Annotated in this window: 54 protein-coding genes and 1 pseudogene (2 of these 55 running past the window's edge); 14 read left to right on the top strand and 41 right to left on the bottom strand. The window is 50.1% G+C overall.

Annotation, left to right across the window (positions count from 1 at the left end; all coding sequences use genetic code 11):
* The 5 genes and pseudogenes from ACFQ3W_RS14305 to ACFQ3W_RS14285 form a co-directional block, all read right to left on the bottom strand.
* A protein-coding gene (locus tag ACFQ3W_RS14305) for an HD-GYP domain-containing protein (protein WP_379319908.1) crosses the window boundary here: on the bottom strand, nucleotides 1-360 show its start. It extends 675 nt beyond the left edge of the window; the window shows 360 of its 1,035 coding nt (coding positions 1-360); it begins with the start codon at nucleotides 358-360; its stop codon lies beyond the left edge, outside the window.
* A gap of 161 nt (nucleotides 361-521) precedes the next feature.
* Nucleotides 522-1,617, bottom strand: a pseudogene (gene queG / locus ACFQ3W_RS14300) (tRNA epoxyqueuosine(34) reductase QueG); the annotation flags it as partial.
* Between the two features lie 28 nt (nucleotides 1,618-1,645).
* Nucleotides 1,646-2,086, bottom strand: a complete 441-nt coding sequence (rnhA, locus tag ACFQ3W_RS14295) for a ribonuclease HI (RefSeq protein WP_379319907.1) — start codon at nucleotides 2,084-2,086, stop codon at nucleotides 1,646-1,648.
* Between the two features lie 15 nt (nucleotides 2,087-2,101).
* Nucleotides 2,102-2,716, bottom strand: a complete 615-nt coding sequence (lepB, locus tag ACFQ3W_RS14290; protein ID WP_379319906.1) for a signal peptidase I — start codon at nucleotides 2,714-2,716, stop codon at nucleotides 2,102-2,104.
* A 138-nt stretch (nucleotides 2,717-2,854) separates the two neighbouring features.
* Complete coding sequence (locus ACFQ3W_RS14285) at nucleotides 2,855-3,298, bottom strand: GNAT family N-acetyltransferase (RefSeq protein WP_379319905.1); 444 nt, start codon at nucleotides 3,296-3,298, stop codon at nucleotides 2,855-2,857.
* A 403-nt stretch (nucleotides 3,299-3,701) separates the two neighbouring features.
* Here ACFQ3W_RS14285 and ACFQ3W_RS14280 point away from each other — a divergent pair, with 403 nt between their 5' ends.
* Both ACFQ3W_RS14280 and ACFQ3W_RS14275 read left to right on the top strand, forming a co-directional pair.
* The gene (locus ACFQ3W_RS14280) at nucleotides 3,702-4,316 is read left to right on the top strand and encodes a superoxide dismutase (RefSeq protein WP_379319904.1); all 615 of its coding nucleotides are present in this window, start codon (nucleotides 3,702-3,704) and stop codon (nucleotides 4,314-4,316) included.
* A gap of 75 nt (nucleotides 4,317-4,391) precedes the next feature.
* Nucleotides 4,392-4,607, top strand: a complete 216-nt coding sequence (locus ACFQ3W_RS14275) for a hypothetical protein (RefSeq protein WP_379319903.1) — start codon at nucleotides 4,392-4,394, stop codon at nucleotides 4,605-4,607.
* 73 nt (nucleotides 4,608-4,680) lie between these two features.
* Here the strand turns inward: ACFQ3W_RS14275 and ACFQ3W_RS14270 are convergent, their stop codons facing one another.
* From ACFQ3W_RS14270 to acpS, 9 genes are all read right to left on the bottom strand, one after another.
* The gene (locus ACFQ3W_RS14270) at nucleotides 4,681-5,460 is read right to left on the bottom strand and encodes a family 16 glycosylhydrolase (RefSeq protein WP_379319902.1); all 780 of its coding nucleotides are present in this window, start codon (nucleotides 5,458-5,460) and stop codon (nucleotides 4,681-4,683) included.
* Between the two features lie 60 nt (nucleotides 5,461-5,520).
* Complete coding sequence (locus tag ACFQ3W_RS14265) at nucleotides 5,521-6,843, bottom strand: 6-phospho-beta-glucosidase (RefSeq protein ID WP_379319901.1); 1,323 nt, start codon at nucleotides 6,841-6,843, stop codon at nucleotides 5,521-5,523.
* 2 nt (nucleotides 6,844-6,845) lie between these two features.
* The gene (locus tag ACFQ3W_RS14260) at nucleotides 6,846-7,817 is read right to left on the bottom strand and encodes an N-acetylglucosamine kinase (protein ID WP_379319900.1); all 972 of its coding nucleotides are present in this window, start codon (nucleotides 7,815-7,817) and stop codon (nucleotides 6,846-6,848) included.
* Between the two features lie 11 nt (nucleotides 7,818-7,828).
* Nucleotides 7,829-9,466 carry an extracellular solute-binding protein gene (locus ACFQ3W_RS14255; RefSeq protein WP_379319899.1) on the bottom strand — a complete coding sequence of 546 codons (1,638 nt, stop codon included), beginning with the start codon at nucleotides 9,464-9,466 and terminating at the stop codon, nucleotides 7,829-7,831.
* A 58-nt stretch (nucleotides 9,467-9,524) separates the two neighbouring features.
* Complete coding sequence (locus ACFQ3W_RS14250) at nucleotides 9,525-10,418, bottom strand: carbohydrate ABC transporter permease (protein ID WP_379319898.1); 894 nt, start codon at nucleotides 10,416-10,418, stop codon at nucleotides 9,525-9,527.
* A 36-nt stretch (nucleotides 10,419-10,454) separates the two neighbouring features.
* Nucleotides 10,455-11,318 (bottom strand): ABC transporter permease, encoded by an 864-nt coding sequence (locus tag ACFQ3W_RS14245; protein ID WP_379319947.1) that lies wholly within the window; start codon nucleotides 11,316-11,318, stop codon nucleotides 10,455-10,457.
* Between the two features lie 346 nt (nucleotides 11,319-11,664).
* Nucleotides 11,665-12,552: an AraC family transcriptional regulator gene (locus ACFQ3W_RS14240; RefSeq protein WP_379319897.1), complete on the bottom strand. Its 888-nt coding sequence runs from the start codon at nucleotides 12,550-12,552 to the stop codon at nucleotides 11,665-11,667.
* Nucleotides 12,553-12,813: 261 nt separating this feature from the next.
* Nucleotides 12,814-14,031: an A/G-specific adenine glycosylase gene (mutY, locus tag ACFQ3W_RS14235; protein ID WP_379319896.1), complete on the bottom strand. Its 1,218-nt coding sequence runs from the start codon at nucleotides 14,029-14,031 to the stop codon at nucleotides 12,814-12,816.
* Between the two features lie 25 nt (nucleotides 14,032-14,056).
* Nucleotides 14,057-14,443, bottom strand: coding sequence for a holo-ACP synthase (gene acpS / locus ACFQ3W_RS14230; protein WP_379319895.1), 387 nt, complete (start codon nucleotides 14,441-14,443; stop codon nucleotides 14,057-14,059).
* A gap of 228 nt (nucleotides 14,444-14,671) precedes the next feature.
* Between acpS and ACFQ3W_RS14225 the strand changes: the two genes are divergently transcribed.
* Entirely contained in the window at nucleotides 14,672-15,535 is an 864-nt protein-coding gene (locus tag ACFQ3W_RS14225; RefSeq protein ID WP_379319894.1) for an alpha/beta hydrolase family protein, read from the top strand.
* A 578-nt stretch (nucleotides 15,536-16,113) separates the two neighbouring features.
* Here the strand turns inward: ACFQ3W_RS14225 and ACFQ3W_RS14220 are convergent.
* From ACFQ3W_RS14220 to ACFQ3W_RS14190, 7 genes are all read right to left on the bottom strand, one after another.
* On the bottom strand, nucleotides 16,114-17,313 hold the full coding sequence (locus ACFQ3W_RS14220; protein WP_379319893.1) for an ABC transporter permease: 1,200 nt from the start codon (nucleotides 17,311-17,313) through the stop codon (nucleotides 16,114-16,116).
* Entirely contained in the window at nucleotides 17,310-17,999 is a 690-nt protein-coding gene (locus ACFQ3W_RS14215) for an ABC transporter ATP-binding protein (RefSeq protein ID WP_379319892.1), read from the bottom strand. The genes ACFQ3W_RS14220 and ACFQ3W_RS14215 overlap by 4 nt, the downstream gene beginning before the upstream one ends.
* Entirely contained in the window at nucleotides 17,996-19,063 is a 1,068-nt protein-coding gene (locus ACFQ3W_RS14210) for an efflux RND transporter periplasmic adaptor subunit (protein ID WP_379319891.1), read from the bottom strand. The genes ACFQ3W_RS14215 and ACFQ3W_RS14210 overlap by 4 nt, the downstream gene beginning before the upstream one ends.
* Nucleotides 19,064-19,100: 37 nt before the next feature.
* Nucleotides 19,101-19,736, bottom strand: a complete 636-nt coding sequence (locus ACFQ3W_RS14205; protein WP_379319890.1) for a YIP1 family protein — start codon at nucleotides 19,734-19,736, stop codon at nucleotides 19,101-19,103.
* A gap of 187 nt (nucleotides 19,737-19,923) precedes the next feature.
* On the bottom strand, nucleotides 19,924-20,733 hold the full coding sequence (nadE, locus tag ACFQ3W_RS14200; protein ID WP_379319889.1) for an ammonia-dependent NAD(+) synthetase: 810 nt from the start codon (nucleotides 20,731-20,733) through the stop codon (nucleotides 19,924-19,926).
* A 144-nt stretch (nucleotides 20,734-20,877) separates the two neighbouring features.
* Nucleotides 20,878-21,312 carry a BrxA/BrxB family bacilliredoxin gene (locus ACFQ3W_RS14195; RefSeq protein ID WP_379319888.1) on the bottom strand — a complete coding sequence of 145 codons (435 nt, stop codon included), beginning with the start codon at nucleotides 21,310-21,312 and terminating at the stop codon, nucleotides 20,878-20,880.
* Nucleotides 21,313-21,456: 144 nt separating this feature from the next.
* Nucleotides 21,457-23,145, bottom strand: a complete 1,689-nt coding sequence (locus tag ACFQ3W_RS14190) for a two-component system sensor histidine kinase NtrB (protein WP_379319887.1) — start codon at nucleotides 23,143-23,145, stop codon at nucleotides 21,457-21,459.
* 125 nt (nucleotides 23,146-23,270) lie between these two features.
* Between ACFQ3W_RS14190 and ACFQ3W_RS14185 the strand changes: the two genes are divergently transcribed.
* Entirely contained in the window at nucleotides 23,271-24,548 is a 1,278-nt protein-coding gene (locus tag ACFQ3W_RS14185; RefSeq protein WP_379319886.1) for a BaiN/RdsA family NAD(P)/FAD-dependent oxidoreductase, read from the top strand.
* Between the two features lie 47 nt (nucleotides 24,549-24,595).
* On the opposite strand, the gene ACFQ3W_RS14180 is transcribed toward ACFQ3W_RS14185, so the two are convergent.
* From ACFQ3W_RS14180 to ACFQ3W_RS14170, 3 genes are all read right to left on the bottom strand, one after another.
* A complete protein-coding gene (locus ACFQ3W_RS14180; protein WP_379319885.1) occupies nucleotides 24,596-25,840 on the bottom strand; it encodes an ABC transporter permease in 1,245 nt (414 codons plus the stop codon).
* 38 nt (nucleotides 25,841-25,878) lie between these two features.
* On the bottom strand, nucleotides 25,879-26,586 hold the full coding sequence (locus ACFQ3W_RS14175) for an ABC transporter ATP-binding protein (RefSeq protein WP_379319884.1): 708 nt from the start codon (nucleotides 26,584-26,586) through the stop codon (nucleotides 25,879-25,881).
* A gap of 88 nt (nucleotides 26,587-26,674) precedes the next feature.
* Entirely contained in the window at nucleotides 26,675-28,012 is a 1,338-nt protein-coding gene (locus ACFQ3W_RS14170) for an MFS transporter (protein ID WP_379319883.1), read from the bottom strand.
* A 293-nt stretch (nucleotides 28,013-28,305) separates the two neighbouring features.
* Between ACFQ3W_RS14170 and ACFQ3W_RS14165 the strand changes: the two genes are divergently transcribed.
* Nucleotides 28,306-28,773, top strand: coding sequence for a MarR family winged helix-turn-helix transcriptional regulator (locus ACFQ3W_RS14165; protein WP_379319946.1), 468 nt, complete (start codon nucleotides 28,306-28,308; stop codon nucleotides 28,771-28,773).
* A gap of 97 nt (nucleotides 28,774-28,870) precedes the next feature.
* Here the strand turns inward: ACFQ3W_RS14165 and ACFQ3W_RS14160 are convergent, their stop codons facing one another.
* From ACFQ3W_RS14160 to ACFQ3W_RS14135, 6 genes are all read right to left on the bottom strand, one after another.
* Nucleotides 28,871-29,044: a hypothetical protein gene (locus tag ACFQ3W_RS14160; protein ID WP_379319882.1), complete on the bottom strand. Its 174-nt coding sequence runs from the start codon at nucleotides 29,042-29,044 to the stop codon at nucleotides 28,871-28,873.
* Nucleotides 29,045-29,065: 21 nt separating this feature from the next.
* Nucleotides 29,066-29,407, bottom strand: a complete 342-nt coding sequence (locus ACFQ3W_RS14155) for a hypothetical protein (protein WP_379319881.1) — start codon at nucleotides 29,405-29,407, stop codon at nucleotides 29,066-29,068.
* Nucleotides 29,408-29,454: 47 nt separating this feature from the next.
* Nucleotides 29,455-31,059 carry an ABC transporter ATP-binding protein gene (locus tag ACFQ3W_RS14150; protein WP_379319880.1) on the bottom strand — a complete coding sequence of 535 codons (1,605 nt, stop codon included), beginning with the start codon at nucleotides 31,057-31,059 and terminating at the stop codon, nucleotides 29,455-29,457.
* A 1-nt stretch (nucleotide 31,060) separates the two neighbouring features.
* The gene (locus tag ACFQ3W_RS14145) at nucleotides 31,061-31,657 is read right to left on the bottom strand and encodes an ECF transporter S component (RefSeq protein ID WP_379319879.1); all 597 of its coding nucleotides are present in this window, start codon (nucleotides 31,655-31,657) and stop codon (nucleotides 31,061-31,063) included.
* A 109-nt stretch (nucleotides 31,658-31,766) separates the two neighbouring features.
* Entirely contained in the window at nucleotides 31,767-32,522 is a 756-nt protein-coding gene (locus ACFQ3W_RS14140; protein WP_379319878.1) for an energy-coupling factor transporter transmembrane component T family protein, read from the bottom strand.
* Nucleotides 32,523-32,524: 2 nt separating this feature from the next.
* Nucleotides 32,525-33,097: a GNAT family N-acetyltransferase gene (locus ACFQ3W_RS14135; RefSeq protein WP_379319877.1), complete on the bottom strand. Its 573-nt coding sequence runs from the start codon at nucleotides 33,095-33,097 to the stop codon at nucleotides 32,525-32,527.
* Between the two features lie 202 nt (nucleotides 33,098-33,299).
* Between ACFQ3W_RS14135 and ACFQ3W_RS14130 the strand changes: the two genes are divergently transcribed.
* Entirely contained in the window at nucleotides 33,300-34,265 is a 966-nt protein-coding gene (locus tag ACFQ3W_RS14130) for an alpha/beta hydrolase (RefSeq protein ID WP_379319876.1), read from the top strand.
* Here the strand turns inward: ACFQ3W_RS14130 and ACFQ3W_RS14125 are convergent.
* Nucleotides 34,247-34,447, bottom strand: coding sequence for an aspartyl-phosphate phosphatase Spo0E family protein (locus ACFQ3W_RS14125; RefSeq protein WP_379319875.1), 201 nt, complete (start codon nucleotides 34,445-34,447; stop codon nucleotides 34,247-34,249). The genes ACFQ3W_RS14130 and ACFQ3W_RS14125 overlap by 19 nt on opposite strands.
* A 232-nt stretch (nucleotides 34,448-34,679) precedes the next feature.
* Here ACFQ3W_RS14125 and ACFQ3W_RS14120 point away from each other — a divergent pair, with 232 nt between their 5' ends.
* On the top strand, nucleotides 34,680-35,174 hold the full coding sequence (locus tag ACFQ3W_RS14120; protein WP_379319874.1) for a GAF domain-containing protein: 495 nt from the start codon (nucleotides 34,680-34,682) through the stop codon (nucleotides 35,172-35,174).
* A 545-nt stretch (nucleotides 35,175-35,719) separates the two neighbouring features.
* On the opposite strand, the gene ACFQ3W_RS14115 is transcribed toward ACFQ3W_RS14120, so the two are convergent.
* On the bottom strand, nucleotides 35,720-37,792 hold the full coding sequence (locus tag ACFQ3W_RS14115; RefSeq protein WP_379319873.1) for an endonuclease MutS2: 2,073 nt from the start codon (nucleotides 37,790-37,792) through the stop codon (nucleotides 35,720-35,722).
* Nucleotides 37,793-38,377: 585 nt separating this feature from the next.
* Here ACFQ3W_RS14115 and ACFQ3W_RS14110 point away from each other — a divergent pair.
* Nucleotides 38,378-40,249 (top strand): LTA synthase family protein, encoded by a 1,872-nt coding sequence (locus tag ACFQ3W_RS14110; protein ID WP_379319872.1) that lies wholly within the window; start codon nucleotides 38,378-38,380, stop codon nucleotides 40,247-40,249.
* 101 nt (nucleotides 40,250-40,350) lie between these two features.
* Here ACFQ3W_RS14110 and ACFQ3W_RS14105 read toward each other — a convergent pair whose 3' ends face one another.
* On the bottom strand, nucleotides 40,351-41,751 hold the full coding sequence (locus ACFQ3W_RS14105) for an MATE family efflux transporter (protein ID WP_379319871.1): 1,401 nt from the start codon (nucleotides 41,749-41,751) through the stop codon (nucleotides 40,351-40,353).
* Between the two features lie 150 nt (nucleotides 41,752-41,901).
* Here ACFQ3W_RS14105 and ACFQ3W_RS14100 point away from each other — a divergent pair, with 150 nt between their 5' ends.
* The 3 genes from ACFQ3W_RS14100 to ACFQ3W_RS14090 all read left to right on the top strand — a co-directional run bounded on the left by ACFQ3W_RS14100 (nucleotide 41,902) and on the right by ACFQ3W_RS14090 (nucleotide 44,136).
* Complete coding sequence (locus ACFQ3W_RS14100; RefSeq protein ID WP_379319870.1) at nucleotides 41,902-42,807, top strand: AraC family transcriptional regulator; 906 nt, start codon at nucleotides 41,902-41,904, stop codon at nucleotides 42,805-42,807.
* Between the two features lie 120 nt (nucleotides 42,808-42,927).
* A complete protein-coding gene (locus tag ACFQ3W_RS14095) occupies nucleotides 42,928-43,344 on the top strand; it encodes a hypothetical protein (protein WP_379319869.1) in 417 nt (138 codons plus the stop codon).
* Nucleotides 43,345-43,431: 87 nt separating this feature from the next.
* Nucleotides 43,432-44,136: an AIM24 family protein gene (locus ACFQ3W_RS14090; protein ID WP_379319945.1), complete on the top strand. Its 705-nt coding sequence runs from the start codon at nucleotides 43,432-43,434 to the stop codon at nucleotides 44,134-44,136.
* A 416-nt stretch (nucleotides 44,137-44,552) separates the two neighbouring features.
* On the opposite strand, the gene ACFQ3W_RS14085 is transcribed toward ACFQ3W_RS14090, so the two are convergent.
* The 4 genes from ACFQ3W_RS14085 to ACFQ3W_RS14070 form a co-directional block, all read right to left on the bottom strand.
* A complete protein-coding gene (locus ACFQ3W_RS14085) occupies nucleotides 44,553-45,683 on the bottom strand; it encodes a phosphodiester glycosidase family protein (protein ID WP_379319868.1) in 1,131 nt (376 codons plus the stop codon).
* A 177-nt stretch (nucleotides 45,684-45,860) separates the two neighbouring features.
* Nucleotides 45,861-46,247: a rhodanese-like domain-containing protein gene (locus tag ACFQ3W_RS14080; RefSeq protein ID WP_379319867.1), complete on the bottom strand. Its 387-nt coding sequence runs from the start codon at nucleotides 46,245-46,247 to the stop codon at nucleotides 45,861-45,863.
* Between the two features lie 4 nt (nucleotides 46,248-46,251).
* Nucleotides 46,252-46,563 carry a rhodanese-like domain-containing protein gene (locus tag ACFQ3W_RS14075; protein WP_379319866.1) on the bottom strand — a complete coding sequence of 104 codons (312 nt, stop codon included), beginning with the start codon at nucleotides 46,561-46,563 and terminating at the stop codon, nucleotides 46,252-46,254.
* 69 nt (nucleotides 46,564-46,632) lie between these two features.
* Entirely contained in the window at nucleotides 46,633-46,875 is a 243-nt protein-coding gene (locus ACFQ3W_RS14070) for a metal-sensitive transcriptional regulator (RefSeq protein WP_379319944.1), read from the bottom strand.
* Between the two features lie 231 nt (nucleotides 46,876-47,106).
* Here ACFQ3W_RS14070 and ACFQ3W_RS14065 point away from each other — a divergent pair, with 231 nt between their 5' ends.
* Nucleotides 47,107-47,766, top strand: coding sequence for a class I SAM-dependent methyltransferase (locus ACFQ3W_RS14065; protein WP_379319865.1), 660 nt, complete (start codon nucleotides 47,107-47,109; stop codon nucleotides 47,764-47,766).
* Between the two features lie 68 nt (nucleotides 47,767-47,834).
* On the opposite strand, the gene ACFQ3W_RS14060 is transcribed toward ACFQ3W_RS14065, so the two are convergent.
* The gene (locus ACFQ3W_RS14060; RefSeq protein WP_379319864.1) at nucleotides 47,835-53,927 is read right to left on the bottom strand and encodes an S-layer homology domain-containing protein; all 6,093 of its coding nucleotides are present in this window, start codon (nucleotides 53,925-53,927) and stop codon (nucleotides 47,835-47,837) included.
* 95 nt (nucleotides 53,928-54,022) lie between these two features.
* Here ACFQ3W_RS14060 and ACFQ3W_RS14055 point away from each other — a divergent pair, with 95 nt between their 5' ends.
* Nucleotides 54,023-54,187, top strand: coding sequence for a hypothetical protein (locus ACFQ3W_RS14055; protein WP_379319863.1), 165 nt, complete (start codon nucleotides 54,023-54,025; stop codon nucleotides 54,185-54,187).
* A 148-nt stretch (nucleotides 54,188-54,335) separates the two neighbouring features.
* Nucleotides 54,336-55,274 (top strand): hypothetical protein, encoded by a 939-nt coding sequence (locus ACFQ3W_RS14050; RefSeq protein WP_379319862.1) that lies wholly within the window; start codon nucleotides 54,336-54,338, stop codon nucleotides 55,272-55,274.
* On the opposite strand, the gene ACFQ3W_RS14045 is transcribed toward ACFQ3W_RS14050, so the two are convergent.
* From ACFQ3W_RS14045 to ACFQ3W_RS14035, 3 genes are all read right to left on the bottom strand, one after another.
* Nucleotides 55,271-55,405, bottom strand: a complete 135-nt coding sequence (locus ACFQ3W_RS14045) for a hypothetical protein (RefSeq protein WP_379319861.1) — start codon at nucleotides 55,403-55,405, stop codon at nucleotides 55,271-55,273. The genes ACFQ3W_RS14050 and ACFQ3W_RS14045 overlap by 4 nt on opposite strands.
* Nucleotides 55,406-55,487: 82 nt before the next feature.
* Complete coding sequence (locus ACFQ3W_RS14040) at nucleotides 55,488-56,702, bottom strand: TraB/GumN family protein (RefSeq protein WP_379319860.1); 1,215 nt, start codon at nucleotides 56,700-56,702, stop codon at nucleotides 55,488-55,490.
* A 41-nt stretch (nucleotides 56,703-56,743) separates the two neighbouring features.
* Nucleotides 56,744-57,671 carry the 3' portion of an ABC transporter permease gene (locus ACFQ3W_RS14035; RefSeq protein WP_379319859.1) on the bottom strand. The gene runs 368 nt beyond the window's last position, so only the last 928 of its 1,296 coding nucleotides appear in the window; the start codon falls outside the window, past its right edge; the stop codon is at nucleotides 56,744-56,746.

Genomic DNA, 57,671 nt, shown 5'->3' with positions numbered 1-57,671 from the left:
GATATCGGTAAGCTGTATAAGCACTTCTTTATTATTCAGCACATCGTTTAACAAAGTATCTATGCTTCCGGTGATTTTTTTGGTGCTCCATTCCTTGCCGGACCGGGTAGCTTCGAGGGTCTCGTTCATTTCCCGGAATACAGCCTTTTTCGTTGCCTCGCTCAGTACATCTTCTATCTCTACATCATCAAAGTCAGGATCTTTGATGTATAGCATCGTGACACCGATCCGTTTCAGGGTATTGATCATGAAGACGGTAAGCTGAATCCCAGCTGATAGCAGTACCGTGCCGGTCGCCGAGTATACCGTTTTCCCCAAATACTGCCCCGGTTCGATATCCTCAATACTGATGAATCGCATGATTTACCCCCTTGACGGGTTGCCCCATCATCTCTCACCATTTCAGCCTAATCAGGAATCCCCATTCGCGGGTAATACCCGCATTCTCTGTTCAGCTGTACGCAATCTCATCAGCACTTCCTCATCCTTCTCCTCGGAAAGGGCATGACTGACCGCTTCTATGGCTGCTTCTCCCCCAATAAGGCTTAAGGCCCATGCAGCAGTGCCTCTAAGCTCAGGTCTTGGGTCATAAAACAGTATATCTATTAATTTCGGCATAGAAGCGGCGTCTTTGAAGTTCCCGAGCGCAATCACTGCATTTCGTTGAATCGGTTTTTTACCCCGCCATGCGGCTGCACTATGACCAAAGCGCTCCTTGAACTCCCGGTTGCTAAGATCAAGAATTGGTAAAAGAAGCGGCTTAACCGTCTCCGGATCAGGTCTAAGCTCCTCACGATGACTCCACGATTTCCCTTTGTTTTTGGGACAAACCACCTGACAGGTATCACAGCCGTATAATCGGTTGCCCATTTTAACCATTAGCTCTTCATCGATAAAACCTTTCGTTTGCGTTAGAAAGGAAATGCATCGCTGGGCATTTAATTCCCCAGGCCCTACAAGCGCACCCGTCGGGCAGGCGTCGATGCATTTCGTACATTCCCCGCAGTCCTCCGTAACAGGCACATCGGGCGGAAAAGGGATGTTCGTAATCAACTCTCCAAGATAAATCCAAGATCCCCATTTTGGTGAAATCACCGCGCAATTTTTCCCTTTAAAGCCAATCCCCGCCCGGTCCGCTACCGCCCGGTCCACCAGGGCTCCGGTATCGACCATACTTTCGATTCTCGCCTCCGGTACACGATCCAGAATAAATTGCTCAAGCTTCTTCATCGCCTCACGGAGCACCTCATGGTAGTCGCGACCCCAAGCGGATCTGGATAAAATGCCACGGCGCTGTCCGGGTTCCGATTTCGGCGGGTTTTCCATTTTAGATGGATAAGCAACGACGATCGAAATGAGCGAAGCCGGCTCTGATAACGACAACTCCGGATAAACACGCTTGTCCAGATCCGGCTCCTCGAATCCGGATTCATACCCTTTGCTGCGACGGTCCAGTAAAACCTCTTTTAAAGAAAGAAACGGATCTGCGGAAGCAAACCCGATATCGTCAATTCCTATGGAGGACGCAGCATCCTTGATGTCTTGCTTTAGCTCCGCCCACTTTTTTAATCCTTCACGGAAGGATATGTTGCCGGAATTTGTATCGTTCACAGACATCCCTCCCTGCCTGAATATTATTTCGATTTTAAAGAGAGAGCCGCTTAATCGCTTCTCTTGCGAGCAAATCGCAATGATTGTTTAACTCGTTGTCACTATGTCCCTTAACCTTGACGTATTCCACCTTATGGATTCCCATCAACCGCCACAGTTCCTGCCACAAATCACGGTTTTCTACGGGCTGATTCTTACTGTTCTTCCAACCGTTCTTGAGCCATCCACGAATCCATCCCTGCTGAAAACAGTTCACGACATAGGCCGAATCGCTGTACACCTTTACGTTGCAGGGCTCTTTGAGTTGGCTCAGCGCCGAAATGACTGCCTGAATCTCCATACGGTTGTTGGTCGTCATTTTCTCTCCGCCGGATAGTTCCTTGCGATGCCCGTTAAACATTAATACTGCTCCCCATCCCCCAGGTCCCGGGTTACCGGAGCAGGCGCCATCCGTATATATCGTTATTTCCTTCACAATCGATCCTCCCAATTATAAACCACGAATTTTGCTGATCGGCCAGAACACGAAGTCAGCCCGTCCGACAATGTCCTCTTCCTGCACGCTCCCAAAAAAGCGACTATCCTTGCTGCGTCCGGCGTGACGATTATCACCCATCACGTAATACTCTTTCTCCCCAAGCTTGACCGCAGGTACATCGTCCCCTTCGATCTTCACATCGGTATAAGGCTCGTCCTGCAGCTTTCCATTAACAAATAGTGTATGCTTTCGCACCTCCACTGTGTCTCCGGGCACACCAACTACACGTTTTACGAGAAATGATTTTTTATCGGTACCGATAGAAGGGTCTTTCAGAACGACGACATCTCCTCTCTTCGGATGTCCGAGGTTGTACACCAATTTATCTACGAAAAGTCGCTCATAGCCTTCCAGCGTTGGCATCATCGATTGCCCCTTAACCATGGACAAATTGAAGACGAACATATTGAGCAGCAGCATGATTACAAAAGCGATCACCACGGTTTTCAAGATATCCCGAAGCTCTGAAACGAGTCGATTTGAAGAAGCCTTCATCCGCCGTCTGTTCTTTCCTTCGCCGTGATCCTCAGGGGTTTCCTCCCCTTTTGAATGTATTATCGGTTCCATGTTGCACCTCGCAACCCACTATTCGTTAAAATTTTAGCAAATATAACTCTCTGATAATAGAAAAGCATATCCCGCACCCATTTGCAACGGGTGGAAGATATGCTCGAGGTTACCTTTATTCTCTATAGGATTATCTGATTAATTCGACCCGGACAAGGTGCGTGCAGCGGCGATGCCAAGCTTTTGAAACGCTTCTAAAAACTTGCTTGCTCCGTAACCCATCGCTTCATATAGCGGCATAATCGCTTTGTTATGTTCATCACCAGCGACCATAATCCGGCGAACATTACGTTGTTGGAACCGCTGTTCCAAGGCCTTAACGAGACCCTTACCTACCCCGCGGCGGCGGTATTCTGGATGAACGACCATCCGGTAAATACATCCGGTATTTTGATCGATCGTTCCGATCAGAACTCCTTTTATCTCGTCCTCAACTTCCGCAACCATAATCAGTTCCGAATCCCAGGACAGTTGTCTGGCAAACGCGCATTTTGTGTCTTCGTAGCAATCTTCCGACAAGGCTACCTGCAAAAGCTCCATCACTTGATTAACGTCGCTCAACTGAAAGGAACGAATAAGCATGCTATGATCTCCCTTTTCTTTACGCAAGATAAAATCATGTAAAAGGCACGGTCGCATTTTTACATCAACCGAATAAATAAAACCAGACAAAAAACGCGAAAAAACTACTTCCTTGTCCATTAAACCATATATATCTCCAGAATACATCAATTTTCTTCTGAAAGCGCTTTATATTAAGCGTTTACATTTAGAAAACTTCTTAAAGAATTCTAAAAGTCCGCAAAACAAGCGAATTTATTATAACACAATCCCAAAAATAGGATTGTTTCACGTTTGTAAATAAAATCTTAGATTTTACGAAATGTTTACATTTCAATGATTTCAGCGCAATTTTGATTCCATAGGCTCCCTAATGGTTTATATGAGAAGTGAGTACTAAAATTTATCGGGAGGTTTAATTATCATGGAACACGAATTAGCGCCACTACCTTATCCTGCAAATGCCCTCGAGCCTTACATTGATGAACAAACGATGACGATCCACCATGATCGCCACCATAACACTTATTTTACTAACTTGAAAGCCGCACTGGAGCAAGCTCCGGAGCTGCAAAATAAAACCGCAGAAGAGTTAATTACCCACTTGGACAGTATTCCGGAAAAAATTCGGACAGCCATTCGCAATAACGGTGGTGGACATGCTAACCACAGCCTGTTCTGGAAGGTAATCGGACCTAAAAGCGGCGGTGCCCCAATCGGTGCGGTTGCAGCAGCCATCGACAAAGATTTGGGCGGATTCGACAAACTCAAGGAAGCTTTCACCAAAGCGGCTACCACTCGTTTTGGCAGCGGCTGGGCTTGGCTTGTGGTCGGAAAGGATGGCAAATTAGCCGTAACCAGTACAGCCAATCAGGACAGCCCGCTTTCGGAGGGGCTAACGCCGCTCCTATGCATCGACGTATGGGAACACGCCTATTATTTGAAATATCAAAATAAACGCGCTGATTATATCGCAGCATTCTGGCATATCGTCAACTGGAACGAAGTGAATCGCCGCTATGAAACAGCGGTGAAATAACGATTGCGCGTGCGCTGGATGGCCTGGCAATGAGCGGGAAATACTATGGTACACCGTTTAGTAAGGAGGAATTCCATGCCTGGAAACAAATCGCACAAGCTAACGAATGATCCGCAGGAAATGCTGCAGGCAAAACATGGGGAAGATGCGCATAAAGCGCAGTTCACCAATTTTGCCCATCAAATTAGCGGAAACGCCCCGATTGACAAAGGACAGGTGTCCGGTGAGCAGCACCGGGAACCGGATACGCAAAACCATATGAAGACGACGGAAAATCGGATCATGGAATAAAGCAAAGAGGCCGCCCTTAAGGGTACGGCCTCTTGTTTTGCTTTACATCAGGAAATGGTCAGCATGATTTCCGTTAATTCGCCGGCGTATATTTGATCCAATCGTAGTAAGCCCGAACCGGCGATCCCGGATAAACGAATTTCCCCGTCCAATACTTGGCAGCGTCGTTCGCTCCGGCCCAGAAATTTACCATAATACTTCCCGGATGGGTGGGCAGCTGCCCCCGGGACCCGTTTTCGGTATGGACCAAATTGCCGTCGACGTACCATTTGATCTCGGTCGGTGACCATTCGAAAGCATAGTCGTGGAAGCCCAGCGAAGCGTCGAAGCCGAGATTTATGACCGTGCTGTGTTCTCCAACGCCGGCCGTATAATAATTAGTCTCCAATTTCGTCGGATCCTTCCCGAGAATTTCGATATCGATCTCGTCATTCTCAGCAATGTCCGGATCCGGATTATGATCATAATAAGTGAATAATGAAGTAACGAGTCCCGTTCCTTTCGCCACCTTCATCCGCGCTTCGATGCGCCCGTAGCCGTAATCCTCCCCGATCGTCGCGTACTCCCCGGAGGCGTACGGCTCGCCGGAGCATTGGCTTGGGCAGCCCGTCTTATCCAGGCGGAGGGCCATGATCCCGTTGTTGAATTCAATGTTGTTCGCCCGCCAGCCTACGCCGAAATCCGGGCCGTTCTCCCAACCGTCCGAGGCATAAAACATTCCCGAATTCAAAGCGTTCAGCGGCTCGAGGAACCCGTTCGCCGCCGATGCCGGAACCGCCGACAGCAAGAGGCAGCAAATCAGGCCCGCGCCCAAGCCGCGGCGTATTTTCCGAAAAAATTCGAGCTTTTTCATATATCATCCCTCCTCAAAGTTTTGTGAGCCAAGCTACAAAGAATGGCATCACTGCAAAACTTACTTCGAAAGCTTATGGATTTCCGCAAAAAATCGCGGGAGATATTGCCTGTTTTGCTCCAGCATTTCCGTCAACATGTCCTCGGCCGCACCGACGGAACTTGTCAGTGGATGATGTGCCAAGGCCAGCAGCGCCAATCCCCGGTCGCCAGTGACGGCCGCTTCGATGGCCAGCCGCTCATAGGTTTTGACGGAGCCGATCAGACCTTTGACCGCCTCAGGCACGACGATCACCGGCTGGATCACCGGTCCTTCGCTCGTGACCCGGCAGTTTACTTCGATGCAGGCATCGTCCGGCAAAAAATCAAGTGTACCCCGATTGGCCACGTTTAGCGTCTGGATATCGCCCGAATTATTGTACAGCGAATTCATCAGGTTGACGGCCGCCTCGGAGTAGTAAGCCCCTCCGCGTTGCTCAAGCTGCTTGGGTTTTTCTTTCAGCTCGGGATCCTGGTAAATTTCGAACAGCTCGCTCTCCAGCCGCTGCACTGTCTCGGCCCGGGTTTCCCCGCGAGAAGCCGCCTTCAGCTGTTCATCCAGCATTTCGCGCTGCAGGTAGAAGTATTTCAGGTAATACGAAGGAATGGCTCTCAGCGTCTGCAAGAGGAGGCCGTTCCAGGCGAACTGCGGAACGTTGCGCGCGGAGTATCCTTCCCGGTTGTCCAGCAGCTCCTCCAGTTTGGATTCGCCGTCAATTGTGACCCGGCTGATCCAATGCAGATGATTCAAACCGACAAATTCGCAATAGATGCGTTCCACCGGCACGTTATACAAGGATGAAAGCCATTTGTAAGCGGCGATCGGCGAGTTGCATAGCCCGATGGCGCTGATGCGGGAATGCTTGTTAATCGCTTCCGTTACCATCCCTGCCGGGTTGGTGAAATTAAGCAGCCAGGCATCGGGACACAGCTCCTCCATATCCCGGCAGATGTCCAGCAGGACAGGGATCGTGCGCAAAGCTTTCATCATGCCGCCCGGTCCCGTCGTTTCCTGGCCGATCATGCCGTACTTCAAAGGAATGGCTTCGTCCCGTGCCCTAGCTTCCAATAGGCCTACCCGCATTTGCGTCGTAACGAACGCTGCGCCTTCCAGGGCGGAACGGCGGTCCATCGTCATCTTTAGCTTGATTGGCAAGCCCGATGCCGCGATCATACGCTCGGCAAGCTGCCCAACAATGGTTAGCTTGCGCAAGCCCTCCGAGATATCCACCAGCACGATTTCGGTTACGGGCAGGGTTGCGTAATTTTGAATAAATCCTTCGATCAACTCCGGCGTATACGACGAGCCTCCGCCGATCACCGCGATTTTCAGTTCCTGTTTCATGCTCAGGCCTCCTTTACCGATAACCCCGACTCCAGCCGTTCGTATACAGATTCGCCGACCGGACGGCCGGATTTCTCCATTGCCAGCAGGATCGCGCCGGCTGCCGGCTCTATCGTGAGTAGGCGCAGATGGCATGCGGGAGCTACCGGCTTCACGCTTTCTTCGATATAAGGGGTAACGAATCGGTGATCGGCGCGAGTCAACACGCTGCCGACCAGCACGAGGTCAAAGCGGTCCTCAGCCATATCCAGCTTGCGGATCACGGTCGTGGCCGCCAGCCCGAGCTCTTCCCCCTGCCGCTGCAAGATCCGCCGGGCCGCCTCATCCCGGTCCGCCACCTGAAACAACAGCTTCGTCAGGTGGATCGGAGCCCCTGCGCCGCGGTCCAGATAGTCGTGGAACAGGCGTTCCACGGAAGGGTAACCTAACGTTTGCAGCACTGCCTCGGTAAGGAGAGTCGGCCTCTCCCTTCCCTCCCAGGCCCGGATCACGGTCCGAAATACCTCCACAGCAAGCTCTCCACCGCCGCCGAAGTCGCCGAACATATAGCCGAATCCACCGCATTGCAGCGATTCCCCCAGCCGGTTAACACCGTAGCAGTTCGTGCCGCTGCCGCAGACCAGGACGACTCCGTCCGTCTGCCGCGTGCCCGCCCGCAGTCCGATTTCCGTATCGCAAACAATGCCGTGAGCCGGGAATCCCAGGCCGGCGATCATCGGACGAAGCACGCGAAAATCGGCTTCCCGGTCCGCCCCCGCCAGTCCGAACATGGCATACCTTATCTGCCGGCGGGTCAGGCCAGCTTGCTCCAGCGCTTCGCTTGTAGCCTCAAGGATGCTTCGCCGGGCCAGTTCCTCCTGCACCTGATGGTTTCCGCACCCACCGAGGCCCCGCCCCAAAATTTGCCCATGTTCATCCGTAACAACAGCCAAGGTTTTGCTGCCTCCGCCGTCTACTCCCAAAAAATAGTTCAAAGCGTTCTCTCCTATTTCAGCTTACGCAGGTTTTCCTGCCATCGCTCCGTCTTATATTTCAGCAGTTTGGCATAGCCTGCCTTCTGCGCATCGGCTTCTGCCTGGTCCAGGATGGCATCGACTTCCGCTTCCGATTTCCCGTTCATCACCGCAGTTGCCATCGCCTTGGTGTAAATATCCAGCACGCTTTGCGCCACGATCCCTTCATCGTTGTCTCCCGCCGGGTCAAGGTTCGTGAATTCCGTCGTGTTGTACTGCGTCTTCCACGTGATTTCCGATTGCCATCTCGACTCCCAGTTTTGCTTTTCCGGAGGAAGCGTGGATTCGAATTTCATTTTGGAGTTGTCGACATACACCGTATTGCCGACCCATTGGAAGTTTACCGTGGAGTTCATCAACTCGTCGCGCCCCTTCGTATCCGTGGTGAATTTTTCCGTAAATAGCGGCGCCTCCTCCTCGTCCGTTCCCTCCCAATAAAGCCCTTCCGGGCCCCACATGGTAATCCGTTGCCCTTCCGGCCCGGTCATCCAGTCCAGGAAAGCGAAGATCGCCTCGGGATCCTTAGCGGAGCGGGTGATGACGTTGACGTTCCACCCTTGCTGCTTATAATCTCCGGGAAAAATTTTGTTCTTGTCGAGACCTTCTTTGTGGATCGGCCAGACCATGATGTAACCGGCTTCCGGATCTTCGGCCGACAGCAGCGCGTTGCCGATCGCCCCATATTCCGTCGGGCTGGAAGCCGCGTATACGGCGATTTGCCCGTTCCGCACCTTCTGCTCGACTTGCTCCAGCTTTTGCGTAAACGCGTCCTGCGTCATCAGCCCTTCACGGTACAGCTTGTTGGCGAACCGGATGCCTTCGCGGTAGACGGGATCGGTAAAAATAGACGTGAGCTCGTTCCCGGAAGGCACCGCCATCATCGCATTGAACGTAGCCGGATGGTTTTCTCCAAACGCCGTCGTCAGGATTTCCACCCCCGCAGCCCCCTGGCCGGCCTCAAACGGCACGATGTCGGGATACTTCTCCTTGACCGTTTTCAGGTAGGCGTACAGATCATCGGTAGTCTCCAGCGGCGGCGTGCCAAGCTCGTTATAAATCTTTTTGTTCACGAGATACCCGGCATTGCCGTTGGGCTGCGTCGTGTACCAGTTCGGGAACTGATACAACTTCCCGTCCGGCGAACGCAGCATGCCTAAGGTCGATTCACCCGCCCATTTTTTCAGGTTCGGATATTTATCCAGGTAGTCATCGAACGGTACGAGCATGCCCGCCGCGCGCAGCTTCTCCACGTCCGCACCACGCTCCAGCCAAATGACATCCGGCAGTTCGCCGGAGACGATCATCGTGCTGAGCTTCTGCTTGGCGTTGCCGCCGGAGCTGATCGGCTCCACGGTAACCTGCTTGTTCTCCTTGATCCACCTTGTCGCCGGGTCCTCCCCCCAATTCGGCATCGTATACCAGTCGTAGTGGCCGTAGAAGGTGAAGGTCAGCGGCTTTATCACCCCCTCCCCGAGCTCCGTTTCTGCCTGCGTCTGCCCTTTGTTCCCCTTGGTGGCTTGCCCGCTGCCGCCGGAACACGCGGTCAAACCGAGCGCAATCGCCAATAGGGCGAACAAAACGAATATCTTGTTTTTTCTCCAATGCACCATGCAGGACCCCCCCTTTTTTTCTCGGAACTAGCCGTCGTGACCCTTTCAAACCCAAGGGCTACTCCTTTAAAGATCCGATCATGACGCCTTTCACAAAATACTTCTGCACGAACGGATACACACATAAAATCGGCACCGTAGCTACCATCATCGTCGCCATGGACAGCGATTTGGTCGTCACCGTCTTCATCCGGTTCAAATGGCTCGCAGCTGTGGAGTCCATCTGGGACATCTGCTCCATCATGATGTTCGAATTCAGAATCTGCTGCAGTTTGGTTTGAATCGGCAGCAGATCAACGTTGGAGATATAAATGCTGGGAGTAAACCAGTCGTTCCAATGGTACACGGCGGTAAACAGGGACAAGGTCGCAAGCACCGGCCCGGAAAGAGGCAGGATGATCCGGAAGAACACCCCCCAATTCGAACAGCCGTCGATGCGGGCGGACTCCTCCAGCCCCGCTGGCATCCCTTTGAAAAAGGTACGGAAAATGATCATGTTCCACACGCTGATCAGTCCGGGAATGACCATCACCCAAAACGTGTCAATCATCCTCAATTCGCGAATCAGCAAGTAGGTGGGAATCAGGCCGCCGCTGAAAAACATCGTGACGATGCAGACAACCATGTAAAATTTCCGCCCCACAAGCCAGCTTTTGGTCATGCCGTAAGCAAAAATGGCCATGGCTAAAATGGACAACAGCGTGCCAACGGCCGTTCTCAGCACGGATACCGCGAACCCGCCCACCAGCCGTTCGTCCCTGAAGACGACGGCATAGTTCTCCAAGGTGAACGCGCGCGGCCAAAAGGTGATGCCGCCGCGCATGGTATCGCTTCCGCTGTTGAAGGAAATGACGGCCGCGTTCCAGAACGGGTAAAATGCGGCGAAACCCAGCACGATCAGCAAGGCGTAAATAACCGTGGAAAGCGTTTTGTCACCCAAAGTCAGCTTCATATGTCTTCCCTCTCTTCAATATACGGAATACGAGAGCTACCATAAGCTGTTTCCGGACCGGCGAGCCGCATAATTGGCGGCGGCGAGCAGCGCTACGCTGAGCACGCCCTTAAACAGTCCGACGGCGGTAGCGTAAGAGTATCTGGTGTTCTGAATCCCCACGCGGTACACGTAGGTATCGATTACGTCCGCCACGTCCCGCAGGACCGGATTGGAACCAAGCAATAAAATGTCTTCGAATCCTGCGTTCAGCAGATTGCCGATGTTCAAAATCATAAACACGATGATGACCGGCATGATCGAAGGCAGGGTGATGAAAAACATTTGCCGCAGTCGGCTTGCGCCGTCCATGGCCGCCGCTTCGTAAAGCTGAGGATCAACGCCGGCGATGGCGGCCAGATAGACAATAGAGGAAAAGCCGATCTCCTTCCAAACCCCTGTCGTCACCAGGATGGTCCAGAAATACTCCGGAATCGATAAAAAATTGATGGGATCGCCGATCAGGTTAAGCTCTTGCAGCGCCAAGTTCAAACTACCGTTGTCGGTGGACAGGAGCGAAGTGACGAACCCGGAGACGATGACCCAAGAAATGAAGTGCGGCAAATAGCTGATCGTTTGGACGGTTCGCTTGAACGTCCGATTTCTTACCTCATTCAGCATCAACGCCAAAAGGATCGGAGCAGGGAACCCCACCGCCAGCTTCAGCAGGCTGATAACCAGTGTGTTTCGGATGATGCTCCAAAATTCGGGGGCCTGGAAAAACATTTCGAAATGCTTGAAGCCAACCCAGGGACTTTTCAGAAAGCCTTGGAAAATGCTGTAGTCCTGGAAAGCCATCAGCACTCCGTACATCGGGATGTAACTGAATACGACGATAAATAACAGCGCCGGCACGACCATCAGCTGAACATCCCACTGTCTGGAAAGCTTTGTGAATAGCTTGGGTTTGGATTCGGATTTGCGACCGAGGTTCTTCACTCCTTTTCGTTCCCTGCGAATGCCTGTTTGCAGCGGCGTTCCCCCCTTTACAGCTCCTACGCGGCCGAATTGTTACGACTGCGTAAGGTTATCTGCCATTTGCCAATTATTTTATAGGCTTATACAGGGAATTTCTCCCGTTAAACGTCTGAAAACTGACGATATTTTACTGTAAATTTAAAATTTTAAGAAAAATTGTTCTTTTTGAAACTTTTCGTGTAACATTCATGTTACTTTCATGGAATTGTGCAAAACGAACAGGGTGGGATCAAGGATTTGATTTGTTGCGAATTCGGGCGTGTTTGGGAGACATACCGAAATGCTTCCGAAATAAATGGTTGAAGTTGGACAGGCTGCGAAAACCGCATTCCATGGCGATGTCACTGATTTTCAGCGGCGACGTTTCCAGCAGCATTAGCGCCTGTTCCAAACGCAGTTGGATGAGGTATTCCAGCGGGGGTGTGCCGACGGCCCGGCGAAAAATATCGCTGAAGCGGGACGGGCTGAGATAAGCGGACGAGGCCAGTTCCTCCAAGGTCCAGGGATGGGCTAACCTTTCCTCCATGGCGTGGATGACCCGGCGCATCTTTTCCAACTGCATAGAACCGATTTCCGCCCTGGACCTGCTTGCCTCGTCCGAGCGAAAGTGGCGGTTCACGCAGGACAGGAAGCGCAGCAGCGAGGCGTGGACCATGGAAACATAGGAACGCTGCTCCCGTTCATGTTCCTCCTGCATGGATTCAAGCAGGGTGCGCAGCTCGTCGATATACGGCGAATTCCTGTTCAGGAGATTGGTGAAGCGGATGCCCATATCTTTGAAGGGGGCGAGGATTTCGGGGTCGTACCGGAGACTGCCCGCGAACCAGGACATATCGAATTCGATGACCAGAATGACCAGGTCCCGCAATTCATACGCGCAGTGCAAATCGTTGGAATTGATCAAAAGGATGTCCCCTTGCCGGAATTCGAACGTTTTGCCGTTGATGATATAGTGTCCGCAGCCGGATTTGATGTAGTTGATCTCCAACACGTCATGCCAATGCAGCTTCTGGTAGTGGGCATTGACTCCGATCGTTTCCGCGATGAAAAAAGGGTACCTTTTGTCCAGCACAACTTTTTCTCTGGGGATAGCTTCTCCCGCTCCGGCCAATTTCACGATTCGATCACTCCTTTACTTATAGTGCGAGTTCAAAAAATCGGCATTTCTGTACCCGAAGCGTATTCTTCCGATGTGCGCTTTTCATAACGCTTTGGCCGGCTGAATTCAAGATCCGACGCCGGATCTAAGGAAGTTGAGGCTATGTATAAATATACCATTAAAGAAACAAGACGGGTATACAGATGATATTGCCTCCGCAAACGGACTAAAAAAACCGCACCCAGGTACGATACCCAAGTGCGGTTTCGGCGTTTTCGCTTATGCTTCCTCAAAATGCCGGTTCAATATCCGTAAAAAGACGTTCGGAAACGCCAGGCTGTCCATATCTTCTCTAGTAATCCAGCGGTACTCTACGAGCGGCTCAGCGGCAGACGTCGAGGCTGCGCCGCTCCCCGCGTCATAGGCCGCGGCGGATTCGGCGACGGCGGCGAGAACGGCGCCTCCGCCCTTCGCCGCCGGGGCATTCTCCGCGCTAAACCGGAACACGCGGAGATTCCAGTGGATGTGACTGAACGTGTGCTCCGCGTTCAGGAAAGGCCCTACCGGCCGGGCCATCACGCCGGGCCCGGCTTCGACGAGCGCCGCGGTCAGGCGATCCATCGCCGGACCGTCCGGCAGCCCGGCGCCTTCGCCAGGGGCGGCGTCGGCCGGGATGTGGGGCAGCTCCCACATTCGTGCGAGCAGCCCCGTGTCCGGGCGCCGGCGCACCAGCACGCGCCCGGCGTTCTCTCCGTCGCCCTCAACGAGGGCGACGAGCCGGTACTCCGGCCGCGGCGGCTTAGCCTTGCTCTTCACCGGCAACCGCTCCTCCGCGCCCTCAAGCCGCCCGGCGCAGCGGGCCATGACCGGGCAAATCAGGCATTGCGGGGATTTTGGGGTGCATACCAATGCACCCAGCTCCATCAGCGCCTGATTGAAATCGGAGGCCCGCCCTTCGGGGATCAGCTCTGTCGCCAGCTCCTCCATGAGGGTGCGTGTCGCGGTCTTCATGATATCTTCCTCAATCAGAAAATACCGCGACAACACCCGCATGACATTGCCGTCGACCGCCGGCTCGGGGCGGTTAAAGGCAATGCTCATGATCGCCCCTGTCGTGTACGGGCCGACCCCCTTCAAGGCGGCGACCTCCGCCTTGTTGTCCGGCACGGCGCCGCCATGCCGCTCAACGACCTGGCGCGCTGCCGCCTGCAGGTTGCGGGCTCTTGAATAATACCCGAGCCCCTCCCAGCATTTCAGCACGTCTTCCTCCGGTGCCTCGGCCAAATCCTGAATCGTCGGGAACCGCTCGATAAACCGTTGAAAATAAGGAATCACTGTATCGACACGCGTCTGCTGCAGCATAATTTCCGAAATCCAAATATAATAAGGGTCGCGGTGCCTGCGCCAAGGCAGGTCCCTCTTGGAGCGTTCATACCACTGAAGCAGCTCCGTACTGAAAAAAAGCTTGCTCTGCCAGAGCTCCTTGCTATCCTGCATCTTGATCTCCTTTTATCCAAATAAACTATCGTTCCACCACCGCAAAAGCGGAGGCCAATTGTCGCTCGTGTGTAATGCTAAGATGGATGGCATAATGCTTAGGCTCCAGTATGCCGAGCCGTTGCCACGCTTCCCCCGATAACCGAACCGACGGCTTGCCGTTTGCATCCGGCACAATCTCCATATCGGAAAATCCGAGAATGCGGCCAATTCCACAGCCAAACGCTTTGCTCACAGCCTCCTTGGCTGCAAAGCGCCCCGCCAGAAACTCCGCCGGCCTTGCTGTTCTTCCCGGCAGTTCCCACTCAGCGGGCGTTAAAATACGCCGCATCAGCTTGTCGCCGGTGTCTCCGCCCAGCAGTCGGCTGATCCGCTCGATCTCCACGATGTCATGCCCGATTCCGTAAATCAACGCCATCTCCTTCTTTCTTTTTACACGGAACTCTAATGAATACTAAGGCAGCCGTGGCAGCCACATAACCGCCAATCACATTGTAACAGGGAAGTGAAGGTGAAGCGAGTCCTGCCAAGGTGGAGATGGTTGGAGATAGAGTCAACCCTTTTCCAGCTACTGGATTTTCCTGTGCTATACTTATGATAATACCAACAAGCGTAACTAAGTCTGAAAGGATGATGATATATGCCAACTGATTTTCAAATACTACTTGAGAGTGGAGTGCTGCTGCGCTGCACCCATTTCTCGGCTCAGCAAAACCCTGCTGCCAGTCTGATCATCATCGCTCACGGTTATAAGGGCTTCAAGGATTGGGGCATGTTCCCCTATGCCGCCGAGCAGCTTAGCCAGAAGCACGAGGTAATCACCTTCAACTTTTCGCATAACGGGATTGGCGAAGATCCTTTTGAATTCACCGAGCTCGAAAAGTTCGCCGTAAACACTTACGACCGCGAGCTGGCCGACCTGGATGCATTAATCCAGTACCTCCGCAGGGAGGAGCGATTCCGTGAGCTGCCGTTATTTTTAATCGGACACAGCCGGGGTGCTGGTGACTGTCTCGTTTATGCGCTGGACCATCCGGGCGAGGTGAACGGGGTTATTTCCTGGAACGGAGTAACCAATCTTGATCTTTTTACAGCAAAGCAAAAAGAAGAAATACGTGCAAAAGGCCGCAGCTACGTCCTGAACGGCCGGACGAACCAGCAGATGCCGCTGGATGCCGTTATTCTCGAGGATTTGGAGCGGCAGAAGGATCGCTACGATATCCTTAAGCGCCTGGAGAATAGCCCGAAATTCCCTCTCATTTTGATTCAAGGCTCCGATGACGGATCCCACCTGCGCCAAGGCTCGGCCAAGCTGATCAGCCTGAGACCGGATGTAGACTGGGTGCAGATTCCCGGCGGCAATCATACCTTTTGCGCGGTTCATCCCTTCAAGGGTACAACCCCGCAACTGGAGCAAGCGCTTCAGGCTAGTCTAGCCTTTATTTCTGCTCAAATCTCCAAGGCAGGTTGCGAACCATCGAAGAACCGGGATAAGCAAGAATAGTCAAGAAGCACCTATGATGATCGGGGAATGCGAGAAGAGGGCAAACAGATGGATATCTATATCCCTGTCCAACCGACCGCAAACCGAGTTAAGAATAGAAAGCGATACATGGTGATGAATACGCAATGGTCCATAGTAGAGTTGCAACATTTAAATGTATTTAATACAGCTATTTAGCCTGTTTCAGCCTCCAAATGCAATTTAATTGTAAAAAGTGCATCTAAAAGCGCCAACCACCCGGGATATTCACCAATTCCCCCCATTTAGATGTACATTATACATTTATTTCTTCCGATGCGTAAAAACGGAGCAGATTAGTTGTATAAAATGCAGTTAGTCGCTGTGCTATCGGCACACTATCGTAACTGACAAGCATCGAATGAAGCAATATAGTCTGAAGGCTGGTAACACTGATGTGGATCATAGAGATGGGTCTCGCGATCACAAAGCGGCTGCCACGTGCACCACGGGGCGCTGCCACACGCATCACGGAGCGAGCGTACGCCCGCGGCATTGACTCACAGCTCCAACAACAAACACCCCGATCCGGATATTCGAATCCGGTTCGGGGTGTGCTTTTATTCGTAACGCAGCGCTTCGATTGGATGCAGCTTGGAAGCCTTGTTCGCCGGATATAGTCCGAAGAATATGCCGACGGCGGCTGAGAAACCAAAGGCAAGGAGAATCGCCCATAAGGAAACGACGAAAGGCCAGCCCGATATGAGGGCAAAGACGTAAGCCGCCAGCAGCCCCAGCAGAGCGCCGAGCGTCCCGCCGATAAACGACAGGATGACTGCCTCGATCATAAACTGCAGCATAATTGTCCCCGGTGTCGCCCCGATCGCCTTGCGAATCCCGATTTCTCTTGTTCGTTCGGTCACGGAGACGAGCATGATATTCATAACTCCAATGCCGCCTACCAGGAGCGAAATCCCGGCAATAGAGCCGATGATCGTTTGCAGGATAGAAAACGTACTCGCTACCTGCTGTTCAGCCTCTTTTGCCGTTTGCGACGCATAATCGGTTGGGTCTGCGTTTTTGTTATCCGCAAGCCACTTCTTGATCTCCTTAATCGTCTCATCCATCCGGTCCGGCGAGGAAGCAATCACTTCCACCGATCCTAATCGGTCGCTGTTCCCGTTATCATCCTCGGGCATACATGTGATTGGAGCATATCCGGTATACTGCGGGCCGCCCATACCGCTCAAGATACTCTCTTGCGGTTTGTAGACACCGATAATCCGGTACGTCCCCCCCGAAAGGACCAGTCTTCTGCCGACGGCCCCTTTGGTTGATCCGAACACTTTTTCCGCGTATTTCGTATCAACTACCATAACCTTTTGGCGGGACCTCTCCTCCTGGGTGGAGAAAAAACGCCCGGCAGCCATGTCGATCTTCTGCATTTTCACCATCTCGGCGGTTGTACCGGTCACGCTGAAGCGCAAGGTCTCCTTCCGGTATTTGTTCGTCATTCCATACGACATGGAAGAAGTGACATAGCGTACGCCCGGCAGCTTACGAATTTCCGATAGATCGCGCAGCCTTATATCGGTATCAACTGTAGGTTCGCCTTCATTGTAGTTTGGATAAACGACAAAGTAACCGTCTTTATAGGTGGATACGGTAGATATAATCGAGCTCTGACCCGCCTGGCCGATCGAAACAACCGTCACCACGGCGGCAACGCCGAATACGATTCCGATCATCGTCAGGAAGGAGCGGAGCTTGTTCATCCGCAGGTTGTCGAGCGCGACAAGAATGCTCTCCCAAATGCTCATGACAGCCCACTTCCTTTACGCTTGTCATTCAGGACATGCCCGTCGCCGAAGGTGATGACGCGGTCGGCATACTCCGCAATATCCGGTTCATGGGTAACAAGCACAATCGTTGTTCCCTCGGCATGAATTTCTTGAAACAACGCCATAATTTCTACAGAGGACTTCGTATCCAGGTTCCCTGTCGGTTCGTCGGCAAGCAAAATCGGTGCATTCATCGTTAGAGCACGGGCAATAGCTACCCGCTGCTTCTGGCCGCCGGAAAGCTCGTTAGGGCGATGCTTGATCCGTTCACCCAGCCCTACCTTATCAAGCAGGTCGAGCGCCCGCTCGTTCCGTTTTTCCCGGGGAATACCCGCGTACATCATAGGCAGGGTCACGTTCTGAAGGACCGTCTGGCGAGCGAGCAAATTGAAACTCTGAAACACAAAGCCGATCTTCTGGTTGCGAACCTTGGACAGCTCATCCTCGTTCAACGTCTGAACCTGCTGCCCATCCAACTCATAGCTGCCGGACGAAGGTACATCCAGGCAGCCGATAATGTTCATAAGCGTTGATTTACCGGAGCCGGACGAGCCCATAATTGCCACGAATTCTCCCTTTTCAACCTGCAGATTGAGCGGATGGAGAGCTTGCACTTCAAGAGGGCCATTTTTGTACACCTTGGTAATATCCCGTAAAGTAATCATTCCGTCTTCACCTTAGCGCCGTCCTGAAGCTTATCAGCCCCATCCGTCACAAGGTGATCGCCTTTATCCACACCGCTGGTAAGCTCGATTTGCTCGTCGCCCTCTTTCCCAATCTTGACCTTCACTTTAACGGCTTTACCGTTTTCTACTTTATACACAAAAGGTTGGTCCCCGTCATATTGCACCGCTTCAGTCGGTACAAGCAGCCGCTGCTTATCGGGGATAACCATTTCCACCGTCACGTTGTAACCTGGACGAAGCTCCGGCGACGCCTTATCGAGGGTAACCGTAATCTCAACAGTTGGATCCTTCGCCGTGGCCGTAGCCAGCTCCGCCGTAGGAGCCATATAAGTGACTTTCCCGCTATACTTGTCCTCAAAAGAATCACCGGTAATCGTTGCGGTCATCCCTACATTCACTTTACCTGCATCCACTTCATTCAAGTTCGCCTTGACCTTGAGCGTACTCATATCCACAATCGTTACGACTTCACCGCCCTGAGCTAGCGCCTGTCCAGCATTCGCGGAAATCTTCGTTACGACACCATCGGCAGGTGACTCAACCGTTTGTTTGTTGAGCTGCTTCTCCAAGGCAGTGATCGTGATCTGACTGGTGCGAATTCGCAAATCGTAAGAGGTCAAATCAAGCTTCTCAGGCACGGCATCTGGATTTTCGCTGTGCACCTTTTTAAAGTTTTCAAAATTCTGCTTTTTGGCCACCATACGCTCCGACTCCGTAAGCTGCATATTGATCTGTTCCTTCTCGATCTGCTCCTTAACGTCATCCATATTCAACGCCAGCAAGGTTTGTCCCTTTTTGACATGATCGCCAAGCTTCACCTTCATCGATTTGACGACACCATTTACCGGCGAAAAGACGGCCGTTGTCTCCCCCGGAACGAGCTTACCATTCGTAAATACCTGCTCGGCTAGAGTGCCTTCCGTAACCTCAGCAGTACTAACCAAGGCTGCCTTGTTCAGTCCATTCATATTGACAAAAACTAAAGCGATAATAGCAAGTCCTAACAAAACACCCCAAAACCATTTTTTTTTGAACAAATCCATCACCTATCCTAGTGTTATATGAAAAAACAGCATTAAGCTACATCAGTAGCGAACCGATTGAGAACAAAAGCCAGACGCCAACGATCCACACGGCTACCTTTTTGCGCGGCCGGTTCATCATCACTGCGGCGCCAAGTACATAAAGAACCAATCCCCAAATACTGAACGGATTGAGGAGCGATAAAATGTGATACAACTGGCTGGACTTATCCGAGACCAGCGCTCCCAAGCTCAGTGTGATATCTGTTGCGGACTGTACGTCCATCGTCCGAACCATAATTCCCGTCAGCAGTCCGCCCAAAATCCCAGGTATCGCACCAAAAGAAGCTACGGTGACCAGCTGCATATATTTCGCTTCCCCACGTACGATCAAATTGAGCAGCATCAGCAGCAGCCCTACAACAAATAACATCCCTACGGTTACTAGGGGGGTAACCACCAAAGAGGTAACCTTGGACATCTGGAGGGTCGTATCGATCATCGACGGATCGATATTTTGCTTCTTCAATCTATTGATCATATCCTTTTCCACCACTGGCATTTGCAAATACATCATGACCACCGAGATGATGAGCAGCGCCACAGAAGGAAAGATCCAGGCTGTTTTGCTTTTTTCTTTTACCCTTTTAAATGTAGCCTCGGGTGAAAAGAAGATTGTAAATAAGTTCTTCAACAGAAAATCCTCCTTAAAATTTTCAAAGAATAATTTTGAAAAAATATGTAAGTTGTTTCATTATGTATACGGGACAAGTAGAGAAAAGATTCACGTGATGCTCTAGACTTGACCGCACATTATACAAAAGGCCCATCTCTCTAGGTTTATACTTTGAGAAATGGGCCTTCTTCTAAACAACGACGGCTTAGATCCCTGGAATCGAGCTGCGTTTATGCTCCGTTTTCAGGTAATAGGCTTCCAGTCGTTCCTTTACGGCCGGATCGATTTCTTTTCCTTCCAGGTAGTCGCTGTTATCGTCGTAACTGATGCCGAGCTCCTTCTCGTCCGTTTGCCCTTCCCACAAGCCGGCGGTCGGCGCCTTTTCGATCACGCTTTGCGGTACGCCGAGACGGACAGCCAACTGACGGACTTGCCGTTTGTTCAGCGAGCTAAGCGGCGTAATGTCCACTGCGCCGTCCCCCCACTTCGTATAGAAGCCGGTAATCGCTTCGGAAGCATGGTCGGTTCCAACGACCAGCAAGTTCAATTCAAAAGATAGGGCGTACTGCATAACCATCCGCGTACGTGCCTTCACATTTCCTTTGCCACCAGGGCTCAGATGACGGGGCTGGCCGATTTTTTTCAGACCGTGCTCCACTTCCAGGGCGATTTCATCAACGGCCTCCTGAATGTTTGTCTCCACTGTATTTGTCAGTCCAAACGCCTTTGCTACCTCATAACTATGCTCAATGTCCTCCTGCTCTGCATAGGGTTGGAATACGCCTAACGTGATGTACTCCTTACCGGTTTCCTGCGTCAGCTCGTCCGTGGCCTTCTTGCACAAACCGGCGGTTACGGCGCTGTCGATGCCACCGCTGATGGCAATCAGCAATCCGCTCGTACGCGAGTTCTTCACATGCTCCTTCAAAAAATCAACGCGGGTACGAATTTCTGCATCGACGTCGATGCTCGGCTTAACGCCTAATCGTTTAATAATTTCTTGCTGCAGACTCATTAGTTATCCCTCCGTATCTCTTCTCCAATTATAAGTGAGGTTTTTCCTCATGTGATATGTAAAACGCCCCTACAGTGCCGGGATAACCGAACTATCGGGGCGATGCAACGCAAGTTCGTTATCAGCGAACCTTCATACAAAGAATTAGCGACAAAGACGGTCGAAAGCGCTAGTCAGCTCTGCTGCGATTTCTTCGGCAGAACGGTCCTCAATTTGATGGCGCTCGATGAAATGAACCAGCTCCCCATCTTTCATAATAGCAATAGACGGTGAAGATGGCGGATATGGTGCAAAATATTCACGGGCTTTTGCCGTTGCTTCCTTATCCTGACCGGCAAATACGGTGAACAGGTGATCCGGAGTCAAATCATGCTGCAAGGCCTTGGCAACGCCAGGGCGACATTGCCCTGCCGCACAGCCACACACCGAATTGATTACAACGAGAGCCGTTCCTTTGGCAGTAGGCAGCTTTTCCTCCACTTCCTCCGGTGTCCGCAGCTCCTGAATTCCCAGCACGGTCAATTCGTCTCTCATAGGCTGAACCATGTCTCTCATATATTGGTCAAATGACATTGACATATTCTAACACTCCTTTTACATACTAAATGGCTCGGAAGCAGTAAATTGGTTCCTGTAGCCAGATTATAATTAATTATACATTCATAAGAAAGGAAAGCAACTTTCAAACATAGAGAATTTACCTGCATCCCCGGCTGGCGAATCTTATGTAAATGGGAAAAAAACTGTGAACGACGTCCCTTTCCCCTGCTCCGAATGAACGCTGATTTTCCCGCCATGGCGCTCTACAATGCTGAGGCATAGGGCTAGTCCGAGCCCGGTTCCTTGCTCCTTCGTTGTATAGAATGGTTCGAACAGCTTCTCCTGCTGGTTGGGGGAAATTCCCGGGCCCGTATCAGTTACGAGCAGCTCCACCCCAAATTCTGTAAGTCTCGTTTCTAAAGTGAGCTGCCCCTTCGTCCCCATCGCCTCCATGGCATTGCGGGAAAGGTTCAATATGAGCTGCTTGATCTCCTTCGCATTCAGGAGTAGCGGTGGAACGAGCTCGCTGAGTCTTATTTCAATCGTCTGTCCGCGTAGATTAGCGTCCGCCCACAATAAAGGCGACAACTCCATAATAATATCGTGCAAACTGCACTTCTCGCTTTCAACCGGACGGTTCTGAGCCAGAGACAGGAAATCGTTAATAATGCCGTTAGCCCGGTCCAACTCCTCCATGACGATTCGATAATAATGGTCAAGATTTGACGGGCTCTTCTCTCGCATAAGCTGCAGAAACCCACGCACCACGGCCATCGGATTGCGAATTTCATGCGTGATGCCCGCCGCCATTTGGCCGACTAGACTCAGCCGTTCTACATGACTTAGTTCCGTGCGCAACGTTTCCAGCTCAGTGATGTCTTGAACGATAAATATCGCTCCGATCATTTCTTCGGACCCGCTCTTTTGAATTGGCGACGTGCTGGTAAAAAAGATGTGGTCACTGCTTTGCAACAGCTCCGTAGTTTTTGATTTTCCTTCCAATGTCTTCTCGACCTTGGAGGCAAGCGTTTCAAGTGGCACCCCGCTCAGTGCATCATCCATCTTCCTCCCCAGCAACTCTTCCCGTGTCGCGTTCGTGTAGACTTTTCGATACAGTTGAAGAAACGTGTCGTTTACCGATATAATATACCCTTGCGGATCCAGTAAAATAATGCCAAGCGGAGCGGCGTCCATCATCTGCTGCAGCTTCTCCGCCTCCTGCAAATATTCATGCGAGAGCTGCATAACCTGCTGACGAAGCTTTTCTTTCTCCAGCGTATTCTCTATCATGTAGACGAAAAGGCCTCCGACCAGCATGGTGACAACGACATTGATGCTTATAACAATTAGTGCGTTTAAATCAGAAATCAGTGCCTGTCCCCCTACCAAAAAGGTCGAGGACCCGATCATTAGCTCGCCGCTTACAAAGAAAAGGGACAGAGTGATCAGTTTTGCCTGTCGACTCGCTTTTTTGAAAAATTGGGAGGTTGCAAAAACGAACGGATACAGCAACATGCCCGTTTCCAAAACAAATCCGCTAAGTGTGTAGTTTTCTGCAAACAAGGGGTAGATTAAAATTTGTAAAATTGCAAGAACGGCTCCATCCCAGAGCTTGCCATAGAGTACAAGTGCGAACAAAGGTAGTATTCCGAAATTAATGGGGACGACGTTCCAAAAGTGTGAGGCAAAAATAGAGCAAAGCAGCGTGCTGAGTGTGCAGGTATAAGTCAGTCCGGCTACATGGGTTGGTCTTTGATGGATGTTGCCATTTTGCTGAAATTGACAGCCCATTCTCTCATAGGAGAGTGGAAACAGAAATGCCGGTAGGCTGGCAATCAACAACTGTAACAATATTTCTTTGACGGCGTCCACAATCTCCCTCCTCTGGCGGAAGAATACCACTCTAGTTTCGATTAAAACATAGCCGACAAAGTTTTACAATAATTCTTATTTGATAAAAATATGCGCAAGATATTACAAATAGAAAGGGTGTCGACATGAAGAGGTATGATGTGATTGTCATCGGAGGTGGCCCTTCTGGCTTGATGGCGGCAATCGCCGCCGCGGAGCAGGGGGCAAACGTTGCCCTGCTTGATAAAGGGGACAAGCTCGGACGAAAACTCGGTATTTCCGGAGGAGGACGCTGCAACGTCACGAATGCTAAGGAAGTCGACGAGCTGATTACTTATATCCCTGGAGGCGGGCGTTTCCTCTATAGCGCATTCTCTTTATTCAGCAACCGGGATATTATCGCCTTCTTTGAAAAGCTGGGGATTGCGCTAAAGGAGGAAGATAACGGTAGAATGTTTCCGGTATCGGATAAAGCAAAATCTGTAGTCGACGCATTGATCGGCAAAGCACGTTCTCTGGGCGTCCAGCTGCTGGTTCATCAACCGGTCGAAAGCATCAAATTTGAAGCGGGTCATATAGAAGGAGTCAAGCTGGCGTCAGGCGAACTGATTAACACCGATTCGATCATAGTGGCGACGGGAGGAAAGTCGGTGCCACACACAGGCTCGACCGGAGACGGTTACCCTTGGGCGGAGGCTGCCGGACACACGATTACAGAGCTGTATCCTACAGAGGTACCGATCATTTCGAAGGAGCCCTTTATACAAAGTCGGGAGCTGCAAGGTCTTTCCCTGCGAGACATCAAGCTGTCCGTGCTGAATGCCAAGGGCAAGCCCGTCGTTTCTCACCGAGGGGACATGATCTTTACTCATTTTGGTCTCTCCGGCCCAGCCGCCCTTCGCTGCAGCGGTTTTATTCGCGGGGTCAAGCAAAAAAACGGCGGCGGCAACGTTGTTATGTCACTCGACCTGTTTCCGGGCCGGTCGGCCGGAGAGCTGGAAAGCAGCCTAAAGGCGCTTGCCTCGAATGAGCCGAAGAAGGCGCTAAAGAATGTATTCAAAGGTACAATCCCCGAACGGCTTTTGCCGCTTCTGTTCGAGCGGTCCGGCTTGACCGGGGACACCACTTATGAGCATCTTCCAAAGGAACCTTGGCTAAATTTCTTGGCCGTGCTCAAGCAGTTTACGCTCAAGGTTACGGGCACACGTTCCTTTGAAGAAGCCTTTGTTACCGGCGGAGGTGTCAACCTGAAGGAAATCGACCCCAAGACGATGGGCTCGAAGCTGATGCCGGGCTTGTACTTTTGCGGCGAAATTCTTGACATCCACGGCTATACCGGTGGCTATAACATTACGGCCGCTTTCGCCACCGGGTACACCGCAGGTTACCATGCCGGGCAAAGGACTGTAGAGATGAAAGGTTGACCGAATACATGCGGCATTAGGCTAGGTATCGTCCATTTTACTTCGAGTTACTTTCGAGCTAACGCTATGCCCACTTTTCCATAAAAGCTGGCCAGGATTCCGGTAACAAGGATGCCGCCGAAGATCGCGACTGGTAGTCCCCACCATACCGGGAACGCCTTGATCCCAAAGCCTGCCGTAAAGCAGATAACCGCCGGCATCAGCAGCATCAGCATCGACGGTGCGGCGCATTGGTATTCCATGCCTTTGTCCAGGGGCAAAATCTTCATCAGCTCCCGGGCAAAAAAAGCTCGACGGTGACTGTTTAACCAGAAAATCAGCAGTAATAGCACCAGGATATACACGATCGTATTTCCTGGATACGGGGGAAGAAGGATGGCAGCCAGGCCTGCCAGCGTAAATTGAATATAAAGCTTTAGCTCGCTTCCGCGAAAAAAGGATTTGACCAGCGTCTCAGCAATTCGGGCCTCTGGACTGCGCGAAGGCAGCATACGGCGGACATGGCGAAACAGCCAAGGCTTAGCGTTTTGATGCGGAGCTTTAGGTCGGTCCACTGCCGACGCCAGCAGCAAGGCGGTCAGCTTCGTTTTTTGCCGCTCCTCCTCACGGACCTCGGCATCGAAACGGCCCTGAATCCGAAATCTGCACCATCCAAGCGCTCCTGCAACCACGATGCTAAGCGCAAAATATACAGCGTTGCTCCACGGTCGTTCGATCCCGGATAACGCCCAAGCCACATATATGGTGGATAGCAATGTCAAACTAAGATAACTTAATACGATTCGTCGCCAGCCCTTTGTCAACACGGCTAGTATATTAGAAGCCAGCATAAGCACTGCTTTGATAGTGAACGTTCCCGCATACAAGATGCCTATTTCCGTAGAACTGAATCCATAATGCCGGGCAAAAACCGGCCATAGCAGCAAAAAAGCCGCCCCAAGGAACAAGGCTTGCTTCACCAGTCCCACCATACAGCCGCGCAGCATAAGCCCCCTGATCCAGAGAGGGCGCTGCCGCAAAAACAATACATCCCCGGCTTCAATATAAAGCGATAGGCCTGCAAAGACGAAAACGAAAAATAGCAAAAAAAACGGTACGAGCAAATAAGGCAGCGAAGCGACCCAGCCGGGCAGTTGCTCGCTCCACAGCCCGTAATAGGCACGTCCGCCCAGCAGCAGCCCTGGTATGCCGATGTACAATAAGATGGTTAAATCAACGATGGATCGAAGGATCTTAAACTGCTCCCGCATGCGATCAGTCCATCTTCGCACAAACAATTTATGTGCGGTCATTGAAGTTAAGCCGGACATGGAGATTCATCATTCCCTTTCTAATTAGTCAGTACATCAAAGCAGTCAAACAGCGCTGCTTCCGGCATGGAAGCAGCTGACCGGATATCCTCCAGCGTGCCGCTCGCTTTGACGCTCCCGCCTGAAATGAGAATAAATTCATCGCAAATCCGTTCCGCCGTATCCAGCACATGCGTCGACATCAGCACTCCGGCGCCGCGGCGGCGCTCCTCTTCAAGCAAACCAAGAAAATCCTTCGTTGCTCTCGGATCCAAACCGATAAACGGCTCATCGACAATATAAACGTCCGGCCGGCCCAGAAAGCCGATCATCAGCATCATTTTTTGCCGCATCCCCTTCGAGAACGATCCCGGGAGCTGATCCTTGGCTTCCATCATTCGAAATTTCTCCAACAAAAAGATCGCTTCCCGCTCAAAATCGGGCTCCTCCATGCCATAAACGGCTGCCGCCAACCCCAGATGCTCCCAAAGCGTCAGCGTATCATAAAAGACAGGCTGCTCGGGAATGTAGGCATAATGATCCGATGCTCCACTAAATTTCACCGACATTTCCCCGTAAGGCAGGAGGCCCAGAATCGCTTTCAGCGTCGTGCTCTTCCCTGCCCCGTTCGGGCCGATCAGTCCGGTAAGCCGACCGGGCTTCACCGTTAGCGAAACATCCCGAATCGCCGCCTTTCCCGTTTCATAGCCCGCCTTCTCAATTGTTACTTCCAGTAGTGATTCTTCCAAAATAATCTCCCCATGGTCATATTTCTACGTTTCATAGTAAATCCAATATAGAGTATAAGCAAATTTCACCTTTAAGGCTGTGTCATTTTCATAAAGCGGCCATACTGCCACTTAGGGCCAATTCTTGGGATTTCTGGTCGCGTTTCATGATTGCCGGGTTAAAGATAAGGAGCATCAGACCAATGACCGCCATTAGGCTTCCCGACAGTATGAAAGCAGGCTGCGGACCAAAAGCCGTTACTAAAGAGGCTCCGACCATCGGGCCGATGACAGAGGCTGCCGAGGTGATGCTGGTGACTGTACCAAACACACGCCCGGTCAAGGTTTCGGGAGTTCGCTGCTGAAGTACGACCTGGAACGGAATCAGTGCCATGCCCGCCCCCATACCGGCCAAGAAAAAGATAAACAGAATAAGGGCATAACCCCAGGCGTTAATCGGTCCAAGCACCGCTACAACGCCCACAAGTGCAAACACGATGCCAAGCAGCGCAGCGCCCGTGCCCATTTTAACCAGCGGCGACCACCGGGCTAGTAATTGAATGAGCCCTGCTGCAGCCAGCGTACCGGTACCACTCAGCGTGATACACCAGCCTAACATATCGTCTGAAATACCCGGAATTTCACGGAACAGCACAACGGACTGTGAATCCGCGATCTGCAGGACTAGCATAGCCATTCCCAAGGTCAACGTACCAAAGGCGATGATCGGAATACTGGCGATGATTTTCATGCCTGCGGCCATTTCATGCCAGAAGCCGGTTTTGTTCGGTTTTTCTGTTTCTTTACTGCTGTCCGATCCTTCGATGTTCGTTTTTGCGGGCTTGCCCGGAACCCCAAACAAGATGATTGCAGAAATCAGGAAGGATACCGCATTAATAATGAAGCAAGCCGAAATGCCAAAGGCAGCAGTCAGCATACCGCCCAAGGCAGGGCCCACAATTTTGCTGCCTTGCTCAATAATCGCGCTGTAGGACACCGCCTTTTCCATATGCTCGGATGGAACAAACTCCTTGATTTTTCCGCTCTTAGCTGGAGAGAAAATAACATCAAAAACGCCTTTTGCAATAAGCAGTGCGTACACCTGCCAAATGTCTGTTACAAACACAAGCCCGAGCACGATGATTACGCGCGCAAGGTCAGAAATGATCATCAAACGCTTCCGCTCTACTCGGTCCGACAGCAACCCGGCTAGCGGTCCCCCTAATAACATCGGCAGCAGCATGCACAGAGAAACAGCTGTAATCTGCCACGGAGTGGCGTTCCACTTTAAGCCAACCATCGTCAGTAAAGCTAGCAAATACAACCAATCCCCCAAATTAGAGATCAGCTGTGCGGACATCAGACACATATAAGCGCGATTATGAAGCAGCCCTTTCCCGTTCGCTTTTCCGCCCGCCGACAATTCCTCTTTCTTAGAAAACAGCATCACTTTTCACCCATTCCTTTATCGTTATGCTGTTATCTTAGAACTTTTGCCGTTTTGTTCCATCCGTCTCCGGAATGATACCAGTTTCTGGCTTAGGAATGAAATTTAGGCCGTTCTTCAGGACTAGAACAAAGCAAAAAGTGGTATTTTTGCGAGTTGGAATCAGTTTACATCCTAAAAGCCGCAAATTGTGATAAATTATATTTTTTTTATTTGCTGAGTGTTCTAAGATATCACTAATTTCTGTTATGTAAAAACATTCACAAATATAAAATAAGGCGGGATGAATGAATATGTTGAAAACCGAGGAACGTGGAACTGACTTGTCGCTGCATTTATACCGGGTCTTTGCCAAGTCATTTAAGAGTGTTAACGAGCACGCAGTGACGGGCAGCAAAATCCAGGGTTTTAATCCTACGGCTTTCGCAGTTTTGGAGGTCCTATACTATAAAGGATCGCAGCCTATTCAACAGATCGGCGCTAAACTGCTGCTGCAAAGCGGGAACGTAACTTATGTGATCGATAAGTTGGAGTCGGCCGGTTTGCTGCATCGCACTCCATGCCCACGCGACCGCCGGGTCATCTATGCGGAGCTTACTCCAAAGGGCAAAGAGATGATGGACCAGTTATACCCGGAGTTTGCTGAACGCATCAATCATGCTTTAAGCGGTCTAACCGACGAAGAGAAAGAAACGATGATTGATTTGCTTAAAAAAATGGGAAGAGAAGCAGAGAAGCTTGCTCCATTAATGCGGAAATAAAATTGTACAACCCGGCCATATGCAAATAGCGCGAGTCCAGAAACGATTGATATCGCTCCTGGTTACTCGCGCTTTGTATTTCCTGTAACAACCATGATCAATGAGTAGGATCCATATCCTTTTTCTTATGGTGATTATGCGCATCCCGATGCCGCTGATCATTCACCGATTGCTGCAATTGCTGCGCTTCCTGGCTCGTCGCCGGACTATGCTCCAAATCCTGTACGACGTTGCTTAAGTTTTTATCCGCTCCGCCTTTATGCCGTGTCATCCGTTAGTCCTCGCTTTCTCGTTAGGGATTGGTCATGGGGGATAGAGCTTGAGCACATTCATGGATATGCCTTACGTAATCTCCGGTCAGCTCCTGGATTTGTTCGGTATTCTCAGCCACGGTTTGCCCGGCTCGTTCCACATCAACCAACTCCACCTGTACCTCCCGACGATCCAGATAAGAGCACTGAAAATCAAATGAAAAAAATTGATGACCGGCCGCGTCGATATGAATCCGAAGCCCCTTGGGATCGGCCGCATCGGCTTGCACCTGGGCCGAATCCCCAGGATTCAAGTACTCCGGAAGCTGCTTCTGCCATGCGTCAACTAGGGTGCTTTGATCGACATTCATCTCTTTATTCATGGTAACACCTCCCCTTTCTTCGTTAAGGTGCGAAGAAGTGGGAATTTTTATACGTTATATAAGTTTAAACCCATGTTTGCCCGAATGGAGCCAGGTGAAATGTTCTCCATGTTCCAGCGCTCCGCTGGTGTGCCGGCAAACAGGTTAGGCTCATGGGTGATGACGATGAGGGAAGCTCCGGCGGCTACCGCATCGCTGCACAGGCGGATCAGTATCCGCAGCCCGTTGTAATCGATCCCGGCGGTAGGTTCATCGAGAATGTAAAGCTGCTTTGGGCTGATCATTGCTGCTGCCACACTAAGCAGCCGCTTCTCCCCGCCGCTAAGCAAGTAAGGCGAAAGCTCCGTTTTCTCGCTCAAGCCTATCGCTTCGAGCATTTGACAGGCGCGGAGCTGCAAATCCTCAGGCAGCGGATCAGCTGGCCGAAGCCGGAACTCGGAGCGCGGGCCGTAGAGCAGCTCATCCATCACCGTGTGCGCGACGAATTGCTGCTCCGGCTGCTGAAAGATGTACCCGATGTCAGATGCTAGACGGTACAGCGATAAGCTGGAAATATCCTGGCCCCGCCAAAATACGGTGCCTTTTGGCGGACGGATCAAGCCCATGATCAGTCGGGATAACGTCGTTTTTCCGGAACCATTCTCCCCGCAGAGCAGCCGCCATTCACCGGGCTGAAGCGACAGCTCCACATTTCGCAGCACCGGCTCCGCCTTGCGGTCGTAGGCGTAGGTTAGGCCGCGCACCGTGAGCAGCGGGGCTTGCGATGCGTTTGGCGGCGCGGCGAGGTGCGACGACGTAGATGCTGGTGAGGACGAAAGTGCCGCGGGTGGCGCTTCGGCCAAGCTATCTTGTGCCTCGGCAGGGGCATACTGCTGCGGCGCAGCAGCCTGAGCGACCGCAGCAGGCGCGGCCTGGAGCAGGCCAAGCTGCGCAAGGCGTGCTCGCTCGCTGCGGAGCAGCTCATCGGCCGGACCGTCCGGCAGGACGGTGCCGGCCTCGAGCACCACGAGCCGCGGGGCCGCGCCCGCGAGCTCGTCGATCCGGCCGGACAGCGTCAGCACGGTCCGGCCCTCGCCATGCAAGCGGCGCAGCAGCGCTTGCAGACGCCGCCGCGAGGCGGCGTCAAGGCTAGCCGTCGCCTCGTCGAGGACGAGCAGCGACGGCGTCAGCGCCAGCACCGCCGCGATGGCGGTGCGCTGACGCACGCCCCCGGACAGGGCGTGCACGCGGTCCATGCGCCGGGACGCAAGGTCCACCGCGTTCAGCGCATCAGCTACCCGCCGCCGGATTTCTGCGGCGGGGACGCACAGATTTTCCGGGCCGAAGGCGACTTCGTCTTCGACCCGTCCCTGGACAAGCTGCGCATCGGGGTCCTGAAAAACGACCCCGATGTGCCGGGCCACCTCGGCGATATCCGCCTCGGCAGGGTCAAGACCGCAGGCACGCAGCTCCCCCTGCCTGATTCCTCCCCCGGCCCGCGGCAGGTAGCCGCTAATGAGCCCGGCCAGCGTCGATTTTCCGCTGCCGCTCGCACCGACGATCGCAACCCATTCGCCGGCGTTAACCGTAAGGGAGACATGTCCCAGCGCAAGAGAGGCATTCGGCTCGTAGGCATAACATACATCCTTCAGTTCCAATGCCGGCCCCAGCATTTTAGGATTCCACAGCCCGACTTACTGCAAATCTGCGAAGCAATCCACTGCGCGACAAGGCGTCACCGAGCAGCTTGGTCAGAAGGCCACACAGTAAAATCCCGCTCATGATCCGCACGCACAAAGCGACGAGCAGTACGCCGGTTCCCCATTTGGTATAGCCGAACATTTGCGCAGCGAAGAAAAACCATACGGGCACCATAGCTCCCCCGGTAAACATCATCACCGGCAAACTCCAGTTCTTGTAACGAAAAGCAGCAAACACAGCCTCTGCGATGATCAGGTAACAAGCCGCTGCCGCAAAGCAAGAAAGAATGCCGTAGGCTGAGCCCATAAATGACTGCACGACCGCTCCAATTCCATATGTAATCAGCGCTGTGCCCGGTTTTCGAATGATATAGTAGGCTAGCAGTCCATAAATCATATACAGTCCGGTGATCGTAGAAGTTGCGATCGGTCCACCCAACCCGTTCAAAGCCTGGTTAACCTGGGATAAATAAACGGTCATGACGGCGTTGGCTGCGGCCAGCATCGCCATCAGCACGATATCCAGCGTCGTAAACTTGGCAAAACCTTTTCTGCTTGATTGCTCTTTCATTTCAATTTCCATCCTCTCGAAACTCAATTGTTAACCTCAAATATGAATTTAGGTTAACAATCACTTCGCGTCAAGTCCTTTTTTGGGACAGCTCACCCGTTTTAGCCTCTTACAAAAACCAAAGAAACGCTGTTACAAGCGAGCTTAGGCATATTAGCCAAATTCCTGCAGGCTCTAAATTTACTTCGCGAAGATATGTCCTTTCCGAATATGCGCCAAATCCTTTGACATCCATGGCGCCCGCTGTCTGTTCCACCCGCCGGATGGCACCAGCGAATACGGAATACAGACTGCCCTGCCACATTCGAAGACGCTCAAGCCTCCCCCGCGGCTCCCTTCCAAAGCGGATTTTACGTGCAGCGGTGGACACCTTGCGCTCCTCGGCCAGCAGCGGTAAAAATGTCAGCGCCATGGATACACCAAACACAAAGCGGTAAGGCAGTTTGAGCCGGGTCGTCATGATCACCACGAAATCCTTGGGGTCCGTCGTCTCCATATACACCAGTGACGATAGGAAAAGACAAAACAAACGGAGCGTCACCGCCGCTGCCGCCGCAAGCGCACCGACCGAAAGCTGCAGTGGTCCAGCAGAAATTACGGCTCCGCTTGAACGCGCCGCTATCGCCGTTAAAATCATGAGTGGTATTCCGAATTTTGCAATAAACAGTATTCTATTCCCCAGCCTACTCCAGCTTATAGTAGCTCCAAACCGTGCGATCCCAATTAGCGTGAGCAGCATAACACCCAGCCATAACGGCTCGTCCCAATGCATGGCCAAAATCGCTATACATAATGTCGCCACCAGCTTGCTTAGCGGGTCCAGCCTTTCCAGCAGGTTTCGCTGGGATGAACGTGATAAAGCCATCGCTATCTTTTCCCTCCTGAATAATACTCTCTCTTTAGCAGAGAATACATCAGCAAATCGACAAACCCTGTTTCCAACCGCTGGTATTCCCTTAGCAGCCCTTCCTCCGTAAACCCAAACGCCTCCACCAAACGGCGGGAAGCCCGGTTTCGCGGATCAATCAACGCTTCAATGCGGTTTAACCCCATCGTCTCATATCCGTATGCAAGGAGCATTCGCAGCGCCTCTGACATGTAACCATGTCCCCAATATTCCAGCCCTAAATCGTAGCCGATCTCGCCGCGATATGCTCCGGACAGCTCCCATACATTGAAGCCGCAGCTGCCGATCAGCTTCCGTTCCTCCTTCAGCTCAATGCCAAAACGCAACGCGTCCTCCGTCTCGGCCAGGCCGTTCAGAAAATTGATCATCTCCCGAGTATCTTCTACCGAAGCAAACGGAGGCAAATTTATGTACTTCACTACCTTGGGATCACTCCAATATTTGAACATTACAGCTGCATCCGCAGATTCCATAGGCCGCAGCCGCAATCTTTCGCCTTCTATGACAGGTATATTCCCGCTGCATCTATACAACAGCTTTCTCCTCCTAACTTGAATCAAGAGCACCTATCAATAGCTAAACATAACTGAATGAACATCGTCAAAGGGAACCGCAAATTTTGCGAGGTCATGCGATTTTCTAACGTACTTTTCGGTGATACTATAATCATGTAAAAAGAGAGACGATTCCAAACCGAGTCGTTAAACCGGGTAGGTTTTGAAGGAGGAAGCTAGAATGGTTTTCAGGGTAGGTTTCACCGCAGTCGTGACGGCGATTCTGCTGTTGATTGTCGTTTCCGGAGGTTTGCTGATCAAGTTTGCGGTTCGGCAAATTGCCCAAATGCGGCTGCAGACGATGGAAAGTATCTATGAATATTTGGAGCGCACCGGGGTCTATACGAAAGAACGGTTCGATGCGCTGGACAAACGCCCGGTCCAAGTTACTTCCAAGGACGGCCTGCGACTAAGTGGGTACCTGCTTGAATCTTATCCGGGGTCGAATCGATTCATAATCATCGTCCACGGCTACACCGTATCACTCCATGCGTCGACGCAATACATCGATATGTTCGAGGAAGCCGGGTTTAATATTCTATTGATCGATCAACGTCGGCACGGCAATAGTGAAGGCGAATACACCACTTACGGTTATTTGGAAAAATACGATGTACAGGCTTGGGTGGACTGGATTTTGGAACATTACGGGGAAAATAGCGTAATTGGACTGCACGGTCAATCGTTTGGCGGGGGGACGGTACTGGAATATTTGGGCATTGCACATCCAACCGTCAAGTTCGTCATCGCGGATTGCCCATATTCCGATTTAACTAAATTGATGCGACATCAAATTACCAAACTATACAAGCTGCCTGCAGCCCCTATTCTGCCGTTGGTTAACAGGCGATTACAGCGGAAGGCCGGATTTAAGCTTAGTCAGGTCAGCCCTATCAGAGCGGTGAAGCGGAGCGGACTGCCGGTGCTGTTCATTCACGGCACAGAAGACAACTATGTGCCCACCTATATGAGCAAAGAGCTCTACCAACACAAGCCAGAGCCCAAAAGACTGGTTCTCGTCGAAGGTGCGGTTCACGCAAATGCATACGGAGTTAACCCTAAGCGTTATACCGAGGAAGTCCACAATTTCATTTCGGATGTCCTTGGTTCAGACGCTACAGAAGCTTCCTATTTGCCGAGCATTTGATTTTGGGCGAGAACAATATACTGATCCAGGCGCTGACTCAACTCTAAAATAGTCCCGCTATTGAAATTGTTCCCAGTCGCGGCACTCATCAATTCGGAGCGCAAATGCTCGATCGTCGCCTTAAGATCATTGCTTATTCGATTATTAGATCGGCGAGTGCTGCCATAAGATTGAGATACCATAGAAATCACCTTTTCTATTAGGTTAAACCTATTTTACCGCATGATGCCAAAAAACATATTTTGCAAATTTGATAAAATTTAGCACTCTGTGTCGGAGTTTGTAATTTGATGTCTTAAAGAGCTAACTCCTTAGCTGCTACATCATTTATAATAGCCTTATCGCTGCCGCTGTAGCTTATTTAACGATGCTTGCTTGCTCGGGCGGTGGCATGAAGGAGAGGGGGATGCTGTCATGTTTGAAGCAGGCCAATATTCAGGCACCCGCGAGGAGCGGGATCATGCGGTGCTGTCGCAGCTTCGCGGTCTGATTTATGGGGAAAGCAGTTATGTGGCCAACCTGGCCAATGCCGCAGCTTTGCTGCGTTTTTATTTGGATGAAATCAATTGGGTCGGATTTTATTTATTTGACGACCACGAACTGGTGCTTGGGCCTTTTCAGGGCCTGCCGGCCTGCATACGGATTCCACTAGGAAAAGGCGTGTGTGGTACGAGTGCGGAGCGCCGTGAAACATTAAGAATCGACGACGTTCATGCGTTTCCAGGGCACATAGCTTGTGATGCGGCTTCCATGAGCGAAATTGTCGTTCCGATCGTGAAGGACGACCGCTTGCTTGGGGTGTTGGATATCGACAGTCCTATAAAGAGCCGCTTCAACGAAGCGGACCAAGTGTTTCTGGAGCAATTCGTAGCTGTTCTGACCGAGCAGTTGCCTGCTGCAATCGGTTAACCACGTACATCCGGTTAGTAAGAAAAACCTAGCCCGCGGCTAGGTCCTTATTTAAACCATATGTTTACGCGCATAGGGAAAAGAATTGGGTATGGGGGTCCGTCCGTTTTTACCCCATACCCATTCTTTTTGTACTACTTCCTACTTCCTACTTTCCACTTCCTGCTCCCGTCAGCTTTTTGAATCTGGCCTGTCTTTGATCCGGTCTCATGTCCACGAATGTAAGTCCCTGCCTTCGCACCATTCACCACTAAATGTATTTAATACAGCTATTTCTGGGTCAAATGTAGATTTTGGAATTTTAGCTGCACAATATACATCTAAATCAGATCAATCAGCTTTGGCGAGACTGTTTTGTTTATTTTAGCTGCACTTTTTGCATTTAAATGCTCAATTCTGCCAATATGGCGACTTTTAACTGCACTAAATACATTTATTGGGTTTAAAGAAACAGTGAGTTATACGCCCCCCATTCCTACTCGTTGATCGACAAACATGGCTACTTAGAACGAGGTTCGGTATCTTTCTTCACCTGCCGCCTCTAGTTACAACCTATCCCTGTCTGAATTTCTAATGATCTCAAGCCCTTCCATATGCCGCTTGCTCATCAGCTTCCGCTTCTTGCGGTTCTCCTTCGTATCAAAGACGATGTCGAAATCATAGTCGTCCGGGTACAGCTCTTCCTTCTTGATGTAAGGCTTGAGCCGTTTATGGTTTACCTTGATACGCTGCTTCTGCACCATCACCTCAACGATGCCCCTATGATCCTGAGCCTCGCTCACGATGCCGATCTTTCCCAAGGAGGTCACAATGACTGCATCGCCAACCTCAAAGGGCCGGGATTTCTTCACCGTCTCACCTTCAGCTGCATCGGCCTTATCAGATGCCTCGCCTGAACGCGACTCAGATACGGGATCTGAGCCACGGCTTGCGGTTTCACCATCAGCTGCGCGCAGTCCTTTGCTCGTATCGGAGTCTCTATCAGTTCCTTCGGGTGCGCTTGGCCCCCACTCTCTGGGTTGCTCAACGGGCTGAACAGCTGACTGCGGCAAAATATCGTCCCACAGCATCCCGCTGCTCGCATCTTCTGTAGCCTGGCGGCTCACAATTTGCTGGGAACGCTCCACAATTCCGGAGGCAATTCCGAGCTTGCGGGCGATTTCGATCGCGTAGCTTCGCCCGGCTTTCCCGATCGTCAGCCGGTATAGCGGTCGCAGCGTCTCCGCATCAAACTCCATCCGAGCGTTCTGAAAGCCCGGCGCACGAGCTGCGAACGTCTTCAGCTCGTTGAAATGCGTCGTCACAAGCACTGTAGCGCCCTTCCGGCTGAATTCCTCCAGAATGGCGATCGACAAGGCAATGCCTTCGCCCGGATCCGTGCCTGCTGCCAGCTCGTCGATCAGCAGCAGCGTAGATGGTCCCGCCGTCCGCAGCATGCGGACCAGAGCTCCGATTTGCGCAGAGAATGTGCTAAGCGATTGCTCCAGGTTTTGTCCGTCTCCGATTACCGCCATAATCCCCCGGTAAACGGCGAAACGACTTCCCGGTTCGACTGGAACGAGCAAGCCCGATTGAAACATTAGGGTTAATAAACCGACTGTTTTCAGCACAACCGTTTTTCCGCCCGTATTCGGGCCGGTAATAATGAGCGTCCGGTAGTTCGTGCCAATTTCCAAATCCAGCGGCACCATCGTTTGCAGCAGTCTAGGATGTCTTGCACCACGTATGACGGTTCCTCCATCCTCGCTAATTGCTGCCTCGGCGCCCTTAATCGCTGCCGCATATTTCGCTTTGGCAAAAATAAAATCGTACGTACCGGTGATGTCGATGTTCCGAATGATCGAGGCTGATTCGCGCTCTACTAGCCCCGCCAGGTATCCCAAAATTTTAGCTTCCTCTCGTGCCTCCTCTCCCTGCAGCACTTCCAGCTCTCCTTGCAGCGAGGACACCTCATGCGGCTCGATAAACACGGTTTGCCCACTGGTGGATTGATCCAGCATCCGGCCGTTTACCTGCTTGTAATAGTCCTTTTTCACGGGAATCACATACCTTCCGCCGCGAATACTGACGATGTTCTCCTGCAAAATAGCGGCATGACGGGCCATGACGGACTGGAGCTTCTTCTGAATCCGTTCCTTGACCACGGCGATGCGCCTCCGAATCTTCTCCAAATCCCGACTTGCCTCATCTGTGATGACCCCGTAGCGAATGCAGCGCAGTATTTCCTGCTGCAGTTGGGGCAGATCCTGCAGATCAACAGCGTACGTTCCGATTCGCCAAGCCGCTTCCCCTTTGGACGCCATATATTTCTTGAGCTGGGCGCAGCTGTGCAGGAACGTTTGAACGGCCATCAGATCCTGCTCCGTAAATAAATATCCCGTCCCCATCAACGATACGACCAGTTCAATCCCTTCAAGAGAGGGGAGCGGCACACTAGCGCCCTTTCCATACAAGGCAAGCGCCTCCGCCGTTTCTGCAATCGCACGTTCGATCGCCCGATTCTCCTCCATCGGAACGAGGCCGGTGATCCGGTTCCTGCCTTCGTAGGAAACTGCGTAGTGCAGCAATTCTTGCTTAATATCTTCATATTCCAGCATGTTCAGTGAAAAGTTCTCCATGGTTAACCTCCTAAATTTCAGCCTGATGAGTAAACCTGTTACAAACCGACAAATGCAAACAGGGCAAAAGACAGCACGAATGCCATCCTTTGCCCAAAATCCCCGCATAAAGCCTGTTTATTGCATAAATACAAAAAAAGCCGTGCTGAAAACAGCACGGCTCATGAATGCAATAAACAGGCAGCGATAAGGCGCTGCATGATGTTCCGCGTGTGTTCTTAACTAAATGTCATAGACCGTAACAAGAGAATAGGAAACTACAGCCGCAATAAAAAGCATAACGGCCCATTTCTTCATCTTGGTAACGATCCTTATGAAATTTGATTAGTTAAGAACATTCACCGACATCAAAATCTCTCCTATTTACGAGGATAAGACTAATTTACCAAAAACTATCTTCAGAAGTCAATAACCGCCTGCCCAGCTGACTTATCACCATATTATTTGGTATATCTTGTTAAATGAGTGAATCGAATCATTTTCTTCTCGCGTTTTTTTCATGTATGATATTAAGGGCGTGAAAATGTAAAGGCAGTATTAAATATCATGATTCGCGTTCAGCGGAAAGGAAAGGAAGGAAAGAACGTGGCACAACTAGGACGCATCCGGCTATCCAGCACTAAGCCGTTTGTCTTTTTCTCCGTCATCATGATTTTAAAAATTTATCTGGTCTGGACCTCTATTTTCGATGGAGTCGCTCCTTGGGGGCCCTTATTGAAAGAAATTCCGTTTATATGGATCTTGTTCTGTCTCATTGAATGGTTCTCCTCCAAACGAAAAATTGGTCTTTATTTAACTGTCAATCTGATCATCACCGGTATTTTCTTTGCGGCAATTATGTACCATAAATATTATGGAGTTATCGTGACTTACCACGCCCTGGAGCAGGTCAATCAGGTAACAGCGGTTAAAAACAGCGTATTTTCGCTGCTTGCTCCCTATTATCTGCTGATCTTTTTGGATATCATTATCATCGGTTTCTGGCTATTCCGAAAAAAGAGAGCCGAGAAGCTCAGAGCCTTTTTCAATTTAAAAACTGCCAGCAAAGGCGTCATCGCAGCGATCTTCAGCATTTCCATCATCGTCTGCATCTTCAATGTATGGCCAAACCGCGCCAGCATGAACGAAATTAAACAGGCTGAGAAGATGGGCATTTTGAACTACGAAACGTATGCTATCTTTTCCAGCAAGAAAGAGCAGATTGTCGACAGCAAGCATATTACTCAGGCCAAGATCGATCAGTTGAAAGGAATTACTCCCGTGGCGCAGCCGAAATATTTTGGGGCGGAAAAGGGTAAAAATCTGATCATCATTCAGCTGGAGTCATTCCAAAACTTCCTGATCAACTTGAAGATTGACGGGCAGGAAGTTACGCCGGTGATGAACAAGCTGGTCAAGGACAACATTTATTTCAAACATTTTTACCAAATGGTCGGGCAGGGCAACACCTCGGATGCCGAGTTTGTCGTAAACACCTCGTTTTACATCCCGTACAATGAGGCTGCAACGCAAAACTACCCGGGCAAAGAGCTGCCAAGCCTGCCGAAGCTGATGAAGCAGCAGGGCTACGACACCGCGACCTTCCATACTAATGTAGTGGAATTTTGGAACCGCGGTGAGCTGTATAAAGCGATCGGCTTTGACCGCTATTATGACCAGAAGTTTTTCGGTACCGAGGACACCGTTTTCTTTGGACCGTCGGATGAAGTTCTGTACAAGAAAACAGCCGAAGAACTGGGGAAAATGCAGCAGACCGGCAAGCCGTTCTATAGTCAGGTCATTTCGATGACCGCGCACCACCCGTTTACAACGCCGCATGAGAAGGATAAAATCAAGCTGCCGGATCGCTATAAGGACAATATGGTCGGGGACTATCTCCGCGCCCAAAGCTATGCGGACTATGCTCTAGGTAAGTTTATCGATGACCTTAAGCAAAGAGGAATATGGGATAACAGCGTAGTCGTCATCTACGGTGATCATCTCGGTCTCCCGATGTATTCCTTGGATAAGCACGGGTTGGAGCTGATGAAGGAAATATACGGCCGTGATTATGGGTATCTCGATATGATTAACATCCCGCTGATCATTTCCGCACCTGGCCTTCCACGTCCTGCCGTGATGGAAAACGTCGGCGGGCAGACCGATATTTTTCCTACTGTAGCCAACTTAATGGGGGCAACGCTTGACAACCAACTGCATTTTGGTCAGGATATATTGAATCAAACCAATTACAACTTGCTGCCACAGCGTTATTACTTGCCGACCGGCTCATTTCTTAACGACAAGGCCTTGTTCATTCCGGGCGTTTGGTACGATGATGGTACGAAATACCCACTCGCTAAAGACGGTGTGAAGCAAGCGCTCACTACGGAGAGTGAATACGACAGGGCACTGGAGTTGCTCCGCTTGTCGGACAGCTATGTGCAGCAGTTGCCGAACCGAGTGAAAGATAAATAAACTAGCTAGTTATGCATAAGAGCCGCAGGGATCCATTATAAGGATCGTCCTGCGGCTCTTATTTTATTCGGATTAGTATTTGGCCTTTACTTTCCTCTTATTCACATAGCAGGACTAGCTACTCTCTCTAATGCACGCTCTTCCTGTCCATTCACATCGGCTTCTTTCATCCGCAAAAACTTGCGCCCTCTCCAGCGGAATAACGAAAGTACACCACGCACGTATTCGTCGGTAATCATGCAGGCATATATGGCGATGATGCCCCAGCCCATAGAAACTCCAAACCAGTAAGAGCAGCCCGTGGCGATCAGCCACATGAAAATTAGCGATATGACCATCGTAAACTTGGTATCACCTACGGCATTCAGCGAGTTCCCGATAGCCATGTTCACCATTTTACCAGGCTGCAGCAGCAAATTGAGCCATAGCAGCGAAGTGCAAAGCGTCAAGATCTCGCTATCCTTGGTAAACACCCCCAGCAGGTACGGGCCAAAAACAACGAGGATGAACGCGTTGACGATGACCAGTGGAAGACCGACCATCAGCACCCGGTAAACCGCGCGGTACGCCTGCTTCGTCTCTCCGGCTCCGTATAGGTGAGCGATTTGAATTTGCGCGGCCATTGCCAAGGAGAAGCCGAGCATGAAGCAGAACGATTCTAGCGTATTCATGTACGTCCTCGCCGCCAGCTCGGTGGAGCCGAGCACCGCAAGGAAGGAGAAGATCGCGAGCTGGGAAAATACCCAGCTTGCCGAGTTAACGCCAAGCGGCCAGCCGATGACCAAAATCTCTTTGAACAGCCCGCGGTCGAAGATCGCCATGTCTTTCATTACGATTCGCCGGTTGAAGGTACCGACGAAAATCAGCAGTAAAACCACGGTGGCGATCAGTCGACTAATCACTGTAGAAATGGCCACCCCGGTCAATCCCCAGGCCGGGAAGCCGAATGCACCGAATATGAAGCAGTAATTCATCATGATATGAATCACATTCATCCCTACCGCCGTATACATCGGCCCCTTCGTGTTGCCTGTATTCCGAATCGCGGTACCGAGCATCGAGATCAGCGCGGTAAGAATCATCCCCCCGCCTACGATCGAAATATATGTCTTGGCCAGCGGCAGCAGCTCCTTAGGCAGCTGCAGCATCGTTGCAATAGGGCCGGGCACCGCGATAAGCAGCACGCTGAGGAATACACCGATGGCCGCGGTTACTTTGAAGGCGATAATAGCTACCGTACGCGCTTCCTCTTCTTTCTTTGAACCTATTTTTTGCGCAATGACGATCCCCGCCCCGCTCGCCACTGTAGCGAATAACGTCGTTAAGGCGTTAAACAATTGATTGGAAAAGCCGACAACTGCCACCGCATTGTCGGAAATGCGGCTAACCATAAGCGTATCGACGGTTCCGAGCAAAATCTGCAAAAATAGCTCGATAAATATAGGCCAGGCCAGCAGCCAAAGCGAAAACTTGTTTTTTTCGCCTGAGTTTTGTTTTTTCATTATTACAACCTCCCGAAGAACGAACCACCGATCAAAGTGTCCAAATGTATCTTGTTAACATGAACACATTATAGATGCTATACTGAAATGAATGTATCAACGAATCAACTCAATCTTTCAATATTCCAACCTGATAGGAGCTGGAAACTTATGCCGCCTATTATCGAATTTACGGCTCCGCCGCTGCCACACTACATCGTAAGCGGCTCTTCCCTCGTCCCGATTGGAGGCAAGCATCCCAGTCGGTTCAATATCGGTGTTTTTGATCTACTCGTCGTGACCAAAGGCTGTCTCTACGTCGGTGAGGAAGGAAGAGATTACGAGATTACGGAAGGCCATGCCATGATTCTCCGCCCGGACAGCCACCACTACGCGTACGAAGGATGCCGGGAGGAAACGATGCATCATTGGCTGCATTTTCAAATTCTAGGGGAATGGCGAGTCATGGAGGAAGAGGTATATCGGCAAAATCTAGGAAACTACTCGAGCCGAGATAACGCAAATCCATTATGCCTGCCCGCATACAGTCCAACATCCTATACCGTTCCGCTTCCCCAGTTTACGAAGCTGGCTCAGCCGCAGAAGCTGGTCGATGTGATGAACGAATTGATCGAACTGGGCCATAGCATTCATCTGGATAGTGTCCGGCTTAAGCAGCAGGTTTTGTTTCAAGAGGTGATCATGCAGCTCTCCGCAGCGATTGGCCGGGATGGTCCCTCGCCTCAATCAGCGTGCGCGGAACGGGCCGCGTCCTACTTGCGTGAGCATTTTCGAGAGCCGTTTTCGGCAAAAGCGCTTGGTGAGAGCATAAACTTCCACCCTGTGTATATCGCGCGGTGCATGCAGAAGGTATATGGTTGTTCTCCTGCCGTGTATTTGCTCCGACTCCGCATCCAGCAGGCAAAGCTGCTGCTGCTGCAAACGGATTTGAACGTGGAGCTAATTGCCGAGAAAGTCGGTTTTAATCAAGCAGCTTATTTTACGGCCTGCTTCACCAAAATGGAGGGCTTGTCTCCGCGTAAATATCGTCAGCGATTTATATGGACTAAAGAATAGTGTGCTCCAGATGCCGGAAGCCGGAGTGGCCGGAAACTTTAGAAGCCCATTATACGTAATAGTTGATATGACACATTTGGGTGAGAACAACGACAACTTGTTAACGAAAGGTGGGAGAACATGAGCCGGAAACTAATCCGAATCGTGACTGTATTCTGCACCATTTTATTCGTCGGCGTCAGCGGTCTGTTTGTAGGCACTCCCCGTGCGGAAGCAGGGTATTGGAACGACCTGGTGAATGGGGTCAAAGAATTGGGAGAGCTTCCCTCAGATGTGAAAGAGCTGAAGGTAAACTACCAAGTAACCCTGGACAAGCTGGATGAAGCGCAAGGGACGCTTGAAGCATATAGGAAGCAGAACGAGGAATTGATTGAGCGTAATAAGGAGCTGGCGGCTACGGTATCCGCTTTAAACGAAGCACAGCAGGTCCGTGAAGCAAACGCCCGGAAAACACGAATTATGCTGTTGACTGGCGGTGCGCTTCTGGCCGGATATTTTATTATATTGCGGGTGGTGCGCTTGGTACTGCGCCGATGACGGACAAGGGCGATTCGCCAATCCGCTCATGGTGATGGGGGAACTACCAGCAGCGATTCTGCAGGAAGGGGATCTGAAGTTTTGAACATTATTCGTGATGAAAATGCGCCCGTTACTTTTTGCGGCCAAGCGGTAACCTTCGAGCTGGGCGAATCGGAAAAGGTACATGTGCTGCACCCTGGGCAAGTGATTGCTTATCGGGGAGCTGTCCAGAACCGCAGCGACAAGCTGATGAATATGAAAGGGATTTATCGAAAACGAAAGTTCATTCGAGCTGATTTCACAGGTCCTTGTCAGTTCGTGACTTCATTCCCTCCCTCGGTCGCCCTGCAAATGATTCAGCTTCATGAAGATAGCGATCTGCTTTACGATTTCCGCCATCTGTTCTTATATACGGAAGGCGTTCGTATGGAAACACGTGTTTTGAGCGTGAAAAATATGATGATTACCCGGGACGCGGTCAAAATGAAATTTTCCGGCAGCGGGCAAATCGGCATTCTGACTCAAGGGCAGGTCATAGAGCTTCCACTGCATCCCGAAGAGGCGCTTTACGTCGAAGCCGGAAGTATTGTCGCCTATCCTGAAAACGCCAAGCTGGAGTTGTCCGTATACGGCAATCATTTGGCCAGTCAGCACATGCGCTATCAGTGGAAAATAACCGGACACGGTTCGGTGCTGGTGCAGACCGGCTCTGGACATCACGAGCTGGAGAACAGCCTGCATGATGACGATGGAATCATCAAGCGTTTTCTACGCGAGGCCCTCCCTTTCGGCGGCGTCATTATCAAGTAACTAACCTGCCGCAGTGGGTCAAGTTCCCCCGTCGATGGCATAAAAGAACCCGCCTGGCAGATCTGCCGGGCGGGTTTGCCTTTGTAGATGTAAAAAGTGCAGTTATTTCGGAGCTGAAAAGCTATTTCCCCGTAATAGATGTAAAACCTGCATTTAAAATGCCAGGCTTTACCCTCAACTCTCCAAACAGGGCTATTTAAATGTACAATATGCAGTTATTGCCGAAATGCGGAGCCAATCCAAGCGAATTAGCTGTATGAAATACAACTAGCATAAAATTCCTAGGCCTGCCTAAGCTGGAGCAACACCTCGATGGCCAGTATAACAGAACAGATGACTGAAATCATCTAGTACTTTCCGAATTCCCGATCGCTCAGCGCGATGCGGCTTATACATAAATGGGTCCAGTCACCGACTCATTTCTTCGCCGGATCAATATCCTGCGCCCGCAGGCCTTCCCAAATGTTCGGAATGTCCACCTGCTCCGGATGCTCAAACACGAGAAATGCGGTTGGCAAGTAACGTTCACCGTACTCGGATGACGGTTTGTTGACGATTTCCCCGCCCTCTTTCACAAGCACCGTGGATGAACCGCCATCGAGGTTGGCGGCGATCACTGCGCCGTGGTCCAGCATAATCTTTTGCACGTCATAAAGACTTGCTCCAATACTGTACCCTGGCTGACGTCCATCAATCACAACAAAAAGAATTGCTCCATCTTTTCTCTGGCCCATTGCCGTTCGCGGAGCGATGCCCCAGCCTTCTTTTTGGCTGCGAATCTGCCCCTTGCCGTTTACAATGATCCGAGGCTGGAAGGTGACTGCCTCCTGAATGCCCAGGTCTTGCAGCTCATTTAGCGTATATCTGCCGGCGATCATTTTGCCTTGCTTGTCCAGACCGACAATTTGCGTAGATGCCTTTCTGCCGACTCCGTTATAATACAGCTTCCCCTGGGAGATCACGACACCGATCGGCTTAAAGCCGTTGCCCTTCCAATTCGGATCGGCAAATCCTCCGCCATTCACCCCTGCGATCGCTCCGGTTCGGGCAACCATGCTGGACACCTTCTCCCCTTTTCCACTTCTCGCGGGAACCCCCAGGCGAATTTTGGTAGGATCATTCACCGTAAGCACATATCCTTCGTAGCCCTTTCCGGACACCTTCTCGATCTCGATCAACGGCTTATTCTTCTCAACTGTGGTTCGGGTGATGGTATGGGTGTCCTTCTCATCCCCCATATGCTCAAACTCCGCCTGATAGGCGGCCACTCGCTTATCCAGTTCCGCTTGCCCGATTATATATTTTGCCCAGTGGCGATGCTGGGTTGTAATCAGCGTATCGGCGATTAAATAACGCATATCATTTCCTGACGGCGTGAGGAACAACCAGCCGATGGCCAGTATCCCAAGAAACATCATAATGAGACAAAATCGAAAGAAATAATGAAAAAAACCGCGTTTCCGACGTTTATGAGCTGTTTTCCGATTCTTTATGTTTTTGTTGCCCCGCTTCGCGGAGGACCGACTGGGCAATGATGCTGTTGGCATGATGATTTCTCCTTACTCTCTATTTGAATTGCTATTCTTGTAAACGTTCGAATCTTGCAGAAAGTTTCATAGGACAAACGGACGCATCAAAAAAGACTCCGTGCATATCCCTCACGAAGTCTTATCATAACGCATTTCACAGTACTTTGTTAAATATCCGGGCTACTCGCACCTAGCCTAGTCCAGACAAGGGGTGACTATTGCCTTTACTCTACAAACATCACCGCGAAGTGCATAAAGCTGCTGAAAGCCCCTTCTCCTTAGCATACGTGCTGCCTTCTTGATAGTGTACTTACTGTCTGATAAGATGAGCACTGGCTCTTCTGGAGATAGCTCCTTCCTCCAAACAAACGGAAGACGCCCTAGAGAAATGTTAATTGACCCATTCATATGGCATTCCTGGTAAAAGGAAGCGTCGCGAATATCGAGTTTGATCACCTGTTTAGGCAATTCTGTATCATCGCATAGTGTGTTTGGATCAATAAAGTTCAGTCCTTTAACAGGCCAGAATCGCCAGAGCAGCCATACGCCGAGCGCTCCTAACAAAATGTACCCGATCAGCATCGCTTTATTCTATATCCCCGGGCCAAGCCAACATTCCGCCGACCATATTGATGACATTATAGCCACCTTCACTGAGCAGCTCACATGCCATAGCGCTGCGCCCCCCGCTGCGGCATACGACGACATGCTCCTGCTCCGGGTCGAGTTCAACATGTCGGTTGTAGAGCTGACCAAGCGGAATATGTTTCGCTCCCGGGATGTGGCCTTCCGCCCATTCCTCGGGCTCACGCACATCAAGAATATTCATCCGCTCCCCTGACTTAAGACGCTCGGACAACTCTTGCGGCGTTATTTCTTTATCTAACTGGAAAGACATAATTCTTCCCTCTCCTCTCACAAAAATATGTCTGCTATAACGCAGCTTAGCAAAACAGCATCTGCCACATTAGCGGCATTTTACGAGCAGTTCCACCGCTTCTTGAACCAATTTGCCGGTATCCCCGCCTTGTTCCTGCTCTTCTAAAATACACTGCTGCAAATTTTCCGCAACCATCTGTGCCATTGCTTTATCAGCGGCGTTTCGAACGGCAGATAGCTGACAGACCACTTCCTTACACGGCTTTCCTTCCTCCATTAACCGGAGTACACCGCGAACCTGTCCTTCAATTCTCTTCAATCGGCGCTTCATGTCTTCCGAATACGTGTATTCCAAGACAATGCCCTCTCTTCGCTGTAAAGTGGAAAACATTTTGTATAGGTCATACATATACCCCTACGGGTATAATTCTATGGATTAAACCTTTCTATGTCAAGATGTCAATGAAAGCTGACGTGCGAATAGAATATTTTGAGCGACAGGAGTATGATAAATCCTAATTATATGATTCGTGTCCCTACAACAATAGGAGGAATAGGAAAGATGGATTTGTACGACGAGCAAAAAGAATACTGGAATCGTGTTGCTGAAAGCAAACAGTTTACAACTCCGTTTGAGCGGAATGAATTTGCCCGATACGTCAGGAATGCAGACCGAATTCTCGATGTGGGCTGCGGCTACGGCCGTACCCTTCAAGAGCTGTACTTATCCGGCTATACGAACTTGCTCGGGATCGACTTTTCTGCGAGTATGATTGCCCGTGGCAAACAATTGTATCCCCACCTTGACCTAAAAACGTTGGATAACCAAACCATTGACCTGCCGGATAGCTCGGTGCAAGCCGTCATTATGTTTGCCGTGCTCACCTGCATCGTTAGCAACGAAGAGCAATTGTCTTTATTCCGCGAAATCAGACGTGTGTTAAAACCAAGCGGTATCTTATACATTAACGATTTTCTTCTTAATCATGATGAACGGAACTTGGCCCGGTATGAGGAGTATGCGGAAAAGTACGGTACGTATGGCGTCTTTGAGTTGCCGGAGGGTGCGGTCCTTCGTCATCACGACTTGGCATGGGTTAAAACATTAACGGAAGGTTTTGAACCGCTTCAATTGGAACAGGTCACCTATACTACGATGAACGGAAATCACTCCAACGGTTATTATTATTTTGGCAAAAACATCAAGCAGGAAAATCCGTAATCGCTGAATTGTGAAAAAAAGCCCTCTAACCTGTCAGAAAAGACAAGTAGAGGGCTTTTTAATATTATTTACTTTGCAATGTCAAGGAAGCTGTACAGCATTTTAGCAATTTCCGCACGGGTTACATATCCCTTTGGATCAAACTTGCCGCCGCTTTTACCCTGGATAAGCCCCAGGGACTGCGCTTTCGTTACGGCGTCTTTGGCCCAAGGAGACACCTGATTGTTATCGGCAAAAGATTGCAGGCTTGATGTCGATCCCGTCGGCTTTTTGGCCATAAGCTCAGACAGCTTGATCAGAATGGATGCAGCCTCTTCCCTGGTAATCGTATCTGCCGGACGGAACTTGCCATTTTGCCCTTGCACCAATCCAAGCTCAGCAGCCTTGGCTATAAAGGAAGCGTAGTAGGCATCCTGCGATACATCGCTGAAGTTGCTAGACGATGATTCAGCAGTGCTGCTGCTATTACCTGCAGCGAGTTTCAGAGCCCGAACTGCCAATACTGCAAAGTCGGCTCGTGTCACCTTTGAATTCGGTGCAAAACGCTGCTCATCCACGCCGGTGATGATATGTTTGGCGGTCAGCTTTTGAATGTAGTCCCGCGCCCAACTCCCAGTCAGATCATCAAAGGACTTATGATACTCAATAATCGCGTATTCACCCATTTGGTCTGCCGTGAAGCGTACTACATTTCCGCTGAAGATTCCTCCAATGTACTCTGCTTTGCCTCCGCTTAAGCGATAAATCCCGGCATACTCCGGATCAAAAGCTTGGCGCTGTGCATCGCTCAGTGTCCGTTCAATTGTAATTGGCCCTGGTAACTGCTCCACTTCCGTTTCCTGCTGACCTTTTACTTTGGCCATAGTTACGCTATAGACCAGATCTCTTGATTTAAAACCTTTCGCAGCGTTCGCCTGCTGATCCATGGATGCCTTTATCGCGGAATTCAATGTCGTATCCACGCGAAGCACAAGCTGATCCGCATCGGTTAAGACCTTCGGCAAGGAAGTACCTGGAAGCTCTACAACTACGGAAGGAGCGACCACCTTAATCGTCTGCTTCCCGCTCTTCACCAACTCAAGGCCCTTTGTATCCATCGTCAGGTTCAGATTATTTCCTTGATCCTGCGATCCGCTCAGCTTCAAAATAATCGTATCCGCGCTCTTACCTTGTAAAGCTTTTTCAACAGCCGAGTTGTCCAGCTTGTAGCTTCCATCCTTGCCTGGACTTAGCTCAATCGTGCTTTCCGTTACCTTTGTACCCGGCGTAGGATTCGGATTTTCGGATTTCGAGCCAGAACCGGACGAATTATTGTTACCGGTTGATCCATTGTTATTTCCGCTATTGCCGTTGCCATTCCCTTGATCGTTGCCGCCTTGATTTCCACCTGGAACTGCTCCTGTTGAGAAACCCCAAATATCGGACAGGACGCCGCCGCTGTTCTGATCCTCGGCTTTGACGTACCACTGGTAATAACCTTCCTTCAGGTTGTTCCAGGCTACGGAGACATTCGATCCGCTTTTTACTTTATTTTTGACTCCAATAAGCTGGTCGCTGTAAACCTTCACTCCAAAATAATCCGTCGCCACCCGCTTGGTAGCCGGCTTAAGATCGAGCGGAAGCGAGAACTCATCCTTTTTCGGTTCCGCTTTAGGGTCATAAAAATTGTAATCATCCAGATAAGGAGAATAGGTTTTGATATGGAGCATGTTATTTTCCATATCAAACTGCATGAGACGAATATAACCTAACCCGCCTTGCTCAGCTCCTTGGTAATCGGCCAGCATTTGATAAACCTTGCGGTCTGCCGTACCATCACCGTTGTCGTCCAACTCATCGACTTTTAGCTCGGCATCATGGTAATGACCGCTCAATGCGGCAATGACGTTCTTGTTCGGCTTCACGACTTTTTCGAAAACTTTATCTGCAATCGGAGCCCGATTGCCGGATACAAGCAAGTATTCATGCAGTGCGATGATCGCCTTCCGCTCCGGATACTGCTTGATTACCTGGTCCATCCATTCGATTTCTTTGTCCGCAAGTCCCCAGCCCATGTACACGATAATAAAGTCGTTGCCTCCGGCCGAGACCAAATCATAATGCCCGCGGTTGTTGTCATACGAGCCCGCAAAGGTAGGCATTTTCTTAAAGCGATCCTCACCAAAATACTTCCAATATTCCGTATAGTCATTGTTTTGATGGTTGACATCATGATTTCCTGCCAGAACGCCATACGGAATATTCGCATCCTCCAGCACCTTCATATCCCGGTCAGCCTCTTGCCACTGGTACTCCTGATACGATTTATCGACGATGTCCCCCGTATGAATCACATATTTGATGTTCATTTTCTGTGCCTGATCGGCGATCCATTTTACATTTTTCTGATAAATATACGGATAGCTCTCCGAGTAATACTGCGTATCGGACATCCAAACAAAAGAGAAGTCATAACGATCATTCGTCACGGGGGATCCAGACCCAGAGGCAGCTGGGGCAATCTCATCCTGTACCATAATCTGAATTTTGTTGCCGATAGCATACTCTCCGGCCAGAACCGTAGCTTTCAATTCGAAGTCTTCATTCCCGGCGATCACATGGTCGAGCGACTTCCACGCTTTATCGGCTTGACTCCAAGCATATAAACTGACCTTGCGTCCTGCAATAGAATGCCCTCTCCACTCGATGTCCACAGGGTCCGTCTTTTTTACCGAAGGGTCAAGCTCAATTTCATATCTTTGATATGGGAATTTGTCTACAGCATCATTCACTAAGTATTTGCCATCGACGGCACGAATCTGGGCATACTCATCCTTCGTCAACGCCGTTTCCCCGCTCGGAATCATTTCTTTAGGCGGCTCCGTATCCGCCGAATTTTTATATCCTGTAAAGCCCTGCGCCCGGTTTCCGTCATATTTAAAGCCCCGGTAGAAAGATACGTTCATATCATCGCCAGATGGATCCTGGACCTTAACGGTTAGCTGCGGGTTTGCACCTACATTTGCTTGGCCGTTGGTTGGCGCTACAAGCACGGGAGCCAGCGGATTTTCAGAGGGTACACGGAACGTAACCTTCTTGTCCGCTTTATTGCCTATTTTGTCGCTGGCGCTGATTTGCAGTGTATGCTCCCCGGGATTCAGCTTGCCTGATGATGTCTCGTAGGGCAGTTTGATCGCGTTACCGTCCAGCTTGACCTCGACTTTGTCGAGTCCCGCATACTTGTCTGCCACTTTTGCATCGATCGTAAAGCTTCCGCGGTATTCGCGTCCATCCGCTACGGTTGGTTCAATCGACGGCGCGGTATTGTCTACGATAACTTTGGAGGCGACTTGCTCAGTCCCATGCTTTAGGGTAACTCCATGCTCGCCGTCGGTTATTTGACTTGTATCCCAAGCGAAAGAAAGTGACTTAAACAACTCGGGTTTAAGATTAAAGCGGAAGCCCACCGATTCGTATCGGCCTGAGCTGTCGCCCATTTTGATCTCTTGATCCCTGGTCGGATAATCAGAGTTCCAAATTTCAGTGCCGTCGGCCAGCAGCAAACGGACATTTTTCACCTCAAAATCGTCCTTATTCTCCTCCTTGCGCGGATCAAACGGAGATGACTTGGAGGCGGCACGAATGAAAATCACGTTATCTGATCCGCTCTTCAAACGATCTGCGGAAATCGGATAGGACATCGTCTGCCAATCAACAATCGGATCCATGAATGTATACAGGATCGATTTTTCGCCTAATTCTTCCGGGCCCATCGTGACGGCATTTTTAAAGTAGTAATCGACACCCTTCACATCAAATACAAAATAGGCGTCGTGTTCCAGAGCTGCAGATATGCCCGTTGCGAGTGATTTGCTATCTACCGAAAGCTCCAGGTCATTCGGTCCAGCTCCTTTAGCCGTGCCTTTAATAACCGTTGTGCCGTGAACGAACTCTTTGTCCTTTACATTAAGACGCAGCGAAGAGTTGTCCGGTCCGCCGGTGATCGTGATTTGCTTCGGTTCCGTCTTTGCCTCATGTGTTCCGTCTGAGACAACGAAATAATAGTAAATAGATTCCCGCCCAATTAAATAGGCGGGGGATAAATTGAAATGGTACAGACTATTCAAACCATCGTTATAATCCTCGAACAGGTTGTATTTGATATATACAGGCTTGTTATCGGAGTCTGGTAAAACTCTACCGAGATAAAGCTCCATCGAGGTAATTCCCACATTGTCAGAAGCTTTAGCCTTCAAGTTCACGCTGGCGGACTGATCGGTTTCTTTCACGGTCGTTAAATCTTCGACAACAGGCAGTACATTATCCGGCACAACGTGAACAGGTGTGCTAGGCACCTGAAAGGAATCCACTGTCCCCGGAGTTGGTGCTTTCAGACCGGAGCTGATCTTGATCATTTCAGTAGTGCCGTTCATGGGGTATTTATAAAGAAGAGCTTTGTCATCCAGTGTCTCGTCTTTGGCTATTGCACCGGCATATTTGATGGTTGAGTCATAATAAGCGGCGGATATTTCTTTTTCCGTGTTGGTCTTGATGGCTAAGCCGCGAGCGCCGCTATTTGCCATGCCATCGCTTTTGACAATGAATAAGTTTTTGTTCAATTCAAGATTGGTCTTATAGAAATCATTGAAATCCTTGGCTGTGTAGCTGCTGTTGACGCTGTTTTGGACCCAGAACACGACGGTCTGCTGGGAAGGAATGCTGAAGTTCGGCTCCGTGGCAGCCCATGTTACATCCGATGCCGGACCTTTATCTGGATAACGATAATACAACTTATAGTTTTTAAAATTAATCGGTTGATCAGTGTTGTTGTACACTTCTACAAATTCATAGGCATCCGTTTTTGTACCGGGAACCTCCAAGGTATTAGGTACCGCCTCCGTGATGAGCAGCTGCGGTACCTTGGCAGCATCAAAAACCGGTAGATTCACATTTACTGAATAAGACTCCGATTTGCCGCCCGCCACGATTTTGTATTCCAGCTTGGGCTCCACAAGCGCAGAAACAGGAATTTTCGCAGTGTAATCCGTTTCGTTTTTCACCATAGGCACTACTTTGTAGCGGTCTTGAGAAGCTGTTTTGTACTGCAGCTCTACCGGCTTCTCTTCGCCCGTAAATTTGACGGTGGCCTTGATATCCAGGTCCTGCACATCTGTGCTAGTGACTGGTGTATGCTGGATAACCACATCGCCTTCACTAGGGATCGCAACAGGTATGAGCTGATTAGGCTCGACTATGCCCGGCGTAGCCGGTAAGGTACCGGATGTGCTTAGCTTGTCCATCTCCGCTTTGCCCTGAGCCGGTAAACGGAAAACGATGCCCATGTTCTCTTTGACATCGGTAGCTTCATACTTAGCAGAGGAGATGACAACGTCACCAGATACGCTTTTAATTTGGAGCGTACGTGCAGAATTTGCCATTCCGCCTCCTCCACTGATCCGGAATAAGTTGGAATTTTCTACTAATTGATTTCCGGTCAATCCGTAGTTGGCAGTAAAATCGCTCGCTTGAAGTGTATTATTGTTACCGTTCATTATCCAGAACACGATAGGCTTGTGAGCCGGGATCACGATATTTGGATCGCTCGAAGTCCACTTATCTTTGTCGTAATAATAAAAATAGAAATCGCTAAAGTGGATTGGAGCATCCGTATTGTTGTACACTTCTACATACTCGTAAGCGTCTGCGCTGTTTTTATTCTTCGTGTCCGGAACAAGCTCCGTAATCAATAAAGATTGAACCGCAGGGGGTCCCGCAGGAGCTTGAGGCAATATATTAACCTTGTATGTATCGGTTTTTGCAGAAGTAGAAGCTTCCTCATCGGTAGCAGCTATGTAATACTCAAGCTCGGCTCCGCTCAGCTTGTCTGCCGCAATCATCCCCTGTGCGTTTGTACCTGTTAGCACAAGTGGAACACGTTCTTCACTGCTGCCATTTACTTTGTAATATACGGCAGCCGTCACCGTACTGCCGCCTCCCGTAATGTCGGCTTTCACGGTATAGTCGCTTTGCGCCGGGATGCTTGCTGGTGCGTTATGGCTAATTTGCAGGCTTGCCGCTTGCCCCATCTCCGCCGCATATCCTGCTGGAATGACCAGTCCAAGTACCAGGCATCCCATCATCACCACGGATACCCACTGTTTTAACTTCGCTGAAATCCTCAAAATCCAAACACTCCCCTATTCATGTAAGAAATCTACCATTAAGCGATTATTATAGATTCCAATTGTTCTTGGCATGTTAGGAGAGTGTATCAGAAGTGCAAAATGAAACAGGCCCGGTAGCAAACAGTAACGGTCTTCCCCCTCCGAAATCGAAAAACCATGATATGCACTGCTTCATTATGGACCAATTTCTAACCGAAGGGGGACGTGCTCAACAGATCGCAGTGTTTCTGGATGCAAATGGCAATGTGTTAGGATAACGATATACAAGATCCATTATGTTATAATTGGATAAAATAATAAATAAAGTAAGTAACAGTTTGGACATAATCACTCAAATAATTTTTATATACTTTTCGTTTTGCTATATCCCATAGTTAACCGATGTTTATGAATGGAGAAGGTAAAATGACAAATCTAATTTTTTCAAAGGCACTTAGTATGCATGTAACGACATACGAGATTTTAAATGACCGAGGGCGTAACTTAGTTCTCCTTTTAAATGAATTGTTTGATTTCATTTTGGACTACATAAATTCCGATAAGCTGGAGATCCATTTTGAATTAATGAACGGCAAGCAAAGAACACTCAAATTCAACAAAAAGAATCTAAATATGGCATATGATCATTTATTACAAGGTAACATGCAAAGGCTAATCATTTTCTACCCTGCTGAATATGAAGGAAACTCCAGTACTTGCGATTCCGAGTTTATTTACTTACATTACCCTTCTTTATTTAAAGTAGCTATTGGTTGTAATCTGGCAGCTACTTATCCTAAGCATTTCATTAATAACTTTTTTAATGATTTTAACATATCTTTAAATGAAAGACTGTTTAATAACTATATTCACACACCTATACAAACGAAATTTATTGAATTATTCAAAAAAGCTATTGTATCACTTAAGGCAGTTACAGGCTATATTACCTATGAGTCCGAATCAGTTGATACTCCAATGACATCTACATTCGAAGACCATTGGGGTTTAAATATTTTTCAACTGCCAGGTTACACTCATAGGTTAAGAGGCTATCATTGGGCTAATTACCTAAGCCAACAGCATGTTGAAATTTTAGGAGGGCTAGATTTCATTCAACGAAATGCCCCTTGTCCTTTAGTAGAAACTATAACTAACCATGAGCATTTAGGTGTCTATCTTCAGCTAACAAAAGATGTGAACGATTACTCAGACGAGAACTTGATTAAATTAAGGAAGTTTTTATGGCCCTTGCTAAATGTTGATGAAAATAAGTTTGAAGTACTCCATGGAAAACCACGTATAATTAATTATGAATCTGGTCGAACCATACGATTAGTTGAGCCGCACACTCAACTGGCTTAAGCCATATTAAAAAAGCTATCCGATGGATAGCCCTGCATGCGTATACCACTTAGCCCTTTTCGCTGCTTGCCTTTCGGCAGTACTTCAACCGCAATCTCCGCCCATTTAATCGAGCCATAAGGCGATGTCATTCCCCCTACGAAAATAAGCGCCTAAAAGGCGCTTATTTCTATCTCTTAATATTTGTTTTTTTACTATCGTATGCTCTGATATCTATTTCCGAACAACGGTGTACCCTTTATCCTGCAACAGCTTGATAATGCCATGCTCGCCCAGATAGTGTGCTGCGCCGACCACGATGAAGTACTCTTCTTTCTTTCCGTTCTTCAGGTAGCCATCGATTTTTTCGGCCATTTTGGCGTTTCTGTCAATCAAGAGAGCTTTGTTGTATTCCGGATCAGTAGCCAGGCTGTTAGTCAGCTCCAGCAACTGCTCGTCATTGCCGGTTTTCCACATTTCACCCATTTTCTTGATGTCGTCCTGCAGCACACCAACACTGTCCATTGTTTTGTTGAGATTCTTCTCCTGCAATTCCTTGGACAAGCCATTGAACATGCTCAGTTGAGATTCATAGGATTCCAGCTCCACGACCGGAATTTTGCGCTCGATCGCTTTCTTGATAAAATACAGATCGACCCCTGCATCCGCTTGGTATCCGGCCTTCATCGAATTCAGAGCACTAATCGTAGATTCAACGACCCATGGTTTATAGGCATCCAAGGCATTGGCTTTCATTCCGTTATCCTGCAAAATTTTGCTCACCTTGTCATACGTTTCCTTAGACACATGATCCTTTAGCGTCGTTCCATCCTGATATGTGCCCATGTTCATGATCAGTTTTGTATGCGCGTCGTCGGCCGATTTGCTCAGATCAATCTCAACGCCCAGATAGTCGGCCTCCTTAAACGCTGTTTCAAACTCCGGACGCAGCGGGTAAAAGCCATCTTCCCCAATATGAATCGAGCCTACCAGGTAGATCGTATTCCCGTTGTTCTCCACTTCCCACATGAAGCCGCGACCACCGGCTTTCGCAGTTTCTGCCCCCTTGGAAATGAGCAGAATCGTGCGCGTTTTGGCATCCCAGCGAACCTCATATCCTGCTGCATCACCAACTACCCGAACGGGCGCATAGGTCACGCCGTTGATTCGTTTGAGCTTGCTTACTAGCGTAATCTTTTTGCCATCCACTACCGCGTGGATCTTGCCATCTTCCGCATCCGTAAGCTTCGCATTCATAGCCTCGAGCGTTGTTTTCAGCGGAACAAATGTTGTACCCTGATCAAAGACCGGTGCGCCCCCAGCATAATGAACGATTTGGTCTCCCACTTTTACTGCCGACTGCTGCGGAGCAGCCATGGCAGGAGCTGCCGTGGCCATCATCCCTGCCGAAATTGTGATCGATAATAGCATTCGTTTCCAATTTTTCATGTTCAATTCTCCTTTGTCGTGAGCTTAGGCTCGTGTTTTTTTTAGATTTTATAAGCCTTCATTGCTTTCCGAAGCTCTTTCATGGTTGGGCGTTTACCATACAGCAGCACGCCTGTGCGGTAAATTTTCGCAGATAACCAGCCGAACAAAACGATGGATGCGCCAAGCACGAGAAGCGACAGAATGATCTCCCATGCCGGCGGATTTCCCATTCCGACCCGAACGATCATTGAAACAGGAGAAACAAATGGGATAAAGGAGCTAACCTTCATGAGTATTGAATCCGGGGCTTGCATGCTGAAGATACCAATGTAGAACGCAACCAGTGAAAACATCGTAACCGGCACAGTCGCTTGGCCCAACTCTTCCGTCCGGCTTACCAGCGAACCGATTGCAGCGAACAGCGTCGCATACAAGAAGTAGCCAAGAACATAGAACACTAATCCAAAGATAAGTACTTCAATGCTAAGCTGCGACAAGTCTAGCTGAAAGTCCGCTAATACAGCCTTGTTGTACGGCAGTGAAATGTTGATGAAGACAACGCCAGCAAACACAAAGATTTGCAGCAAGCCGATAAAAAACATTCCAAGGATTTTGCCGAACATCTGTGCTAACGGTGAAACACTGGTAATCAGAATTTCCATGACCCGTGAGCTCTTTTCTGCCGTAACCTCAGCAGCGATCATATTACCCGTCATCGTAATGGTCATGAAGAAAAGAATGACAAGAATGTACACGACAACATAGTTAATAACGCTAGGCTTTTGCGACTCTTTTCCGGAATCACCGGACTTATTCCCGTCCGCCTTCGGCACGGCTTTCACCGAATCGATCTGCACCGGAGCATTCAGAGCCGCAATTTGAGCATCACTCAGCGATCCCTTTGTAATAAATTCAGCCTTTACACTTTGCAGCGCAGCCTGCACCGAGGTCTGCAGTCCCATCCCCATGCTCGCGGATTTGGAGGTA

The sequence above is a fragment of the Paenibacillus puldeungensis genome (genome assembly GCF_042678945.1).
GTDB lineage: Bacteria > Bacillota > Bacilli > Paenibacillales > Paenibacillaceae > Fontibacillus > Fontibacillus puldeungensis.
Note: the sequence above shows the minus strand (reverse complement) of the source record. Positions and strands in the feature narration are given on the sequence as shown.

Excerpts from the sequence above, each read along its gene's own strand:
- lepB (WP_379319906.1), bottom strand. The coding sequence starts at position 2,716 with ATGGAACCGATAATACATTCAAAAGGGGAGGAAACCCCTGAGGATCAC.
- ACFQ3W_RS14140 (WP_379319878.1), bottom strand. The coding sequence starts at position 32,522 with ATGGCTTTATCACGTTCATCCCAGCGAAACCTGCTGGAAAGGCTGGAC.
- ACFQ3W_RS14265 (WP_379319901.1), bottom strand. The coding sequence starts at position 6,843 with ATGAAACAGGAACTGAAAATCGCGGTGATCGGCGGAGGCTCGTCGTAT.
- ACFQ3W_RS14070 (WP_379319944.1), bottom strand. The coding sequence starts at position 46,875 with ATGAAGCGCCGATTGAAGAGAATTGAAGGACAGGTTCGCGGTGTACTC.
- ACFQ3W_RS14255 (WP_379319899.1), bottom strand. The coding sequence starts at position 9,466 with ATGGTGCATTGGAGAAAAAACAAGATATTCGTTTTGTTCGCCCTATTG.
- ACFQ3W_RS14045 (WP_379319861.1), bottom strand. The coding sequence starts at position 55,405 with ATGACATCGCCTTATGGCTCGATTAAATGGGCGGAGATTGCGGTTGAA.
- nadE (WP_379319889.1), bottom strand. The coding sequence starts at position 20,733 with ATGAGTCTGCAGCAAGAAATTATTAAACGATTAGGCGTTAAGCCGAGC.
- ACFQ3W_RS14105 (WP_379319871.1), bottom strand. The coding sequence starts at position 41,751 with ATGAAAAAACAAAACTCAGGCGAAAAAAACAAGTTTTCGCTTTGGCTG.
- ACFQ3W_RS14145 (WP_379319879.1), bottom strand. The coding sequence starts at position 31,657 with ATGAAAGAGCAATCAAGCAGAAAAGGTTTTGCCAAGTTTACGACGCTG.
- ACFQ3W_RS14270 (WP_379319902.1), bottom strand. The coding sequence starts at position 5,460 with ATGAAAAAGCTCGAATTTTTTCGGAAAATACGCCGCGGCTTGGGCGCG.
- ACFQ3W_RS14275 (WP_379319903.1), top strand. The coding sequence starts at position 4,392 with ATGCCTGGAAACAAATCGCACAAGCTAACGAATGATCCGCAGGAAATG.
- ACFQ3W_RS14100 (WP_379319870.1), top strand. The coding sequence starts at position 41,902 with ATGCCGCCTATTATCGAATTTACGGCTCCGCCGCTGCCACACTACATC.
- ACFQ3W_RS14245 (WP_379319947.1), bottom strand. The coding sequence starts at position 11,318 with ATGGTCGTGCCGGCGCTGTTATTTATCGTCGTATTCAGTTACATCCCG.
- ACFQ3W_RS14195 (WP_379319888.1), bottom strand. The coding sequence starts at position 21,312 with ATGTCAATGTCATTTGACCAATATATGAGAGACATGGTTCAGCCTATG.
- ACFQ3W_RS14210 (WP_379319891.1), bottom strand. The coding sequence starts at position 19,063 with ATGGATTTGTTCAAAAAAAAATGGTTTTGGGGTGTTTTGTTAGGACTT.
- ACFQ3W_RS14075 (WP_379319866.1), bottom strand. The coding sequence starts at position 46,563 with ATGTCTTTCCAGTTAGATAAAGAAATAACGCCGCAAGAGTTGTCCGAG.
- ACFQ3W_RS14165 (WP_379319946.1), top strand. The coding sequence starts at position 28,306 with ATGTTGAAAACCGAGGAACGTGGAACTGACTTGTCGCTGCATTTATAC.
- ACFQ3W_RS14250 (WP_379319898.1), bottom strand. The coding sequence starts at position 10,418 with ATGAAGCTGACTTTGGGTGACAAAACGCTTTCCACGGTTATTTACGCC.
- ACFQ3W_RS14125 (WP_379319875.1), bottom strand. The coding sequence starts at position 34,447 with ATGGTATCTCAATCTTATGGCAGCACTCGCCGATCTAATAATCGAATA.
- ACFQ3W_RS14085 (WP_379319868.1), bottom strand. The coding sequence starts at position 45,683 with ATGCCAACAGCATCATTGCCCAGTCGGTCCTCCGCGAAGCGGGGCAAC.
- ACFQ3W_RS14280 (WP_379319904.1), top strand. The coding sequence starts at position 3,702 with ATGGAACACGAATTAGCGCCACTACCTTATCCTGCAAATGCCCTCGAG.
- ACFQ3W_RS14285 (WP_379319905.1), bottom strand. The coding sequence starts at position 3,298 with ATGCTTATTCGTTCCTTTCAGTTGAGCGACGTTAATCAAGTGATGGAG.
- ACFQ3W_RS14050 (WP_379319862.1), top strand. The coding sequence starts at position 54,336 with ATGACAAATCTAATTTTTTCAAAGGCACTTAGTATGCATGTAACGACA.
- ACFQ3W_RS14160 (WP_379319882.1), bottom strand. The coding sequence starts at position 29,044 with ATGACACGGCATAAAGGCGGAGCGGATAAAAACTTAAGCAACGTCGTA.
- ACFQ3W_RS14150 (WP_379319880.1), bottom strand. The coding sequence starts at position 31,059 with ATGCTGGGGCCGGCATTGGAACTGAAGGATGTATGTTATGCCTACGAG.
- ACFQ3W_RS14120 (WP_379319874.1), top strand. The coding sequence starts at position 34,680 with ATGTTTGAAGCAGGCCAATATTCAGGCACCCGCGAGGAGCGGGATCAT.
- ACFQ3W_RS14220 (WP_379319893.1), bottom strand. The coding sequence starts at position 17,313 with ATGAGCATTTGGGAGAGCATTCTTGTCGCGCTCGACAACCTGCGGATG.
- ACFQ3W_RS14170 (WP_379319883.1), bottom strand. The coding sequence starts at position 28,012 with ATGCTGTTTTCTAAGAAAGAGGAATTGTCGGCGGGCGGAAAAGCGAAC.
- mutY (WP_379319896.1), bottom strand. The coding sequence starts at position 14,031 with ATGCAGGATAGCAAGGAGCTCTGGCAGAGCAAGCTTTTTTTCAGTACG.
- ACFQ3W_RS14065 (WP_379319865.1), top strand. The coding sequence starts at position 47,107 with ATGGATTTGTACGACGAGCAAAAAGAATACTGGAATCGTGTTGCTGAA.
- ACFQ3W_RS14080 (WP_379319867.1), bottom strand. The coding sequence starts at position 46,247 with ATGCTGATCGGGTACATTTTGTTAGGAGCGCTCGGCGTATGGCTGCTC.
- ACFQ3W_RS14180 (WP_379319885.1), bottom strand. The coding sequence starts at position 25,840 with ATGACCGCACATAAATTGTTTGTGCGAAGATGGACTGATCGCATGCGG.
- ACFQ3W_RS14130 (WP_379319876.1), top strand. The coding sequence starts at position 33,300 with ATGGTTTTCAGGGTAGGTTTCACCGCAGTCGTGACGGCGATTCTGCTG.
- ACFQ3W_RS14215 (WP_379319892.1), bottom strand. The coding sequence starts at position 17,999 with ATGATTACTTTACGGGATATTACCAAGGTGTACAAAAATGGCCCTCTT.
- ACFQ3W_RS14225 (WP_379319894.1), top strand. The coding sequence starts at position 14,672 with ATGCCAACTGATTTTCAAATACTACTTGAGAGTGGAGTGCTGCTGCGC.
- ACFQ3W_RS14185 (WP_379319886.1), top strand. The coding sequence starts at position 23,271 with ATGAAGAGGTATGATGTGATTGTCATCGGAGGTGGCCCTTCTGGCTTG.
- ACFQ3W_RS14095 (WP_379319869.1), top strand. The coding sequence starts at position 42,928 with ATGAGCCGGAAACTAATCCGAATCGTGACTGTATTCTGCACCATTTTA.
- ACFQ3W_RS14155 (WP_379319881.1), bottom strand. The coding sequence starts at position 29,407 with ATGAATAAAGAGATGAATGTCGATCAAAGCACCCTAGTTGACGCATGG.
- ACFQ3W_RS14115 (WP_379319873.1), bottom strand. The coding sequence starts at position 37,792 with ATGGAGAACTTTTCACTGAACATGCTGGAATATGAAGATATTAAGCAA.
- ACFQ3W_RS14040 (WP_379319860.1), bottom strand. The coding sequence starts at position 56,702 with ATGAAAAATTGGAAACGAATGCTATTATCGATCACAATTTCGGCAGGG.